The sequence below is a fragment of the Variovorax humicola genome, from assembly GCF_037889915.1.
Lineage (GTDB): Bacteria > Pseudomonadota > Gammaproteobacteria > Burkholderiales > Burkholderiaceae_C > Variovorax > Variovorax humicola.
The window spans coordinates 54,083-110,696 of sequence record NZ_JBBKZV010000017.1 but is presented as its reverse complement, the minus strand read 5'-3'; the positions used below and the strand labels follow the sequence as shown (position 1 = coordinate 110,696).

Annotated in this window: 51 protein-coding genes (2 of these 51 cut by a window edge); 27 read left to right on the top strand and 24 right to left on the bottom strand. The window is 65.8% G+C overall.

All coding sequences use genetic code 11. The annotated features are described in order from the left end of the window. On the bottom strand, nt 1–457 hold the 5' portion of the coding sequence (locus tag WKW80_RS23305; protein ID WP_340365944.1) for an AI-2E family transporter. The gene continues 584 nt to the left of window position 1, outside the view; the window shows 457 of its 1,041 coding nt (coding positions 1–457); its start codon is at nt 455–457; its stop codon lies beyond the left edge, outside the window. 199 nt (nt 458–656) lie between these two features. Here WKW80_RS23305 and WKW80_RS23300 point away from each other — a divergent pair, with 199 nt between their 5' ends. The 4 genes from WKW80_RS23300 (at nt 657) to WKW80_RS23285 (ending at nt 6,751) form a co-directional block, all read left to right on the top strand. Next, nucleotides 657–872: a hypothetical protein gene (locus WKW80_RS23300; RefSeq protein WP_340365943.1), complete on the top strand. Its 216-nt coding sequence runs from the start codon at nt 657–659 to the stop codon at nt 870–872. A 137-nt stretch (nt 873–1,009) separates the two neighbouring features. Beyond that, the gene (locus tag WKW80_RS23295) at nt 1,010–2,509 is read left to right on the top strand and encodes an efflux transporter outer membrane subunit (protein WP_340365942.1); all 1,500 of its coding nucleotides are present in this window, start codon (nt 1,010–1,012) and stop codon (nt 2,507–2,509) included. A gap of 28 nt (nt 2,510–2,537) precedes the next feature. Next, nucleotides 2,538–3,656, top strand: a complete 1,119-nt coding sequence (locus WKW80_RS23290) for an efflux RND transporter periplasmic adaptor subunit (protein ID WP_340365941.1) — start codon at nt 2,538–2,540, stop codon at nt 3,654–3,656. Next, nucleotides 3,653–6,751 carry an efflux RND transporter permease subunit gene (locus WKW80_RS23285; RefSeq protein WP_340365940.1) on the top strand — a complete coding sequence of 1,033 codons (3,099 nt, stop codon included), beginning with the start codon at nt 3,653–3,655 and terminating at the stop codon, nt 6,749–6,751. The genes WKW80_RS23290 and WKW80_RS23285 overlap by 4 nt, the downstream gene beginning before the upstream one ends. A 93-nt stretch (nt 6,752–6,844) precedes the next feature. Here the strand turns inward: WKW80_RS23285 and WKW80_RS23280 are convergent, their stop codons facing one another. The 7 genes from WKW80_RS23280 to WKW80_RS23250 form a co-directional block, all read right to left on the bottom strand. Continuing rightward, the gene (locus WKW80_RS23280) at nt 6,845–7,606 is read right to left on the bottom strand and encodes a carboxymuconolactone decarboxylase family protein (RefSeq protein ID WP_340365939.1); all 762 of its coding nucleotides are present in this window, start codon (nt 7,604–7,606) and stop codon (nt 6,845–6,847) included. After that, nucleotides 7,603–8,838, bottom strand: coding sequence for an SDR family NAD(P)-dependent oxidoreductase (locus WKW80_RS23275; RefSeq protein ID WP_340365938.1), 1,236 nt, complete (start codon nt 8,836–8,838; stop codon nt 7,603–7,605). The genes WKW80_RS23280 and WKW80_RS23275 overlap by 4 nt, the downstream gene beginning before the upstream one ends. Before the next feature lie 18 nt (nt 8,839–8,856). Beyond that, nucleotides 8,857–9,615: an SDR family NAD(P)-dependent oxidoreductase gene (locus WKW80_RS23270; RefSeq protein WP_340365937.1), complete on the bottom strand. Its 759-nt coding sequence runs from the start codon at nt 9,613–9,615 to the stop codon at nt 8,857–8,859. Nucleotides 9,616–9,629: 14 nt separating this feature from the next. Further along, entirely contained in the window at nt 9,630–10,592 is a 963-nt protein-coding gene (locus WKW80_RS23265) for an acyl-CoA dehydrogenase family protein (protein ID WP_340365936.1), read from the bottom strand. A gap of 237 nt (nt 10,593–10,829) precedes the next feature. After that, nucleotides 10,830–12,038, bottom strand: coding sequence for an acyl-CoA dehydrogenase family protein (locus WKW80_RS23260; protein ID WP_340365935.1), 1,209 nt, complete (start codon nt 12,036–12,038; stop codon nt 10,830–10,832). Between the two features lie 7 nt (nt 12,039–12,045). Next, nucleotides 12,046–14,187: an acetate--CoA ligase family protein gene (locus tag WKW80_RS23255; RefSeq protein ID WP_340365934.1), complete on the bottom strand. Its 2,142-nt coding sequence runs from the start codon at nt 14,185–14,187 to the stop codon at nt 12,046–12,048. A 4-nt stretch (nt 14,188–14,191) separates the two neighbouring features. Beyond that, nucleotides 14,192–14,962 (bottom strand): enoyl-CoA hydratase/isomerase family protein, encoded by a 771-nt coding sequence (locus tag WKW80_RS23250; protein ID WP_340365933.1) that lies wholly within the window; start codon nt 14,960–14,962, stop codon nt 14,192–14,194. Nucleotides 14,963–14,996: 34 nt separating this feature from the next. Between WKW80_RS23250 and WKW80_RS23245 the strand changes: the two genes are divergently transcribed. Continuing rightward, nucleotides 14,997–15,287: a hypothetical protein gene (locus tag WKW80_RS23245; protein ID WP_340365932.1), complete on the top strand. Its 291-nt coding sequence runs from the start codon at nt 14,997–14,999 to the stop codon at nt 15,285–15,287. 65 nt (nt 15,288–15,352) lie between these two features. Then, nucleotides 15,353–16,192, top strand: a complete 840-nt coding sequence (locus tag WKW80_RS23240) for an SMP-30/gluconolactonase/LRE family protein (RefSeq protein ID WP_340365931.1) — start codon at nt 15,353–15,355, stop codon at nt 16,190–16,192. Between the two features lie 11 nt (nt 16,193–16,203). On the opposite strand, the gene WKW80_RS23235 is transcribed toward WKW80_RS23240, so the two are convergent. After that, on the bottom strand, nt 16,204–17,160 hold the full coding sequence (locus WKW80_RS23235) for a LysR family transcriptional regulator (protein WP_340365930.1): 957 nt from the start codon (nt 17,158–17,160) through the stop codon (nt 16,204–16,206). 112 nt (nt 17,161–17,272) lie between these two features. Between WKW80_RS23235 and WKW80_RS23230 the strand changes: the two genes are divergently transcribed. The 6 genes from WKW80_RS23230 to WKW80_RS23205 all read left to right on the top strand — a co-directional run bounded on the left by WKW80_RS23230 (nt 17,273) and on the right by WKW80_RS23205 (nt 22,944). After that, entirely contained in the window at nt 17,273–18,355 is a 1,083-nt protein-coding gene (locus WKW80_RS23230) for an LLM class flavin-dependent oxidoreductase (protein WP_340365929.1), read from the top strand. A gap of 72 nt (nt 18,356–18,427) precedes the next feature. Next, nucleotides 18,428–19,411 carry a Bug family tripartite tricarboxylate transporter substrate binding protein gene (locus tag WKW80_RS23225; RefSeq protein ID WP_340365928.1) on the top strand — a complete coding sequence of 328 codons (984 nt, stop codon included), beginning with the start codon at nt 18,428–18,430 and terminating at the stop codon, nt 19,409–19,411. A gap of 255 nt (nt 19,412–19,666) precedes the next feature. Beyond that, the gene (locus WKW80_RS23220; RefSeq protein ID WP_340365927.1) at nt 19,667–20,734 is read left to right on the top strand and encodes an LLM class flavin-dependent oxidoreductase; all 1,068 of its coding nucleotides are present in this window, start codon (nt 19,667–19,669) and stop codon (nt 20,732–20,734) included. Nucleotides 20,735–20,807: 73 nt separating this feature from the next. Then, nucleotides 20,808–21,593 carry an SDR family NAD(P)-dependent oxidoreductase gene (locus WKW80_RS23215; RefSeq protein WP_340365926.1) on the top strand — a complete coding sequence of 262 codons (786 nt, stop codon included), beginning with the start codon at nt 20,808–20,810 and terminating at the stop codon, nt 21,591–21,593. 8 nt (nt 21,594–21,601) lie between these two features. Beyond that, nucleotides 21,602–21,967: a VOC family protein gene (locus WKW80_RS23210; RefSeq protein WP_340365925.1), complete on the top strand. Its 366-nt coding sequence runs from the start codon at nt 21,602–21,604 to the stop codon at nt 21,965–21,967. Beyond that, nucleotides 21,964–22,944 (top strand): flavin reductase, encoded by a 981-nt coding sequence (locus WKW80_RS23205; RefSeq protein WP_340365924.1) that lies wholly within the window; start codon nt 21,964–21,966, stop codon nt 22,942–22,944. Before WKW80_RS23210 ends, WKW80_RS23205 begins: the two co-directional genes overlap by 4 nt. Nucleotides 22,945–22,955: 11 nt before the next feature. Here the strand turns inward: WKW80_RS23205 and WKW80_RS23200 are convergent, their stop codons facing one another. The 5 genes from WKW80_RS23200 to WKW80_RS23180 all read right to left on the bottom strand — a co-directional run bounded on the left by WKW80_RS23200 (nt 22,956) and on the right by WKW80_RS23180 (nt 29,157). Then, nucleotides 22,956–24,695 (bottom strand): SagB/ThcOx family dehydrogenase, encoded by a 1,740-nt coding sequence (locus WKW80_RS23200; protein WP_340365923.1) that lies wholly within the window; start codon nt 24,693–24,695, stop codon nt 22,956–22,958. 25 nt (nt 24,696–24,720) lie between these two features. Further along, on the bottom strand, nt 24,721–24,921 hold the full coding sequence (locus tag WKW80_RS23195) for a DUF6494 family protein (protein ID WP_340365922.1): 201 nt from the start codon (nt 24,919–24,921) through the stop codon (nt 24,721–24,723). A 19-nt stretch (nt 24,922–24,940) separates the two neighbouring features. After that, a complete protein-coding gene (locus WKW80_RS23190; protein ID WP_340365921.1) occupies nt 24,941–25,561 on the bottom strand; it encodes a 2OG-Fe(II) oxygenase family protein in 621 nt (206 codons plus the stop codon). A 223-nt stretch (nt 25,562–25,784) separates the two neighbouring features. Then, nucleotides 25,785–27,773: an AsmA family protein gene (locus WKW80_RS23185; protein WP_340365920.1), complete on the bottom strand. Its 1,989-nt coding sequence runs from the start codon at nt 27,771–27,773 to the stop codon at nt 25,785–25,787. Between the two features lie 496 nt (nt 27,774–28,269). Next, a complete protein-coding gene (locus WKW80_RS23180; protein WP_340365919.1) occupies nt 28,270–29,157 on the bottom strand; it encodes a quinone oxidoreductase family protein in 888 nt (295 codons plus the stop codon). Nucleotides 29,158–29,505: 348 nt separating this feature from the next. Between WKW80_RS23180 and WKW80_RS23175 the strand changes: the two genes are divergently transcribed. Next, nucleotides 29,506–29,802 (top strand): c-type cytochrome, encoded by a 297-nt coding sequence (locus WKW80_RS23175; protein WP_340365918.1) that lies wholly within the window; start codon nt 29,506–29,508, stop codon nt 29,800–29,802. A gap of 23 nt (nt 29,803–29,825) precedes the next feature. On the opposite strand, the gene WKW80_RS23170 is transcribed toward WKW80_RS23175, so the two are convergent. The 5 genes from WKW80_RS23170 to WKW80_RS23150 all read right to left on the bottom strand — a co-directional run bounded on the left by WKW80_RS23170 (nt 29,826) and on the right by WKW80_RS23150 (nt 34,282). Then, the gene (locus tag WKW80_RS23170; protein ID WP_340365917.1) at nt 29,826–30,812 is read right to left on the bottom strand and encodes an AEC family transporter; all 987 of its coding nucleotides are present in this window, start codon (nt 30,810–30,812) and stop codon (nt 29,826–29,828) included. A gap of 94 nt (nt 30,813–30,906) precedes the next feature. Continuing rightward, nucleotides 30,907–31,971, bottom strand: coding sequence for an aldehyde dehydrogenase family protein (locus WKW80_RS23165; protein ID WP_340365916.1), 1,065 nt, complete (start codon nt 31,969–31,971; stop codon nt 30,907–30,909). 23 nt (nt 31,972–31,994) lie between these two features. Further along, nucleotides 31,995–33,377 (bottom strand): outer membrane protein assembly factor BamB family protein, encoded by a 1,383-nt coding sequence (locus WKW80_RS23160; RefSeq protein ID WP_340365915.1) that lies wholly within the window; start codon nt 33,375–33,377, stop codon nt 31,995–31,997. 69 nt (nt 33,378–33,446) lie between these two features. Beyond that, nucleotides 33,447–34,034: a QcrA and Rieske domain-containing protein gene (locus WKW80_RS23155; RefSeq protein WP_340365914.1), complete on the bottom strand. Its 588-nt coding sequence runs from the start codon at nt 34,032–34,034 to the stop codon at nt 33,447–33,449. Nucleotides 34,035–34,063: 29 nt separating this feature from the next. Further along, on the bottom strand, nt 34,064–34,282 hold the full coding sequence (locus WKW80_RS23150) for a hypothetical protein (protein ID WP_340365913.1): 219 nt from the start codon (nt 34,280–34,282) through the stop codon (nt 34,064–34,066). A 44-nt stretch (nt 34,283–34,326) separates the two neighbouring features. Between WKW80_RS23150 and WKW80_RS23145 the strand changes: the two genes are divergently transcribed. From WKW80_RS23145 to WKW80_RS23115, 7 genes are all read left to right on the top strand, one after another. Further along, the gene (locus WKW80_RS23145; protein ID WP_340365912.1) at nt 34,327–35,094 is read left to right on the top strand and encodes a GntR family transcriptional regulator; all 768 of its coding nucleotides are present in this window, start codon (nt 34,327–34,329) and stop codon (nt 35,092–35,094) included. Between the two features lie 121 nt (nt 35,095–35,215). Next, complete coding sequence (locus WKW80_RS23140) at nt 35,216–36,793, top strand: class I adenylate-forming enzyme family protein (RefSeq protein ID WP_340365911.1); 1,578 nt, start codon at nt 35,216–35,218, stop codon at nt 36,791–36,793. 74 nt (nt 36,794–36,867) lie between these two features. After that, entirely contained in the window at nt 36,868–37,023 is a 156-nt protein-coding gene (locus WKW80_RS23135) for a hypothetical protein (RefSeq protein WP_340365910.1), read from the top strand. 77 nt (nt 37,024–37,100) lie between these two features. Continuing rightward, entirely contained in the window at nt 37,101–38,114 is a 1,014-nt protein-coding gene (locus WKW80_RS23130; RefSeq protein ID WP_340365909.1) for a TRAP transporter substrate-binding protein, read from the top strand. Between the two features lie 35 nt (nt 38,115–38,149). After that, nucleotides 38,150–40,030, top strand: a complete 1,881-nt coding sequence (locus tag WKW80_RS23125) for a TRAP transporter large permease (protein ID WP_340365908.1) — start codon at nt 38,150–38,152, stop codon at nt 40,028–40,030. A 26-nt stretch (nt 40,031–40,056) separates the two neighbouring features. Then, nucleotides 40,057–41,781: a thiamine pyrophosphate-binding protein gene (locus tag WKW80_RS23120; RefSeq protein WP_340365907.1), complete on the top strand. Its 1,725-nt coding sequence runs from the start codon at nt 40,057–40,059 to the stop codon at nt 41,779–41,781. Nucleotides 41,782–42,061: 280 nt separating this feature from the next. After that, nucleotides 42,062–42,820 carry a GntR family transcriptional regulator gene (locus tag WKW80_RS23115; protein ID WP_340365906.1) on the top strand — a complete coding sequence of 253 codons (759 nt, stop codon included), beginning with the start codon at nt 42,062–42,064 and terminating at the stop codon, nt 42,818–42,820. A 158-nt stretch (nt 42,821–42,978) separates the two neighbouring features. On the opposite strand, the gene WKW80_RS23110 is transcribed toward WKW80_RS23115, so the two are convergent. Genes WKW80_RS23110 through WKW80_RS23095 form a run of 4 tightly spaced genes read right to left on the bottom strand, consistent with a single transcriptional unit; the run spans nt 42,979 to nt 48,094 of the window. Next, a complete protein-coding gene (locus tag WKW80_RS23110; RefSeq protein WP_340365905.1) occupies nt 42,979–44,115 on the bottom strand; it encodes a 2-aminoethylphosphonate--pyruvate transaminase in 1,137 nt (378 codons plus the stop codon). A 40-nt stretch (nt 44,116–44,155) separates the two neighbouring features. After that, nucleotides 44,156–45,889, bottom strand: coding sequence for a putative 2-aminoethylphosphonate ABC transporter permease subunit (locus WKW80_RS23105; protein WP_340365904.1), 1,734 nt, complete (start codon nt 45,887–45,889; stop codon nt 44,156–44,158). Beyond that, complete coding sequence (locus WKW80_RS23100; RefSeq protein ID WP_340365903.1) at nt 45,886–47,016, bottom strand: putative 2-aminoethylphosphonate ABC transporter ATP-binding protein; 1,131 nt, start codon at nt 47,014–47,016, stop codon at nt 45,886–45,888. The genes WKW80_RS23105 and WKW80_RS23100 overlap by 4 nt, the downstream gene beginning before the upstream one ends. A 31-nt stretch (nt 47,017–47,047) precedes the next feature. Beyond that, entirely contained in the window at nt 47,048–48,094 is a 1,047-nt protein-coding gene (locus WKW80_RS23095; protein WP_340365902.1) for a putative 2-aminoethylphosphonate ABC transporter substrate-binding protein, read from the bottom strand. Nucleotides 48,095–48,246: 152 nt separating this feature from the next. Between WKW80_RS23095 and WKW80_RS23090 the strand changes: the two genes are divergently transcribed. The 5 genes from WKW80_RS23090 to WKW80_RS23070 are packed head-to-tail and all read left to right on the top strand — an operon-like array spanning nt 48,247 to nt 53,640. Continuing rightward, nucleotides 48,247–48,972: a phosphonate utilization associated transcriptional regulator gene (locus tag WKW80_RS23090; RefSeq protein ID WP_340365901.1), complete on the top strand. Its 726-nt coding sequence runs from the start codon at nt 48,247–48,249 to the stop codon at nt 48,970–48,972. Between the two features lies 1 nt (nt 48,973). Next, nucleotides 48,974–50,200, top strand: coding sequence for a phosphonoacetate hydrolase (gene phnA / locus WKW80_RS23085; protein WP_340365900.1), 1,227 nt, complete (start codon nt 48,974–48,976; stop codon nt 50,198–50,200). A 20-nt stretch (nt 50,201–50,220) separates the two neighbouring features. Then, nucleotides 50,221–51,669, top strand: coding sequence for a phosphonoacetaldehyde dehydrogenase (phnY, locus tag WKW80_RS23080; RefSeq protein WP_340365899.1), 1,449 nt, complete (start codon nt 50,221–50,223; stop codon nt 51,667–51,669). 3 nt (nt 51,670–51,672) lie between these two features. Then, entirely contained in the window at nt 51,673–52,242 is a 570-nt protein-coding gene (locus WKW80_RS23075) for a phosphonate degradation HD-domain oxygenase (RefSeq protein ID WP_340365898.1), read from the top strand. Between the two features lie 9 nt (nt 52,243–52,251). Beyond that, complete coding sequence (locus WKW80_RS23070; protein WP_340365897.1) at nt 52,252–53,640, top strand: FAD-dependent oxidoreductase; 1,389 nt, start codon at nt 52,252–52,254, stop codon at nt 53,638–53,640. Between the two features lie 14 nt (nt 53,641–53,654). Here the strand turns inward: WKW80_RS23070 and WKW80_RS23065 are convergent, their stop codons facing one another. After that, a complete protein-coding gene (locus tag WKW80_RS23065) occupies nt 53,655–54,122 on the bottom strand; it encodes a winged helix-turn-helix transcriptional regulator (protein ID WP_340338633.1) in 468 nt (155 codons plus the stop codon). A 130-nt stretch (nt 54,123–54,252) separates the two neighbouring features. Here WKW80_RS23065 and WKW80_RS23060 point away from each other — a divergent pair, with 130 nt between their 5' ends. Beyond that, a complete protein-coding gene (locus WKW80_RS23060) occupies nt 54,253–55,551 on the top strand; it encodes a D-amino acid dehydrogenase (protein ID WP_340365896.1) in 1,299 nt (432 codons plus the stop codon). Further along, nucleotides 55,548–56,614, top strand: partial view of an alanine racemase gene (gene alr, locus WKW80_RS23055; protein ID WP_340365895.1) — the 5' portion only. Its footprint extends 13 nt past the window's final position; 1,067 of the gene's 1,080 nt are visible here — the first part of the coding sequence; it begins with the start codon at nt 55,548–55,550; its stop codon lies off the right edge, out of view. Before WKW80_RS23060 ends, alr begins: the two co-directional genes overlap by 4 nt.

Below are 56,614 nucleotides of genomic sequence, written 5' to 3'. Positions count from 1 at the left end.
GTCCGAGCGCCTGTGCCCAGCCGAGAAGTGCGGAGGGATCGGTGCGTTGCGTCAGCAGCAGCAGCGCGCCCGGGTTGACGAGTTGGCTTTGCCAGCGCGCGGCCAGCCAGGGCCCCATGACGGGGGCGTTCGCCAGCCATTCGGGCACACCGATCCCCTGGCTGTCGGCTGCGGCGAGGCCCAGCAGCAAAGCGTGCGCCTCGCTCAGCAGCGCCCAGCAAGCGAAGAGCAGTGGTGCCAGCACGAACACCGTCATCGCGCCGGTGAATATCGCGGCGCCTGCGCTCTTGCCGATGCGACTCGGCAGGCGGTCCCTGAATGCGGCATAGAGCGGCCAGCTCGCGATCGCGGTCACGCAGGCCGCCAGCAGAGCCTCGATGAAGTCATGCACGATCCAGACGGACAGGACGACGATGGCGGCGGCCAGCAGCCGCCCGGGTGTGAGCTTGTGGTTCATGTGCCGGAGCCTCGCGGAGCGGGCGGTAGTGATGGGGGTGATGCTAGGGACGCTGGTCACCGTAGTCGTCAGCGACAGGTCGGGATTCCGTCGCGTTTGCATGCGAGCGCAGTCTCGACCGTTCGTCGACCTTTCGCTGACGACTCGAACCGGGGATGGGCCTACGCTGACGCCGAACTTCTCCCATCTACAGGCTCCCATGGTGTTGAACCCTGAATCCAAGTACCCGAACCGTCGGGCCTACGTCTTGAAACTGCGCAGTGACGCCTCGCCCGAGGCGCTAGCGGGCCGCCTCGAAAACCTGGTCACCGGGCGCCAACTCGAATTTGCGAGCGCCCGCGAGTTGGTGCATTCCATCGCCAGCGATCTCCAGGTCGGCGCCACCGACCGCCCGGCCGACGACCCGGCCGCATGAGCGCGCCGCGCGGTCCGGTCTTCGACCGCATGTCGACCGAACGCCGACGCAACGCTGACGACTTCGAGCGCGTCGCGACCTACGCTAACCCCATCAAATCAGACGAGTCCACTCCGATGTCACCTCCATCCGCACCTATGCCGTTCCACCAAGCCAGGCATAAGCTTTCCAAACGCGCTGGTCAGCCGGCCGGTCTCTTTGTCGCAGCGACGCTGGCCGCATCGATCACCCTGATGTTCACCGGCTGTTCCACGCCGCCCGCGCATCCGACGATCGAGGTGCCGGCCCAGTTCGCCGCGAGCCCGCCATCGGACATCGAGCCCGAGACCGCCTGGTGGGAAACTTTCCACGACCCGGTATTGACCGACTTGGTGCGCCGTGCGGCGCGCGAGAACCGCGACGTGAAGGTCGCGGCCGAGCGCCTGCGCGCGGCGCGTTCCGGCGTAACGGTCAGCCGGTCCTTCCTGATGCCCAGCGTCAGCGCCGTGGGCTCGGGCAGCGATCGCGGCAGCGGCTACGGCGACTCGGTGAAGAAGTTGCAGCCGGACACCAGGATCGGCAGCGCCGGCCTCGACGTCTCGTGGGAGATTGACTTGAGCGGTCGCCTGCGTGCGGGCGCGGCCGCCGCCGCAGCGGACGCGCTGGCGGTGGAAGACGGCTTGCGCGGTGTGCGCCTGCTGGTGATGACCGACGTCGCCATCAATTACTTCACGTTGGTGGGCGCGACGCGCCAGCTCGACACCCTGCGTGCGATCTCCTCTGCCCGTGACGAAACGCTGCGCCTGGTGAACGCGCGCCAGCGCGCCGGCCTCGCGACCTCGTTCGACGTGGAGCGCTCGCAGACCGAGGCCGAAACGGCGCGGGCACAGATTCCTCCGCTGGAGACGATTGCGGCGGTCTCGCGGCATCGCATTGCGGTGCTGATCGGCGAGCAGGCCTTCAATGCCGCGCAGGTCGAGCCCTGGCGCGGCGATGTGGTGGTGCCCCAGGCCCAGCCAGGACAGCCTGCCGCGCTGCTGCAACGCCGGCCCGACGTGCTCGCCCTGATGGCACAGCTGGATGCGGCCAACGCGCGCCGCCAGCAGGCCGCAGCCGAATGGTTTCCGCGGCTGTTTCTCGACGCGTCGTTCGGCCGCCAGAACGTGGAACTGAACGGTATCGGTCTGGGCGCTGCGCGCTACACCAACGTGGCGGCCCTGCTCGCGATGCCGATCTTCAACGCGGGGCGCACGCGTGCGATCAATGAGATCGCCGAGAGCGGCCAGCGCGAGGCGCTGCTGCGCGCCGAGGATGGCATGGTGCGCGCGCTGGAGGACGTGGAGAACGCCTTGGTCGCGCTCTCCTCGGAACGGCAGCGATCACAGACGCTTCACAGCGCTGCTGCTTCCGCTGAAGCAGCCCTGGGCCGCGCCCAGTCGCTCTACGACCGCGGCCAGATCGACCTGCTGCCGCTGCTGGATGCGCAGCGCTCGCGCCTGGCAGTGGGTCTGAGCGCCAACGACAGCAACACCCAGTTGCTGCTCGACAGCGTGCAGCTCTACAAGGCGCTGGGCGGGGGCTGGCAGGTGTTCGAGCCTGTCACCGAGCCCGCAGCGCAATCCACCTCCGCCAGCGCCACCCCGGCGTCGCATTCCTGAAACCCATCGCTCTCCACGAGGTACTGTCTTGAAGAACTCTCTTTCCGTGGCCGGCGCTTTGGCCGTAGCCGCGTTACTCTCCGCGTGCAGCCCTGACAAGCCGCATGCCGAAGCGCCCCGGCCGGTGCGCACTGCCGATGTCCGATATGACGCCGCCCGCGAAGCCAACCGCTACGCAGGCACCGTGCAATCCCGCTACGAAGTCGACCAGGCCTTCCGCGTGGGCGGCAAGGTTGCACAGCGCAAGGTCGATGTCGGCCAGTTGGTACGCGAGGGTGACATCCTCGCGGTGCTGGACGACAGCGACTACCGGCTGGCCGAGGAAGCCGCGCGGCAGCAATGGTCGGCTGCCGTCACGCAGGCCCGCCAGGCCGAGTCGGATCGCAAGCGCCTGGGCTCTCTGAAAGCCGACGGCTCCGTCAGCGTGGCCGACGACGAGCATGCCCACAGCGGCGCGGAGACGTCGCAGGCTGCCGAAGGCGCGCAGGCGCGTCAGCTCGAGCTCGCGCGCAACCGGCTGAAGTACACCACGCTGCGCGCCTCGCGCGGCGGGGTGGTCACCGCGGTGCGCTTCGAAGTGGGCCAGGTGCTCGCAGAAGGTCTGCCGGTGGTCGCGATCGCCGACCCCGGCGCGCCCGAAATCGTCGTCGACGTGCCCGAGGACCAGCTGGCGGCGTTCAAGTCGGCGCGCTTCAAGGCCTCGTTGGCGAGCGCGCCCGATGACGCTTTCGAGGTCTCCCTGCGCGAGATGTCGCCACAGGCGGCTTCGCAAACGCGTACCTACCGCGCCCGGCTGAAGCCGGTTGGCGCGCGGTCCCTGCCACTGGGCGCGACGGCCACGCTTTTGACTGACCGGGTGATGTCGGAGACGCCGCTGGCATCCCTTCCGGCCAGCGCGCTCACGCAAGCCAGTGGCCAGCCCGCGGTGTGGGTGGTCAAGCACGCCGGCAAGGAGCCGGTGGGCGCCGTCGAACTCGTGCGCGTCCAGGTGCACGGCTACCGCAACGACGAGGTTCTGGTGACCGGCCCGCCGGCCGGCGAGCAGGTCGTCACCGCCGGGGTGCAAAAGATGGCGCCCGGACTGAAGGTTGCGCTGCCCGATGCGGCGCTCGCCAAAGCAGACAGCACGAAGCAGGCCGCCCAATGAACAACTTCAACCTGACCGACTGGGCGCTGCGCCACCGCGCGGTCGTCCTGTTCATGCTCCTCATCGTCGCGTTGGCCGGCGCATTCAGTTTCACCAAGCTCGGCCAGCTCGAGGACCCGAGCTTCTCCGTGCCTTCGATGACTGCGATGGTCATCTGGCCAGGTGCCACTGCGCAGCAGATGCAGGACGAGGTGCTCAACCGCATGGAGAAAAAGTTCGAGCAGGTCGACCACTTCGAGAAGGTGGTCACCTTTGCTCGGCAGGGATACGGCGGCATGACGCTCACGGTGAAGGGCGGTACCTCCAAGGCAGACCAGCACGAGGCCTGGTACCAGGCGCGCAAGAAGCTGAACGACCTGCGCCTGGAGCTGCCCGACGGTGTCGTTGGTCCGATAGTCAACGACGAGTACGGGGATGTGTATGGCCTGATGTATGCCGTCAAGGGCGACGGCATCGGCCACGCCGAGCTGTCGGACGCAGCCGAGGACATCAAGCGCCGCCTGCTGAAGGTGCCGATGGTCAAGAAGGTCGACGTCGTCGGCAAGCAGGCCAAGCGCGTCTACGTGGAGTTCTCGCACGAGCGCCTGGCCGCACTGGGCATCACGCCGCTGGCCATCGCTGAAAGCCTCAAGAGCCAGAACGCCATGGTGCCCGCGGGCCAGGTCGACACCCATGGCGACCGCGTCATGGTGCGCGTGAGCGGCCAGTTCGCCAGCGACGACGACATCCGCAACGTGCCGATCACTGCCGGCGGCCGGACGATCAAGCTCGGCGACATCGCGACCGTTAAACGCGGGTTCGAGGATCCGCCGACCTACACCGTGCGCCAGAACGGCCAGCCGGTGTTGATGCTCGGCGTCACGATGACCGATGACGGCAACATCGTGCAACTCGGCAAGGCGATGGACGACGCGGTTGCCAGGATCCAGTCCGAGCTCCCGCACGGCGTTGAGCTGGAGCGCGTGGCCGACCAGCCCACCACCGTGAAGGACGCGATCTGGGACTTCGAGCGCTCGCTGATGGAGGCGCTGATCATCGTGATCGCGGTGAGCCTGGTCAGCCTCGGCTGGCGCACCGGCATCGTCGTTGCCACCTCGGTGCCCCTGGTGCTCGGAGGCGTGGCGTTGGTGATGCTGGCGATGGGTTGGAACCTCGAGCGCATCTCGCTCGGCTCACTGATCATCGCGCTCGGCCTGCTGGTGGACGACGCAATCATCGCGATCGAGATGATGGTGGTGAAGATGGAAGCCGGCATGGATCGCGTGAAGGCGGCTGCCTACTCCTACCAGGCCACCGCCATGCCGCGCCTGACCGGGGCGCTGATCACGGTCGCCGGCTTCCTGCCGATCGGCTTGTCGAAGTCGACCACCGGCGAATACGCGGGCGGCATCTTCTGGATCGTCGGCGCCGCGGTGGTGTTTTCGTGGATCTGCTCAGGCATCTTCACCCCGTACCTTGCTGTAAAGATGCTGCCAAAGGACTTCGGTCAGCACCACCACGCGGGCGACCCGTACGACACCAGGTTCTATCGCAGGCTGCGCGGGCTGATCGACCTCGCCATCCGGCGCCGTTGGCTGGTGATCGGGGTGACGGTCACCGCGCTCGGGGTCGCGATTGCCGGGATCAAGCTGGTGCCGCAGCAGTTCTTTCCCAGCAGTTCGCGTCCCGAACTGGTCGTGGACCTGCGCTTGAAGGAAGGCTCTTCCATCGCGGCGACAACCGAGCAGGTGAAGAAGATGGAAGCTGTGCTGGCCAAGGACCAGGACGTCAAGTTCTTCACGGCCTACACCGGCGCCGGCGCGCCCCGCTTTTACCTCGCGCTCAACCCCGAACTGCCCAACCCGGGCTATGCCCAGTTCGTCGTGATGACCAAGGACCTGCGGGCGCGCGAGGAGGTCCGCTCGCGCCTGATGGCCGCAGCCGACCAGCAGTTCCCGCAGGCCTGGGTGCGCGTGACCCGTCTGGAGCTGGGGCCGCCGGTCGGATTCCCTGTGCAGTTCCGCGTGGTCGGCCCCGACACGCAGGCGGTGCGCAAGATCGCCCGTGAGGTGGAGAAGTTGGTCGCCTCGAACCCGAAGGTGCGCGACGTCCAGCTGGACTGGAACGACCCGGTGCGCGCGCTGAAGGTGCAGCTCGACCAGGACAAGGCGCGCGCGCTCGGCCTGACGCCGGCCGAGGTGTCGCTGGTGAGCCAGAGCGTGTTGAACGGAGCGACACTTTCGCAGTTGCGCGAACACGAGGACCTGATCGACATCGTGGCGCGCGCCGTGCCCGACGAGCGGCTCAATCTCGATACGCTCAAGGACATCAACCTCTACACCCGCCAGGGCACGGTGGTCCCGCTGTCACAGGTGGCGAGCGTGCGCTACGAACAGGAGGAGCCGGTGCTGTGGCGGCGCAACCGCGACATGGCGATCACCGTGCGCGCCGATGTGAAGGACGGCGAGCAGGGCGTGTCGGTGACGCAGGAGATCTTGCCGCTGCTGAAGGACATCCAAGCCAAGCTGCCCTCGGGCTATCGCGTCGACGTGGGCGGCGCGGTGGAGGAGAGCGCCAAGGCGAACAAGGCACTCCTGGCAGTGGCCCCGCTGATGCTGGTGAGCATCCTGCTGCTGCTGATGCTGCAACTGCAGGACTTCTCCCGCATGTGGATGGTGGTGCTCACCGCGCCGCTCGGCCTGATCGGCGTGGTGCCCGCGCTGCTCGTGTTCCAAGCGCCGCTCGGCTTCGTCGCGATCCTGGGAATCATCGCCCTGGGCGGCATGATCATGCGCAACTCGGTGATCCTGATCGACCAGGTGCAGACCGAGATCGCCGAGGGTCGCGATCCGTGGAATGCGGTGCTGGACGCCGCGATCCACCGGACCCGCCCGGTATTGCTCACGGCGCTGGCCACGGTGCTCGCGATGGTTCCGTTGACGCGCAGCGTGTTCTGGGGCCCGATGGCGATCGCCATCATGGGCGGCCTGACGATAGCGACCTTGTTGACGATTTTCTTCGTGCCTGCGCTGTACGCCGCGTGGTTCAACGTCGGCCGCCAGGCGGGCGGCAGCACCGACCCGGCTCTGGGACATGTGGTGCCGGCAACGAACTGACTTCAGGGGAGGAATGACCCCATGAATCATCCAGCGATACAGCTTGCCGTGCTCTACATCGGCATCGCGGCCGACAAGCAGGGTTGGCGCTGCTCACGCCTTGGCGGCGATCACTTGCCGGAACACATCGGCGCCCAGCGCGCTGCCATGCACCGCCAGATGGGCGCCGAGCTGAATCGCCTGCAGCAGTTCGGACGCGGGCAGGCCTTGCGCGAGTGCCGTCGCCACGATCTGCCGTACCGCGCCGGGGTTGAAAGCCGTGAAGCAGGCATGCAATGCCAACTGCACCAGGCTGCGTTCCGCAGGGCTCAGGCCAGCCCCCGGGTGTCCTTGCTCGACAAAGTCGAGCAGCACCTCGGCATAGCCGGGGTCGAGGCGCGTCGCGGAATTCAATGCGAGGGCATGTTTGGCACCGAGCCTGTCGATGCGGGCCTGAAGCTTTTCATCGACGGCCGTCACTTCCGTCAGGTCGGCGAGCTCGGCCAGGATGTCCGTGGCCTGGCACATGCTGGCCACGCCTTGTACTGCCACCAGGTGCAGCACGTCGAAGATGTCGGCCCGTGTCGCCCCGACTTCGAGCGCGCGCTTCATGTGGGTGTGCAGTCCGGACTCGAACAGATGCGAAGAAGAAGAGTCGAGCGCCACATAGATCAGCTCCACCATGCGTTCGCTCAACGGCCCCGTGCGCGCGGGATAGCCGGCGTAGCGCGCGTATTGCTGGACGAAGCGCGGGCAGGCCTCGAGCATGGTCTCGGTCCAGGGGCGCCAGTAGCCGCGCTCGGCGATGAAGAAGGCCTTGACCCGCGCCCGCTCGGCCTCGGTCATGTCTTCTGCCACACCATCCGGCGTACTCATCGTGCATCCTTCAAGGCAGCGCCCGCGCAAACCAGCGTCTGGCCTGTCAGGTACTGCGCACCGGCTCCGCCGACGTAACGCAGCAGCGGGTGCAGCGACTGCGGATCGACTTCCGCAGGCACTTCCAGCGCATTGATGCGCAAGGCACGGTTGCCCCACTCGCAGGCGAGCGTCGCGACCAGCATGCGTGCAGCGTTGCCATCGCCCGCTTCTTGCCAGCGCCCGGCCTTCCTGGAGGGCAGTAGCAAGGTCAAGCTGGCCTGCTGCGTGTAGCGCGCCGCAAAGCGAACTGCGGCCGCATGGACCGCCTGCAACAGCCCCGCCTGCAACAGCCCCGCCTCAGTGCGCAATGGCGACAGATCGATGCAGGCGGCATAGCCCCGCGGCGCCGTGGATGGCTGTGCCACCACTTGCCACGGGGCTGCATCTCCTCCGCATATCTCCAGTTGCAATGGCAAGTCGAGCGGCAGTGGATCCAGCGTGGCCGGGGGCAAGCTCTGGCTGCCGCCATAGATCGAGGAGCCGCCATTCACGGCCAGGATCTGCCCGCTCAACGGCGCCGCACCGGGGCTGGCCAGGAAGTACAGCGCCCGCGCCATCTCTGCGGGCGCGGCCATGCGCCCAAGCGGGATCTTGCCCACGGCGCCCTCGGGCTTGAGCCGGCCGGCCTGGATCAGTCCATCCACCAACTCGGTGCGCACGAAGCCCGGTGCCAGCACCGTCACGCACCAGTCGGGCCGCGCCTGCGCGAGGGCCTGGGTCTGGGCGATGAGCCCCGCCTTGCTCGGGCTGTAGGCGCCACGCCACGGAATCGCCATCAGCCCCGCGCCGGACGACACATTCACGATGCGCGCCCCGGGCTTGAGCAGCGGTGTGCAGGCATCGACCACGGCCGCCGGCGCCGCCAGGTTGAGTGCGAGCAGGCGAGCGGTTTGCGTCGGGGCCTGCTCGGCCAACGGCGTATTGGACGTGTCGGACATCCCCGCGTTGTTGAGCAGCGCGTCCAATGCGGGCGTGCCCTCGCCGAGCGTTTCGATCTGCTTCGGGTCGGTCAAGTCGATGGCGCGCAGCACATGCGCGGCAGAGGCCGGACACGGCAGGCTTTCGCCCAACTGCTGCAGGGCACGCTCGTTGTTGTCGATCAGCACGCATTGCCAGCCAGCGCAGGCGAACAACCGAGCGGTATCGCGCCCGATGCCCGAAGCCGCACCGGTGATCAGAACAGTCTGCATCTGCGGTTCCGGCCAGGATCAAATGTTGGTCAGGGTGATGCCTCCATCCACCGCCAGGGCCTGCGCCGTGATGAAGCCTGCCTCGTCGCCGGCCAGGAAGCAGATGCTGCGCGCGATGTCTTCCACCGTGCCCAGACGGCCCAGCGGCGTGCGGGCAATGCGGTTGGCATCGCGCTCAGCGTTGCGGTTGCGCTGCGTGCCTTCGGTCAGAACAGCCGAGGGGCAGACGGCATTGACGCGGATGTTGCGCGCGCCCAGCTCTGCCGCCGCCGCACGCGTGATGCCCAGGATGCCCGACTTGATTCCGGAATAGACCACGGAGTTGCTGGCCGAGCGCAAGGCCGCCACCGAGGCCACGTTGACGATCGATCCGCCGCGCTCCGGGTCCATCACCGCCACGGCTTCCTGCAGGCTCCAGATGACGGACTTGAAGCCCACGTCCAGCATGCGCTCGACGGTCTCGGACATGATGTCGGGAATCGCCTGATAGCGCACCCAGGCCGCGTTGTTGACCAGGATGTCGAAGCGCTTGCCGTACGCGAAGGAGCGCTGGATGGCATCGCGAATGCCTTCGCGGGTGGCGATGTTCTGCACGATGGCCACGGCCTGTCCGCCGCGCGACTGGATCTCCTCGACCACGGGAGCGACCAGTTCTTCCTTGAGGTCGTTCACGCAGACCATGGCGCCACGGGCGGCCATTTGCAAGGCGGTCTCGCGGCCGATGCCGGCGCCGGCGCCGGTGATGAGGGCCACGCGGCCGAGCAGATCCTGGTTCATTCTTGTTCCTTGGTTCACACAGACTGGATGTAGTCTCGGCCGACTTGCTGGGCCAGCGCGCCCGAGCCAAAGGCAGCGTCGAACTTGCGCACTTCGCGCAGCGCGTAGTGCAGCGGCACTTCCCACGTGAAGCCCATGCCGCCATGCAGGTGGATGGATTTCTCCAGCACGAAGGCTGCGTTCGCCAGCGCATTGGCCAGAACCGGTTGCGTGCCGCGGATTCGGCCATCTTCATCGGTATCGAGCAGGCGTTGGATGCCTGCGTTGGAGGCCTCCTGCAGCAGGCGCATGCGGGCCAGCAGGTGGCGCACGGCCTGCTTGGCCGACAGGGGGCGACCGAACTGTACGCGAGTCGACATGTACTCGGCCGTGGTGAGCAGCGCGGCTTCGGCGGCGCCGTTGACCAGGGCGGCAATCAGGATGTGACTGTCGCGTTGCAAGGCGGCGAAGGTGGGCGCGTCGACTGCGGCCAGTACCTTGGCGCTGTCCAGCGTCAGCCACGACTGGGGGTGCTCGGGGTCCAGCGCCGTGTCGTCCTGGACCTCGACCGAGCCCAGGTCCAGCAGCGCGCCGCCGCCCTGGCCGTCGGCCACGAGCACCCAATCGCAGTCCTTGGCGTAGCGCGCGTGACCGGCCCACTTGTCCTTCAGGCTGCCCTGCATCGCCCAGGTGGCCACGCGTTCGCCGCTGGCCAGTTGGGCCGCCAGTGGCGAATCGCCGAGTGCCTTGGCAATCAGCAGGGTCTCGAGCAGCGGCCAGTGCAGCCGCAGCTTGCCCGCCTCCGCCACGATGGGCAATGCGAACTCGATGCCCAACGCCAGCCCGCCCGCGTCTTCGAGCGCGCACACGCCGCACAGGCCCGCGGTGGCCAGCACCTGGCCGGCATCACGAAAGCCGCGGGTCTGCGCATCCTTGATCGCCTCGGCCGCCGCCTGGGCAAACTCTTCGGGCTTGAGATCGTTGTCTGACATGCTCATCTCACTTCTCCATGACGCCGAGCGTCTCCGGCGACGCATGAAAGCAGGGCTCGCACTGCGAGGTCTGTTCGTGGGCACCCGCGGAACCGGCTTTGCCGGGCCGCTGGGTGCGCCCCCTCGAGGGGGAGGCGCCGCAGGCGCTTCGGGGGTGCTTCATTCCCCCCGCGGAACCGGCATTGCCGGGCCGCCGGGTGCGTCCCTTCGAGGGGGAGGTGCCGCAGGCGCTTCGGGGGTGTTTCATCTCTGGAGGTCCTTCGGCAAGTTCATGATGCGTTGCGCAATGATGTCCAGCTGCACTTCGGTGGTGCCGGCGTAGATGGTCTCTGCGCGCGAGTAGAAATAGGCCGTGGTGAAGTGCTGGCGCGCGCGTTGTGCCAGCGCACTGGATCGCGGGTTCACATGCGACACGACAGACAGCGCCAGGCCCGCGAAGGCCTGGTGGCACTCGGACCAATAGAGCTTGGTCAACGAGCCACGGGCACCGATCTTGTCGCCCGCCATCATCCGGCTCACGGTGCGCTCGACCAGGCCCTTGAGCGCATCGATCTCGCCCACGACGTCGCCGATGCGGCGCTGGTAGCTGCCGTCACCGAGCAACCTGGCCAGTTGCGGGTCGGACTTGCAGGCAGCGACGAGCTGGCGCAGCTCGCAGTCGAAGCGCCATGCGCGGTACATGCGGTTGGTGGCGCGTTCGATCGACAGGACGCGGATGGCCGCGTTCCAGCCTTCGTCCGGTGCGCCCAGGCGCGCGCTGTCGGGCACCACCACGTTGTCGAAGAAGACTTCGGCGAAGGACTCCTTGCCGTCGATCGACTTGATCGGCACCACCCGGATGCCGGGCGTGTCCATGGGCACTGCGAACATCAGCAGGCCGCGGTGCTTGTCGGCCACCGTCCCGGTGCGGGTCAGCAGCAGGCAATAGCGCGCCTTGGCGGCCCCGCTGGTCCAGATCTTCTGGCCGTTGATGCGCCAGCTGTCTCCCTCCGGTACGGCCTTGGTCCGCAGGCGCGCGAGGTCGGAGCCTGCGTCGGGTTCGGAGAAGCCCTGGCACCAGTAGTCCTGCATCGCGAGGATGCGCGGCAGGAACAAGTGCTTCTGTTCTTCCGTGCCCACGGTCTGGATGATGGGACCGGCCAGTTCCTTGCCGATCGAGCTCACGCTTTCGGGCATGGCGAGCGCGCCCACTTCCTTGTTGACGACCAGATGCTCGCGCAGCGTGAGGCCCAGGCCGCCATAGGCCTTGGGCCACGTCATGCCCGCGAGGCCCGCGTCGTACATGGACGCCTCCCAGTCGCGGCACTCGTCGAGCGACGGCGCGCGGTAGTTGACGCTGTCCGCGCGCATGTGCTCGGGCAGGTTGGCGCCGAGCCACTGGCGAGCGTACTGCCGGTACGCGGCAGGGCCCGCTGCAGCGTCCGGGATGGCCGGGTTCTTTTGGATATGCATGGAAGACTCAGTGTGCAGAAGGATTGCGGGAGGTCGGCACCATCAGCGCGTCCAGGACGAGCACGCCTTCGCCTTGCGGCTTGACCAGGATGGGGTTCATGTCGATCTCGGCGACGTCGGCGGCATGGCGGCAGGCGAACTCCGAGAGGCGGGCCACCGTGCGGGCGGCCGCGGCCACGTCGGACTTGGCCTGGCCACGGGCACCGTCCAGCAGCGGGAACATCTTCAGGCTGCGGATCATGCGCAGGGCCTCTTCTTCGGAGACCGGCGCCACCTGCACCGCGACATCCTTGAGGATCTCGGCATAGATGCCGCCCAGCCCCACCATGACCACCGGGCCGAACACCGGATCGCGCGAGACACCGGCGATCAGCTCGACGCCGCCGCTGACCATCGGCGCCACCAGCACGCCGTCAAGTCGCGCCTGCGGCGCATGCTTCCGCGCGTTGCCGATGAGGCGGTCGAAGGCCTGCCGCACGGCTTCGTCGTCCTGCAGGCCCAGCGCCACGCCACCGATCTCGGTCTTGTGGGCGATGTCTTCCGACGCGATCTTGAGCACTACCGGATAGCCCGTCGCCCGCGCGCTGCGCACGGCCTCGTCGGCCGAAGCCACCACTTCCTCGCGCGGCACGCTGATGCCCGCTACCGCGAGCGCTTTCTTGGCATGGAACTCGTTGCGGAACACGGCGGGATCGACGCTGTCGAGCGAGCCGCCATAGGCGGTGGCCGTGGGCAAGGTCGTCAGCTGGCCGAGCCGAACCAGGCCGGCCAGTCCAATGGCTGCGGCCGGAATGCTCGGGAACACCGGAATGCCCAGCGCGTTGATCTCGGCCACCGCATCTGGCGGGCCCTGGCTGATGATGACCAACAGACGGTCGGGGTGGCTGGCGCGGATCTTCGAAAGCGCCTCCATGTACACGCCGCGCAGGCGGGGGGTGTACAGCGACAGTGCCAGGAGCAGCACCAGCGTGCTGCCGTTGGCATCGTTCTGCAGCGCAGTCAGCATCTTCAGCAGGATGTCGGGACGCGCCGACATCTGGGCCGAGGCATCGACTGGGTTGTTGGTACCGGCGATAGGCACGGCCTCGCGGATCAGCGCCTTGGTCGCGTCGGCGAGTTGCGGCAGCGTCATGCCGGCTTGCACCATGGCATCGGCCATCATGATGCCGAAGCCACCCGAAGCCGCCACCAGCGTCACCGCGTCGGTCGCAGGCAGGCGCCTGGCGCCGAGCAGCGCAGCGGCGTGGCCCACGTCGAGCAGTTCCTCGAACGAGCGAACGCGCAGCACGCCATAGCGGCGGAAGACCGCGTCGAAGACCGCGTCGGAACCCATCAGCGCGCCGGTGTGAGAGGCGGCGGCGGCCTGGCCTTGCTCGGTGGCACCGATCTTGAGGACGATCACCGGCTTGTGCCGTTGGCGCGCCATGTCCAGCGCCGCGATCAGGCGGCCGGCATCGCGACAGGTTTCCATGCAGCACAGGATGATGCGGGTGTCGGCATCGTGCGCCAGCGCGGCAATGCCGTCGGCCACGTCCACGTCGGCTTCGTTGCCGGTAGCGATGAAGCGGCTCACGCCGAGCCCGCGCTCGGCCATGTTGCGCATCGTGAAGCTGCCGATGTTGCCCGACTGCGAGACGATGCCCACCTCCCCGGCCGGCGGCATGCTCTGTTCGAGCGCTATCGAGAACGAGCCCACGAGCCGATCTACCACGTTGACCGCGCCCAGGCAGTTCGGGCCCAGCAGCCGCATGCCGTGGTTGCGCGCGACACGAACCAGTTCGGCTTGCAAGGCAGCGCCTTCGGGGCCTGACTCGGCGAAGCCCGCAGTGAGCACGATCACGCCGCGCACGCCGCGGCTGCCACAGTCGCGCACCGCCTGCAGCGTGGCCTCGACGGGCACCGCCAGGATGGCCATCTCGGGCGCCGTGGGTGTATCGAGAATGGACGCGTAGGCCTGCAGGCCCTGGATGGTGCCGCCCTTGGGGTTGATCGGATAGACCGGGCCGGCGTAGCCGTACTTGCGCAGCAGGTGCACCGGGCGGCCACCGATCTTGGTGATGTCGTCGGAGGCGCCGATCACGGCCACGCCCTTGGCCTTGAAGAATGCGTCCAGCCCCGCGCCCGGGGCGGCTTGAACTTGGGTCAGCATGGTTTCAACGTCCCTGGAAAACGGGCGCGCGCTTCTCGAGGAAGGCCATGCGGGCTTCGCGCGCGTCTTCGGTCTTGGACAGGGCCATGGTGAACTCCTGCTCGAAGCGGTAGGCGTCGCGTTGCGGCATCACATCGACCATGTTGGCTGCGCGCTTGGCGTAGGCGATGGCCAGCGGTGCCTTGGAGGCTATCTCGCGCGCCAGCGCCATCGTCACGGGCAGCAGGTCTTTCTCGGACAGCACATCCTCGATCACGTTGCGCTTGAGCAGGTCGTGCGCGCTCAGGCGCTGGCCCGTGAAGAACATGCGGCGCAAGGTCGAGCGGCCGAACACGGTCTTGAGCATCGAGGCGCCACCGGCCAGGCCGACGTTGATCTCGGGCATGCCCACGGTGGTGTTCTCGGAGGCGTACAGGATGTCGCAGGCAGCCGCCAGGCCGAAGCCGGCACCCAGTGCCGCGCCATTGATTGCAGCGATCACGGGCTTGGCGCATTCGCGGATCGCATTGCCGGTTTCGCGCGTGATGCGGTTGTGCTCGAGGAAGTCGCCCGCGACATCGGCGCTGGGCCGGTCCTTCAAGTCGGCGCCTGCGCAGAACACACTGCCGGCGCCGGTCAGCACGGCGCAGCGCACGTCTTCACGTTCGGAGATCGCGTCGAAGGTGGCGACCAACTGGAGGCGCATCTCCCGGCTCAGCGCATTGACCGGCTTGCGGTCCATGGTGACCAGACCCACGCCTTCGGAGACTTCCAGACGAACCCATTTATCACTCATACACCACCTCTATAAGAAGCCAGCTTGCCGCGGCATGGACCAGAATAAAAAGAAGCACTTGCTCGACAAACAACCCGTTTCGGCCACGGGAGCTTCGGTTTTATCCGGTGCCTGGGTGGGCTTCCGTTTGTTTGTCTCAGCTTCGAAATGCTCGATCGATTATAGAAATCGCCTGGAATTCAATTCCTCGAATATTCGCGAGAGTGTCCTGCAGAAAATGAAGTATTCGCTCGGGGGTGGGTCGGTGCAGGGTTGCTACGATGCGGGCCTCCCGCTTCGCGCGGCAATTTGGCGAATTGTTTTATTAATTTCTCATTTGAAATGAATCAATCAAATGAATGCACGGCCGGGAAAATGAAAATCCAGCGAGTCGGTGATTTGAAGACAGCATTGGGCGAGTGCCCGGTGTGGCATGGCCGCCAGCTGTGGCTGCTGGACTGCCGCGCGGGCCTGATCCTCGCGCTGGACCTTGACACCGGCGCCGTGATGGCGCGTCACGAAGCCCCGCCGCCCCTGGGCTCTTTCGCGTTCAACGGCGACGCCTTCATCGTGCTGGCGCTGAAGGAAGAAATCGCGGCGCTGGATTTGCGCACGGGCCAGTTGCGGTCACTGGCGCGGATCGAGGCCACCGGTCCGCACCTGCGGCTGAACGACGGCATTTCGCTGGCCGACGGCAGCTTCGTGTTCGGCACCATGCATGTTTTTCGTGCGCCCGACGAGCCTCCGCTGGGCGGTTTGTACCGGCTGGACACCGCGCTGAAGCTGCACAAGCTCGCCGAGGGGCTGGGCATTACCAATGGGCCCTGCGTGAATCCGGTCAGCGGGCGGCTGCACGTCGCCGACAGTGCCGCGAGAGTCATTTATTCGTATGTGATCGCGGCCGACGGAACGCTGGCAGACAAGCAGGTGTTTGTCCGGACCGACGTCCATGACTCCGGGGCCGATGGCTGCTGCTTCGATAGCGAAGGAGGGCTGTGGACTGCGCTGGTACGCGCGGGCGCGCTGGCCCGCTTTGACATGCAGGGCCGGCTCACCCACAAGATCGACCTGCCGGTGGCCTACCCGAGCGCGTTGTGCTTTGGCGGTCCGGGGATGTCCGATCTGTTCGTCACGAGCATCAGCGACAGTGGTCGCCTGAGCGCATCGGGGCCTCTGGACGGAGCCGTGCTCAAGGTGACAGGCCTGGGCTACCGGGGGGCGGCTCGACCCCTGTGCCGAATGCCGTTGTAGGCCGCGCGGCGCTACGCCGCGGGCGAGGAATCGATTCCGGCGGCCTTGCCATGGGCAGAAAACCGCAGCTCGGGTCCAGCCACGTGTTCGCCCACGAAATCCAGGAACAAGCGGATCTTGGCCGGGATGATCGGGGTGTCCAGGATGGTGGCGTACATGCCCTCGTCAAAACCCTTGTTGCTGATGCGATAGTCGCTCAACACCCTGACCAGCCGGCCCTGGCGGATGTCGTTGTGCACCGTGTAGTCGTCCAGCAGCGCCAGGCCTTCGCCGAGTCGGGCCAGCTCGAGCAGGGCGATGCCGTTGTTGCTGACGTGGCGCGGCTTGAAGGCAACTTCGCCGACACGATCCTGCTTCTTGAACAGCCAGGTGTATTCATCGCCGGGCAACTGGTAGGCCAGGCACTCATGGGCGAGGATGTCTTCGGGCGCCAGCAGATCGGTCTTGCCGGCGAGATAGGCCGGCGCCCCCACCAGGTAGCGTTCGCTCTGGAACAGCATGCGGCGCTTCACGCCAGCCTCCACCGGCGGCGAGATCCGGAAGTCGACGTCGATCTGGTTGCGCCGCAGGTCGGCCGGCGCCTCGCCGAGCGTGAGTTCGATGTGAATCTCGGGATAGAGCTTGCGGAAGGCGGCGATGAGTGGTGGCAGCACGCCCAGGCCGAACATCATGCGCGAATGCACGCGCAGCAAGCCCTGCGGCGCGCTGCTGATGGCGGTGATGTTGGACCGCAGCTCGTTGATGCGCCACAGGATGCCCTCGAGCTGGCGCGCGTACTCCTGTCCCGACTCGGTCAGTGCGACTTGGCGCGTGGAGCGCAGCAATAGCTTGACCTTCAGCTCGTCCTCGATGTCGGTGATCATGCGCGACACCCCGGTGGCCGAGATGCCGAAGCGGCGCGCGGTCTCGGAGAAGTTCCGGGTCTGCGAGATGGAAAGGAACAGCTCCATGGCGCGCAATCTATCCATGAATCCTCCAGTTTTCGCAGTTCAGATCTTCAGTTTCTTCCATTATCAATTCTGCCCGTCTCCCTAGAATTCGATATCCAATTGAGCACAACTTTTAGCGGAGACAGGACACATGGAATTCGGAGTATTTATTCTCGCCCAGCAGCGGGGCTATCACCAGACATCGCAGCAGGTCATTAATAACTCCATAGAGCAGGCTGTCGTGGCGGAACAGGCGGGCTTTCACAATGCCTGGTATGCCGAGCATCATTTCAACAATTATTCGCTTTCGCCGTCGCCGCTGATGATGGTGGCCCACATGGCGGCCAAGACACGGCGCATACGCCTGGGGACCGCGGTCTGCATCCTGCCACTCTATCAGCCGGCACGCTTCCTGGCCGAGGTCGGTTTCGTGGACACGGTCTCCAACGGCCGGCTGGATCTGGGCGTGGGCTCGGGCTACCAGGAATTCGAGTTCGAGCGCTTCGGCGTGAAGATCGCCGACGCAACTGCGATCTACAACGAGTTCCTGGACATCCTGCCCAAGGGCCTGACACAGAAGATCTTCGAGTACGAGGGCCGCTTCCTCAAGGTGCCCCCGAGCTCCATTGCGGTGCGCTGCGTGCAGGAGCCGATGCCGCCGGTCTGGATCACGTCGGGCAATCCGGTCGCGCTGGGCCGCGGCGTGCGCGAGAACCACAACCTGTTCGTGACCGCGCTGCTCAACGGCAGCGAGGGCATCCAGGGGCTGCGCGAACGGCTGGTGAAAGTGGCCAACGAGAACGGCAAGGACCTGGATCGCGACGTGAAGTTCGGCTTCCTGCGCTGCGCCTACGCCTCGGACAACAACGCGGAGATCGACGCCTACCTGGACTGTGCGCGCTTCCAGCGCCGCATTTCCGAGAGCCTGAAATACCGCCGCTCGCAGTCCGACGACGGCTACATGATCAAGGAAGTGCCGTCGGAGACCGACCCCACGATGGAGCAGCTGCGCAAGAACCTGCCGGTCGGGTCGGTCAACCAGGTGGTCGACAAGATGCTGGAAGAAATCAGCATCCTGCGCCCCAAGCACATCGCGCTGCAGACCCAGTTGGGCGACTTCGACCAGAAGACCATGCTTGGCCAGATCGAACTCTGGGGTGAAAGAATCATTCCCGCCATCAAGAAGGAGCTGGAACGCCACCAGCCCGCAGCGACCGCAGCGTTGGCTGCCTGAAGACGCCGAGTTCGAGCGCGACCCGCGTTTTCCTTACCCCCTTCCTTTTGCCCAGCCGAAACAGGACAAGCAATGATCGACACCCCCATCAAGCGCCGCACCGTATTGCTCAGCAGCCTCCTGCTGGGCGCCGGCCTCAAGGCCCACGCCAACACGGACGTCTGGCCTTCGCGACCCATCCGGCTTGTGGTAGCCGGCTCACCGGGAGCGGGTGGCGATATTTTCGCCCGCCTGATTGCCGTGCCCTTGTCGCAAGTGCTGAAGCAGCCGGTGGTGGTCGACGCCAAGCCAGGCGCCAATGGACTGATTGCGTGCGACACGGTGGCCAAGTCTGCAGGCGACGGCTACACGCTGCTCTTCGCGCCGTCGTCTTCCATCCTGCTCAACCCTGTGATTCATCCCAAGCTTCCTTACAACACGGAGGATCTGCTCCCCGTCACCCAGGTGGGCGCGGCGGGCATCTTGCTGGTCGCGAATCCAAGCACCGGCTTCAAGAATCTCGCGGACATGGTGGCCTACGCCAAAGCCAATCCCGGCAAGCTGGCCTATGGATCGTGGGGCAATGGTTCGTCCGGCCACCTGGCCATGGAGGGCATCAAGGCGCGCTATGGCCTCGACATGCCCCACGCGCCGTACAAGACGCTGGTGACCGAAGTGACCGACCTGATCGCCAACAACATCAGTGTGGCGTTCACGGATATCGCATCTCCCATTCCGCACATGCATAGCGGCAAGCTGGTGGCCCTCGGGCAAACCGGTTCGCAACGCTGGCCTGCCACGCGCAACGTGCCCACGTTGTCGGAGCAGGGATACAAGTTCGAAGCCGACGGCTGGTACGGCGTGTTCGCGCCGGCAGGAACGCCGACGGCGATCATCGACCGCCTCAACGAAGAGATCAACCGTTTGCAGAAGAGCGACGAGGTGCGGCAGAAGATGGAAGTGCAGAACATGATCGTGCCGCCGGCGCGTTCGGCCAAGGAGTTCCAGGCGTCGATCAAGCGGGACGCTGCGATCTGGCAGGGGCTGGCGAAGACGACTTCGCTGCAAGACAAGTAGGCAGGCACGACCACGCGCCGCGTCGCTCGCGCACCGCGCGACGACGATGCTGCGCGATCTTGGAATTCACCGGGGCGACACGCCCCGGTTTTTCGTGGTGCCGGAGACAGCCGTGACGATCCTGCTCGCGCCCGTGCGATGGGCATACCGCACTTTTTTGCAGTTCTGAATCACGCGCGTCCCATATTCCGGATCGCCGACGCCAACGGGAGAATTCCTCTCATCGCACATCACCCTTTCAAGGCGGAAGACATCATGGAATTCGGCGTATTCATCCTGGCCCAGCAGCGTGGCTATCACCAGACCTCCCAGCAGGTCATCCAGAACTCCATCGAGCAGACGGTGGTAGCGGAGCAGGCGGGCTTCAATACGGCCTGGTATGCCGAGCATCACTTCAACAACTATTCGCTGTCGCCCTCGCCGCTGATGATGATTGCGCATATGGCCGCCAAGACCCACCGCATCCGCCTGGGCACTGCCGTGTGCATTCTTCCGCTGTACCACCCCGCACGTTTTCTGGCCGAGGTCGGCTTTGTGGACACGGTGTCCAATGGCCGCCTGGACCTCGGCATCGGCTCCGGCTACCAGGAATTCGAGTTCGAGCGCTTTGGTGTGAAGATCGAGGAATCGGGCGCGATATACAACGAGTTCCTGGACATCATCCCCAAGGGGCTGACGCAGAAGATCGTGGAATACGACGGCAAGTACCTCAAGCTGCCGCCGAGCTCCATCGCCGTGCGTCCCGTGCAAGGCCCGATGCCGCCGCTGTGGATCACTTCCGGAAATCCCGTCTCCCTCGGGCGAGGCGTGCGCGAAGGCCACAATCTGTTTGTGACGGCGCTGCTCAACGGCACGCCAGCAGTGGCCGAGTTGCGCAGCCGCCTGGAGAAGGTGGCGCAGGACAACGGCAAGGATCTCGACGACGACGTGAAGTTCGGCTTCCTGCGGTGCGCCTATGCGTCCGACAAGCAGTCCGAAATCGACGCCTATCTCGATTGCGCACGCTTCCAGCGCCGCATCTCGGAGAGTCTCAAATACCGCCGTGCGCAGTCCGACGACGGCTACATGATCAAGGAAGTGCCGTCAGCCACGGACCCCACGTTCGAGCAACTGCGCAAGAACCTGCCGGTGGGTTCGGTCAATCAGGTCATCGACAAGATGCTGGAAGAAATCAGCATCCTTCGCCCCAAGCACATCGCGCTGCAAACGCAACTGGGGGATTTCGACCAGAAGACCATGCTCCGCCAGATCGAGTTGTGGGGCGAAAGGATCATCCCGGCCATCCGCAAGGAAGTCGAATCGATCAATGCGGTGGCAGCCTGAAGCGCACCGGAGCCACTCCATTTTTTCGTGAACGCCGCCTCAAGCGTCCTTACTGCCACTCGCTCCGTCACCGATGATCTCTCCCACTATTTTTGACAACAACGCCTTGCAGGGCAGGGTGGCTGTGGTTACCGGTGCCTCCGGAGGCCTGGGCCTCGCCATCTGCCGACACCTTCGGTCGATCGGCGCGAAGGTGGTGCAGGTCGACATCAGCTATCCGACCGGCCCCACCGAGGCCGATGGCCTGTTGACCGTGCACTGCGACATCGCAGACCCCGCGTCCGTCACTGCGATGGCAGACCTGACGCGTTCGCATTTCGGTCGTTGCGACGTGCTGGTGAACAACGCGGCCATTACCGCGTCGCCCGTGGGTCTCGAAGACCTCCCGATCGACGTCTGGGACCGCATCTTCCGAGTGAATCTCCGCGGCGCCTTGTTGTGCGCACAGGCACTGGTGCCGATGATGTTCGACCAGCAGGCGGGCAGCATCGTCAACGTGGCGTCGATCGCCGCGCAGGTGCCCACACGGGTCGGTGCCTACGGACCGACCAAGGCGGCCGTGCGGGCGCTGACCCGCCAGATGGCCGTGGAATGGGGTCCGCGCGGCATTCGCGCGAACTCCGTCAGCCCCGGCATGATCCGCACCCCCTTGTCGGAGGTGCACTACCGCGACGAGGACACCTTGACGAACCGCACCTCCAGAATACCTGCGCGGCGCCTCGGCCTCCCTGCGGACATCGCGGAGGCCGTTTGCTTTCTCTCGAGCGATGCGGCCACGTACATCAACGGGCAGGACATCGTGGTCGACGGCGGCTTCTTGAAAGCATCGCTGGCCAATCTCTACAAGACCGAACAATGAGCCGAACCATGCAATCGCCAAAACGCCTGCAGAACGTGTTCGTGGTGGCCGAACGGCCAGCCGAACTCCACGCCTTCTACGAATCGGCACTCGGGCTCCAGCTCAAGTTCCGCGACAAGGACCGCTGGATCCAGTACGGCGTGGGCAGCGCCAGCGTCGCGTTGGCATGCCGCGAAGAAGCCGTGCCGGCGACCTCCGGTGTCGTCATGGTGTTCGAGGTGGAAGACTTCGCGGCCTCTGCGGAGCGTATCGCCGCCTCGGGCGGCGAGGTACTCGGCACGCGGGACATGGGCGCGCACGGCGCGGTGCTGTCGCTGCGCGACCCCGAGGGCAACATCGTTCAACTCTTCAAGCGCCAGGGGACCACACCATGAACCATCCGACGCCGCACACCGAGGCCATCGATCCCAAGCTGTTTCGCCAGTTGCTGGGATGCTTCCCGACCGGGGTGGCCATCATCACGACCCGCACTGCAGACGGGAAGCCCGTGGGCCTGACCTGCAACTCCTTCAGCTCGGTCTCGCTGGAGCCGCCCCTGGTCCTGTTCAGCCTGCGCAAGGCGAGCAGCCTGTTGGGCACCTTCGTCGAGGCCGACAGCTTCGCCATCAACATCCTGTCGCAGAGCCAGGACGCGCTGTCCGGCCGCTTTGCATCGAGCAAGATCGCCGACAAGTTCGAGGGCGTGCCCTGGCGACCGGGCCCGCTCGGGACGCCGCTCATCGACGCCTGCCTGGCCAGCTTCGAATGCCGTCTCCATGCCCGCCACGAGGCCGGCGACCACGACATCTTCATCGGCGAGGTGAAGCACATGAGCACGGGCTCCACCGACCATGCGCTGGTGTTCTACAAGGGCGCCTACATGATGCTGGCCGAGTCGCTGCGCAAGTTGGTGCTCGAGGGACAACTGGGAACGGTCGATATCGACGAGGCCTATCGCGCGCTCTATGGGAAGCTGCTTCGGCTGGCCTGCGAGCGTGCCACCGACGCGGAAGTGGACGCGATCGAGGCCGCGGTGGACGAGATCGAGCAGCACCAGGATGCGGACGCGCTTCCGCGGCGCATCGAGGCTACGGCGCGCTTCTTTTCGTCGATCACCCTGGCGGGCCACAACGAGGCGCTGCGACTCATGGCTCAGACGATGACCACCGTGCTGCGCGAGCGCATGACGCACGTGATCCCGATGCGGCCCAGGCCCGACGTGTTCCCGCTGCGACGCAAGGTCGTCCACTGCCTGCGGGTTCGGGACGCGGAAGGCGCCGTGGGTGCGCTGGACCAACTGATCACGATGTTGCGCAAGGACGAGGGTGCGCGCGTCGATGGGGGTGCGGAGTCGGTGCCGATCGAAAACTGATCCTGGTTGCGTCACGCGAGGTCTGCACCACGCCCCAACTCCTCCGGCTGCACACCGTAGGGCGCCAGCGTGGTAAGCCGGCTGTCCTCCACCGGGCCGCCGATCGTGAAGTGATAGAGCGACTGGAACTCCAGGTCGCTGAAGCCGAACACCCGGTGCACCGGGTCGTCGAAGAAACAGCCGATGCCCGTGGCTCCGATGCCCGCCGCTTCGGCTTCCAGGTACAGCACCTGCCCGATCACCCCGGTTTCCCAAAAGAGCCTGCGATAGAACCAGGGCCCGTGCGCCGACAAGGCGTCCTGATACTCGGCGATCATGCCGAGCGAAAAGACCCCGTCGCCCGCGATGTCCTGGAAGCAGCTCACCTGCGTCGCGAGCTGCCTCGCATCGCCGCTTTCCAGCCTGTGAAGGGGAAGGTCCGCCGGGCATCCGGGGGGCTTGGACCAGTCGAAGCGCTGATGCATGGCGCGCTTCAGCTTTTCCAGCTTGTCCAGGTCGCGGACGAGTAAGTACAGCCCCGGGTCGAGTCCGTCCACCCGATGAACGAACATGGCGAGGTGGATGCGCGGCTCCCAGGCAATCGCATCCCAGGGCAACGGCCGCCGGTTCGCTGCCAGTTCCACGCGCGGCATGACGCGCGCGAGCATGCCGTAAAAGTGCTCGGCCGTGATCGAGGTCTGGCCGTCGCAGGCCAGGAGGCTGCGCCGCTGGCGGATGATCTGGCCGGCCGTCAGCCCGCCTGGGAACGCTGCGGTTCGATGCGCTGGGGCAGGCGCGTCGAACAGGTCCAAGCCATACTGCTCGCCGATCGGTTTGCGTGAGGCGAGCGCCACCTCGTCGATGACGGTCCAGGCGACGGGGTCGTCGTGGCTGAGCCGGTTCGCTGTTCCGTACCAGCCTTGCTTCGTGAGCTCGCGCACCAGCAGCGGATCGAGGCCGAGCGGCAACGCGCGATGCGCGTCCGCACACCGCGGCGCGCCTGCGTCATTCGGCCAGACGAGCATGACGAGTTCCGGCTGTTCGCGCTCGGCGCCTGCGAAGTCCTCGGTGCGGTCCAGCCCCAGCAAGGCTTCGATGCATTCATCGGCCAGGCCATGCAACACCACGGCGCTCCATCCCAGGGTCCCGGCGGCGATGCGAAGCGTGCCGATGGCATGGCCCGCGTCGTGCTGGCAATAGCGGAACGCGCGTTCGCCGTACTTCCACGCTTCGCGCCAGTGGATGGACGAGAGACCGACGAGGAAGGCCTCTGGGGGAAACTCCCGCATCAACTGCGCGAACCACTCGGCGGAGCCGTTCGCACGCCGTTCCAGACCGTGCTCTCTGGGCGCGTAGTGGTACAGGCCGGGCGCGGGCGCCAGCCCGGGAACCACGCCGATCAGCAGGTAGCCCTCGGTGGGATGCAGGTTGCCGCTCGAAGGGTTGCTGCGCAGCGCCCATCGCGTGCTGCCCGCCTGCTTCCAGGCCGACAGCGCAAGCGCGTACTCGAACAGCCGCGACAGCGAGCGGACCGTGAGCGGCGCGCTCGGCACCGCGACCCGACGATAAATCTCCTCGTAGGGAGGCGACAACGGCTCCTCGTCCGCGCCAAGGATGGGCAACTGAATGAGCGGCGCCCCCTCGTAACGGCGGAACGGGTTGGGTTGGTTCACCCAGTCCAGGGTGCCGGCGAAGCGCGCATAGCGGTGGAACTGGTGCTTGGTGCGCTCGTGATAGCGCAGCACCGCTTCGAACTTGTCGGCGTCGTGCATCTCAGCGGTTGCCGGCGGCGGAAGCTCAATGCAGCTTGATCTCGCCGTCGAACCCGACCTTGAGCCCCAGTGCCGGGATCTCCAGGGTCATGGTGGCGGCAAAGGTCTCGGCGCCGATACCGGCGGCAACGGCCTTCGCCACCGCCTGCTCGATCTCGCGCTGCGAGTTGACGCCGACCATCTTGAGGAACTTGCGGATGCTGAGGTTGAGTGTCTCGTCGTCCATGGGGGTCTCCTGGCTGGTTCTACCAGAGCGGTTTGCTCAACTGCTGGGTGAACGAAGAGAACATCACGTTGAAGCTGACGCTGATTCGTTCTTCTTCGCTCAGGTTGGCATCGACGGAGTGCTCCAGAAAGGAGGGAAACACCAGAAGCGCTCCGTTGCGCACCTTGACCACCACCTGGTCGGTGTTGTCCGCCGTCAACTCCATGACCGGAGGCCTGATGACGGCGGTCTGCCTTCTCGGGTCATGAAAGTTGATGGTGTCGGCGCCCGGCGGGGTGCGCACGTAGTAGACGCCGCTCAGGAAATTGTTGGGGTGGCTGTGAAGCTTGTGTGCGGCACCCTTGGCCAGCACGGTGGCCCAGCAGGCCGTGATCTCGAAGGCAGCATCACCGATTCGCAGGAATCGCAGGATACCCGCGACAGCGCGATGTACACACGAAACCAGGTCGCGAAAGTCCTCGCGTTCATGCAGCGCCTGCCCGGACTGCCAACCGCGGCCGGCTTCGAGTGGCGGCAGGCCGCGCCGCATGTCGGCCAGCGCTGCGAGGATGCTTTGTGCCAGCGCATCGCGCAAGCTGGCCTCGATCTGGACTTTCCAGACCAGGCTGGGAAACATCGGAACCACATCCGAGGTTTCCATCCACCGGTTGCTTTCCTGGACCATGGCGCACCTTCGAGAAAGCATAGGCGAAAACGATGATGAGCGTTCCCGGAAAAACTCCGACGCCGGGCCGCTGTCCATGACTTCTCGCACGCCACGCCCTGCGGACCGCCCCGCCAACCGCCTGGCCCGCGGGAGCACCTGCCCGGACTGAAGTGGCGCGATGGCCATGCAGGCGCGCTGCTGCCGGCCCGCGCAGCGATCACTTGCGCGCGGCCGGCGCACTCGCCTGCCGGACAGCCGATCCGACCTGCTGCTGCACGGCGGCGCAGTCGGTGGTCTTGCCCGGGCCAGTCTCGACGAGCGGCAGCAGCGCCGCCAGTGGGGCTGCCGTGGCCAGCGCGATGGCGCCAGCCGCGCGCGCAAGCAGCGGCCCCTTCTCGAAGCGGTAGCCGGGCCGCGTGAAGCTGCCATAGAGGCGCACCGGCGTGCGCAGGGAGAGCATGCCGGCTTTCTTGGGCTTGGGTGCGACGATGATGTCGAAGCGTTCGTTCGCAAGGTCGAAGCTGCCGCCTCCGAGGACCTGCGTCTGCTCGGTGTCGATGACGAACAGCTTCGATGTCCCGCGTCCGCCCTTGACGTCGAACTCGATGCCGCCGCAATTGACCCGGATGTCGCGATCGCCGCTGGCCAGCAGCCTCAACACCTTGCCGCCGTTGAGCGAACTGGCGGCATCGCGCAGGTTGGAGACGCGGCCGTCCGCGATCGTGGCAGCCATGCGGCCATCGGCGCCGGCCGCCGCATCGCCGATCGAATTGCCGCTGCCCTTGAGTTCGAGCACCGCGCCCAGGCGGCCGGCGCCCTTGGCGATGGTCTCGCTGCGGGGTATCAAGCGGCCGACCTCCACGCCCCGCAGGTCGATGCGAACCTCGGACCGGATCGTGGGTTCGCGCGCATCGAGCGTCACCTGCGACGCGATGGTGCCGCCGGCGAAGCCGAAGTCGAGCGGGGCGACCCTCAGGATCGAATCGTGCAGATGCAGCGTGGCGGTGAGGCTTTCCAGGGGCAGCGCCCGGGGCACCCTCAGCTCGCTCGCGACCAGCGTCACGTCGGCATCGATGTGCTGCAGGCGGCTGGCATCGAACGAGCCGGCCGGCAGCAGACGGTCGGGCTCGGTGGCCTGCGCCGTGGCCTTGGCACCCGGCCGGTCGCGCTTCTGCCCCCGAGAGGCGGCGGGCTTGGCACGGGGGCCCTCGGCCTGCATGCCAATCAGCGGGCCGAGATCCTTGATGTCGAGCAGACGGCTTTGCAGGTCCGCGGTCAGCAGCGGGCGCGGCTCCTTCTCGACGTAAGTGGCGTGGCCGGTGAGGTCGGTCGAGCCGATCCGCCCGCTCAGGTCGTTCATGGTGTAGCGATCGCCCTCGAGGATCAGGTGCCCTTGCAATTGGTAGGGGGGCGATGTCGGCAACGGCAGCAGCAGGAAGGGATACAGGCTGGCCAGCGTCTGGCCCTCGATGCGTATTTGCGCGTCGATGGCCGAAATGTTGGCTGCATCGGCGATCCTTCCTTCGACCGCCACCCTGGTCGATCCGGCGACAAATTCGCCCTTGAGCTGAAACGGCGCGCCGGATTCAGCGAAGCTGAGCACCTCGCCAGTCAGCGCATGGCCTGAGAAGGCCGTGCCGTGGTAGTTGCCCTTGAACTCGTACCGTGTCATGTAGCGGTTGCTCTCGGGGGTGCCCACGGCGCCCTGGACCTTGTCGAGGCCGGCCGGTTCGAAGGTGCCGGCAACCACGTCGACCTCGATGGGCAGGCGGTGATCGACATAGCGCATGCGCCCGTCATGGAACGACAGCGTGCTGATGCGCAGCTTGCTCGGCCGTGTATCCGACGGATCGGAAAGGATCCAGTTCTTGCGGTTGTCGGCCAACCGTTCGAAGTTCAGGTCCGGGCGCGTCAGCACCACCTGCGGCACCAGGACCTTGTCGGGCAGGTCGCGCAGGGAGATCGAGAATTCGAGCTCGTCGATGCGGGCCATCGGCGCTGCTTCGTGCGACCAGGGCGCGTTGGCGAAGTAGACGTCGCGCATGCGGATCGTCGGCACGAGGCCGAGGCTGACGTGCAGGTCCGACATCCGGAACTCGCGCTCGGTCTTGCGCGAGATGTAGCTCTCCAGCGGCGGACGGACCCAGTTCCAGTCAAACAAGAGCACGAACGCGAGCACCGCCAGCGCCAGGCACGCGAATGTCATCCTCCAGGGGTGGTGACGCAATGGTTTCGCCCGCAATGGGGTCGGGGCAGGATTCATGTTGAAGGACCGTGGCCGGAAGTGTGCTCCAGCCGGCCGGGTCATTGGCAATCGTCGTGATTGCCGTTCAGACCGAGTGGGAATCAGCCGTCTGATGGCCTGCTGCATGCGGGGTTGCGTCCAGCGCGTCCCAAGCGGTCGCGCAGTGGCATGTCCGAGGGGGCCAATCGCTTCGGCGAGCATCGACGCGTGCAAAAGAATTCTTGAACAGGGCGGAAACGCCGAGTGCGTCGATCCTGGGGCTTATGCATAGTCGCCGATGCAGCGGTTGCCGTCCTTGCCTCGCGGGCTTCCACTGACGGCTCGATAGCTGCTCGCTGACCTTGAGTCCGGGTCAAATGGCTTCAGCCTGCCCGCGTGCGCGCGATACGGGTCGAACCTGATCAGGACGTTTGACCTTGCCCTCTTGGCCGCACTCCATAGGCTGCCGCAAGGCGGCTCAGACCGTCAAGACGACTGGGGTGGTCGCTTGTCTCGATTCCAGGAACGCATGCGCCGCAGCGAGCCTCCATCGTCGTGCGGTGTAGTGGAAGAGCATCGGGCGAGTCAACGAAGTCGAGCGGATCGACAACTGCGTCAAGGCCACGGGCTCGACCGGCCCGGACGATTGCCCGAAATTGACCAGGTGCCCGCACAACGCCAGCGAGTCCAATGAACCTGCGAAGGTATCCTTGCCGACACTGTCGAATGCCACATTGACGCCTCGCCCAGCGGTGATGGCCTTGACGCTTTCGGCCACCTTCTCTTGCCGGTACAGGATCACGTGGCTGCAGCCAGCCTTCCTGGCAATCTCCGCCTTTTCGGCCGAGCCCGCCGTACCGATCACGGTCGCACCCAGGTGACTGGCCCACTGCGACAGGAGCTGTCCCACCCCTCCCGCCGCGGCTTGCACGAGCACCTGATCGCCTGGCTGGATGCGGCCAACGCTGTTCACGAGCATGTCCACCGTCAAGCCCTTGAGGAACACCGATGCCGCAGTCTCGTCATCGATGGTCTCGGGGAGCTTCACCGCAATGTCGGCCGCGAGAATCCGCTCGGACGCATAGCCACCGTAGGCGCTGGTGATGTAGGTCACGCGATCGCCCACGACGAATCCTTCGACATCACTGCCGATGTCCTCGACAACGCCAACGCCTTCGATGCCCGGAACACCCGGCAGCGCCAGCGTCTTGTAGAGCCCGGACCTGACATAGACATCATGGAAGTTGACGCCCAGGCACGTCTGTCGAATCCGCAGCTCTCCCTTGCCTGGATTGCCGACCTGTACGGATTCCAGCTGGAGGATCTCGGGCCCGCCGTATTCACGTATGACTATCGCTTTGCTCATTCCTTACCTCGATCGTCCAACCGTGACTGCCTCGCGCAAATAGGCCAGGATCGTATCCGCGCCAGACACCGTCACGCCGACGCCGTCCGATTGGGGCCCGTGAGCTTCGCGTTGCGAACACGGGCGTGGAACACGACATCAGGTACGCGGAGCGGCGTCATGACAGGTCTCGGGCAGTAGTGGTGATTGAAATGACGATCGGTCGGCCGCCGCGATTGCAGCGACGCTTGCCAGCGGACGTTGCAACGCATAGTGCCGAAGACTGAATTCATTCGTGCATCGCGCGGCACGTCTTCCTAAAGTCGCGCTTGCTTGCAGGCCAATTCCACCCGACAACAAGGAGACCGCATGAAAGTCCTGACCGTGATGCTCGCGCTTTGCGCCGCGTTGCCCGCCCTGGCCGATCAGAAGCTTGCCGAGAAGAAGAACTGCCTCGCTTGCCACGGCGTGAAGGAAAAGGTCGTCGGCCCGGCCTTCAAGGACATCGCCGCAAAGTACGCCGGGCAGGGCGGCGCTGCGCAGATGCTCGCGGAGAAGATCCAGAAAGGCGGCGTGGGCGCGTGGGGGCAGGTTCCGATGCCGCCGAACGACGTGACGCCCGCCGAGGCGAAGACGCTGGCGGACTGGGTGCTCGGGGCCAAGTAGCGCGCGCTCGGGCTGGGCAGACATCATTTCATCAGCGCCACGGCGAGCGGAAACGTCAGGAACGCAATCACCGTGGTGTTGAGCACCACCGAGGCGATGCGCCCCGCATCGGCCCCGAAGCGCTCGGCCAGCATCGGCACGTTGCTCGCGCTCGGCAGCGCCGCGGTGAGTACCAGCACCACCAGCGAACTGCGCTCCAGCGGCGCGCCGAGCGACTTGGCCAGGGTCCCGAGCGCAAGCACGATCGCCGGGTGCGCGATGACCTTGCAGGCAACGAGTTGCAGCGTGCCAGTGGGTCGATTTGCCACAGGGTCGCTGCGAGCCTGCGACCCCGCTGCACGCGCCATGAGCGCGCGGTTGCGTGCCAGCACCGTTCCGATGGTGAAGAGCGCCGCCGGCGAGGCGGAACCCGCCATCAGGTCGATCGCATGGAACACCGGGGCAGGCAACTGCTTTCCGCTGGCGGTGGCCAGGCAGCCGAGCAGGATCGACCAAGGCAGTGGATTCTTCAGCATGCCTTTCAGGCCCTGAAGCGCCGCGCGCTGCGCGCCGTGCTCGCCGGCCGCTCCGAGTTGCGAGAGCGCGATGCACAGCGACGAGGTGAACACCATGTCCACCGCCAGCGCGACGATCGCCGGCCCGGCCGCGGCCGCGCCGAGCAGCGCGACCAGCAGCGGCACGCCCATGAAGCCGGAGTTCGGAAAGCTGCCGACGAGCGCGCCGAAGGCGGCGTCGTTCCAGCCGGTGTGCCCGCGCCGTGCCGCCGCCACCGTGAGCGCCACCATCAAGCCGGCCGCGCCCAGGTAGGTCAGCACGATGCTCGGGTCGAGCAGCCTCACGATGGGCGTCATCGACGCGAACTTGTAGAGCATGCACGGCAGCGCGAACAGCAGCACGAAGACGTTCAACCCGGGGATCGCCTCGATCGGAAAGAGGTCCCACCGGATCGCGAGGTAGCCCGCGAGCACCAGCGCAAAGAACGGAAGGGTGACGGCAAAGATGGCGGCCATCGGCTTGTGCGCGCAGTGGTGCGGCAGGGTGGCAAGAAAGCGCGCCCGGCCGCCATTTCGGCCGGGCGCGCCAACTCCTCTTCCCCTGCGCCTTTCAGCCGGCGGTCTGCATGTAGACGACGTGCGTTTCCATGTGCTCGTACAGGCCGTGCTTGCCGTCGGCGCCGCCAATGCCGGACTTGCGCCGGCCGGCGTGGAAGCCCTGCATCGCCTCGAAGTGCTCGCGGTTGATGTAGGTCTCGCCGAAGCGCAGCTCGCGCACCGCTTTCATCGCCTGGTTGATGTTCTGCGTGAAGATGGAGGAGGTGAGGCCGTAGTCGGAGTCGTTGGCATGCACCAATGCTTCATCGAGGTCCTCGACGATCTGCATCGGCAGCACAGGGCCGAACACTTCCTTGGTCATCACGTCCATGCCGGTGTTGCAGCCCAGCAGCACGGTGGGCTCGTAGTGATAGCCGGGCAGGTCGGCGATGCGCCCGCCGGTCAGCACCTGCGCACCCTGGCCTTTCGCGGCCTCGACCATGGCGGCCATCTTGTCGCGGCCGACCTTGGTCACCAGCGGACCCATGTGCAGGCCTTTCTCCGTGCTCGGGTCGCCGTACTTGGTGCCGGCCATGAGCTTGGTCACTTTCTCGGCCAGTGCGTCGGCCACCTTGCGCTCGACGTAAACGCGCTCGGCCGCATTGCAGGCCTGCCCGGTGTTGAGCACGCGTGAGTTGAAGAGGGCGTTGGCCGTGAGTTCCAGGTCGCAATCGGCCAGCACGATCGCCGGGGCCTTGCCGCCGAGCTCGAGGTTGACGCGCGTCAAATGCTTGCCGCACGACTGCATGATCTTCGAGCCGGTGTCGCCGCTGCCGGTGAAGCTGACAAGGCCCACGTCCTTGTTGTCCGTCAACTTGGCGCCGGTCTCGCGCCCGCCGCACACCAGGTTGAACACGCCTTGCGGCAGGTCGGTCTCGGCCACCAGCTCGGCGAACTCGAAGGCATTGATGGGCGTCTCCTCGCTGGGCTTGATGACGATGGTGTTGCCGGTGATGAGCGCCGGCCCGAGCTTGCGCGCGATCAGGAAGAACGGAAAGTTCCACGGCAGGATGACGCCCGAGGGTGTCGGGTATTCCCACAGTACCTTGCCGTTGGTCGCGTCATAGGCGCGGAACACCGCCCGGGCGAGCAGATCCTGGTCTATGCCTGCAGTTCGCCGACGGTCTGTTCGGGGTTGGGCACGCGCACGCTGCCGAGCACGCCGTCAAGCGGATAGCCGATGAAGAGTTCACCCGGCTTGTACTTGACGTTCTCGCCCTGCGGCAGCACGCCGCACATGTTGTTGTTGGCCGGCACGTAGAGCATTCCGGTGCCGGGGTTGTAGGCCTCCGGCGGCCAGTCCTTGCCACCCCACAGGCCCGGGCAGAAGGCCGCGCCCTTGGCCGCGCCGGGCTTCTTCGACTCGTCGTAGGTGAGGCGACCGGTCTTCTTGTCGACGGCCGTCACCACGTTGTTGTTGACGAAGGGCCAGGCCTCCACGTACTTGACCTTGTCGGCAGTGCGCTCGAGCACCCACAGGTAGCCGCTGCGGCCGGCATGCACCAGGCTCTTGACCGGCTTGCCCTTGAAGGTGGTGTCGATCAGCAAAGGCGCGGAAACCTCGTCCCAGTCCCAGGCGTCGTTATGCTGGTATTGGTGGTGGCCCTTGATCTTGCCGGTCTCCACGTCGAGCGCGATCACCGACGAGGTGTAGAGGTTGTCGCCCTTGCGCAGGTCCGCCGGCCAGGGCGCCGGATTGCCCGTGCCCCAGAAGGCCAGGCCCGTCTGCGGGTCGTAGGTGCCGGTGATCCAGATCGAGCCGCCGCCGCTCTTGTAGCTGTCGCCCGAAGGCCAGGTGTCGTTGCCGGGCTCGCCGGGGCCCGGCACGGTGTAGGTGCGCCAGGCCTCGTTTCCGGTCTGGGCATCGAAGGCGGCGACGAAGCCGCGCACGCCCGTTTCGCCACCCGAGGAACCGACCATGATCTTGCCCTTTGCCGCGAGCGGCATGAGCGTCAGGTAATAGCCGTTCTTCCATTCGCACACCGACTTGGTCCAGGCCACCTTGCCGGTCTTCGCGTCGAGCGCGAGCAGCTTGCAGTCGGGCGTCGCGAAGTAGACCTTGTCGCCGTACAGGGCGACGCCGCGACTGGTGGGGTGGAGCAATAGTTGCTCGGCCGGCACCTGGCCCTTATAGCGCCAGATCTCGTTGCCGGAGCGGGCGTCGAAGGCAATCACCTGGGCGCTCGGTGTGGCCACGTACATGTAGGCGCCATTGACGATCGGTGGCGCCTGGTGGCCTTCGGCGACGCCTGTGGCGTAGGACCAGGCGAGGGTCAGCTTGCCGACGTTGTCGGTGTTGATGCTCTTCAGCGGGCTATAGCCCCACCCGCCGTAGTTGCCGCGGTAGAGCAGCCAGTTCGCCGGCTCCGGCGCTTGCAGGCGCGCGTCGGTCACCTCCAGATAGGGCGGCGCTCCTTCGGCGTGCGCGAGTGCGGCAAGCGAGCAAACCATCGCAACGCAGGTGTACTTCAATGTGTTTTTCATGGCTTCAGCGTCTCCGTGTGGTGTGGGGAAATGCGAGTGGCGGGCGCCGCCTCGCCAGGGGGAGCGCGCTCAGGCCACAGCCTTGCCGGGCGCCGAGTTGAAACCGCCCGCAATGACGAGCTTGCCGCCGTCCGCCTTGAGCGGCAGCGCAGGCAGTGGCCTGGGCGCCGGACCGGCGGTGACGGCGGCCTCCTGGTTGGGCGCGAACTTCGAGAAATGGCAGAAGCACAGCAGCGCCGACTCGGCCGCCACCCAGGAATTGACATCGCAACCCTGGTGCGTGCAGAAGGCCGAATAGGCGACCACGCCGTCCGCGGCGCGTCCCGCCGTCGAGGCATCCATGGTCGACGGGTCCAGTTTCACCAGCACGACGCGGTTGAGACGCGTGCTGTCGCGCAGCGCCTTGGCCGCAGGGTCGTACGGATAGGCGATGACAGGCTTCTGGCCGATCTTGAGCTCCGCGCTGGTGATCGGCTTCTTGGCCTCGTCATCGACCTGCACCAGCAGGTCGCCGGCCTTGGGCCCGTCCTCGGCCCAGGCCAGGCCGGAGCCAGCCAGTAGGGCCGCACCGGCCGCGGCTTTCAATGCCATACGGCGGCCGGGATCGGAGGCGGCGCAGGCGCAACAGGGTGATGCGGCACCAAGAGGATTTGCCATCGTTGTCTCCTTCATGTCTGTCTCCATGGTCAGGGATCGGCCGAACTCTGTTGCGAGAATTCCGAATTCAGCATTCGGGAAATCCCGGCTAGGAAGGCAACCAGGTGTTGCGCCGAGGTGGGGCGACCAAGGCGCTCTTTCCGGTGCACTCGAAACCACTCTATGGCAGTGAAAGCGCGCCTGTCACGACTGAATTCAATGTGGCGAATCGCGATGTTGAAGACCATGATTCGCAGCAGGCTATTCATCCGGACGTTCGAATACTGAATTCAGTATTCGTTATAGTCGCTTCATGAAAATCCTCGCCATGCCGCCGAATCTCTCGTCCCAAGTCCATGCAGAGCTGGTTGCCGAGATCGCCCAAGGGCATCTGAAGCCGGGGACGCGCATCATCCAGGAGGAGATCGCGCAACGCCTGGGCGTGTCGCGCCAGCCGGTGCAGCAGGCCTTGATGCTGCTGCGCGACCAGGGCGTGCTCGACGACGCGCCACGGCGCGGACTGATCGTTGCGCCGATCAATCCCGATCAGGTGCGCCACATGTACGACATCCGCGCCATGATCGAGGGGCTGGCCTTTCGCCGCGCGGCCGAAACCAACGCGCCGCTCGCAGGGCGGCTCGGTGCCGGGCTGCTGCGCGACGGGCGCGAGGCCGTCGAGAAGGGGTCGGCCACCGCGCTGATCGCCGCCGACCTCGGGTTCCACCACATGATCCACGAGCTGTCGGGCAATCCGCTCATCTCGCCCACTCTCAAGGTGCAATGGACCTGCATCCAGCGCGTGATGGGCGAGGTGCTGATGCGCGACGAGTCGCCGGGCCGGATCTGGGCGCAACACGAAGAGATGCTCGATGCGGTGATCGCCGCCGATGGCGACGCCGCGGAACGCCTGGCCCGCGCGCACATCACGCGCGCCGCCGATATCGCTATCGAGCGGCTGAGCGAAGCGTTCCACGCAGCGCCGGGGAAGAACGGCCATGCCACGCGCATGCGAGGCCTCGATCTGAGGGGCATTGCGGCAGACCGGGCGGACGCATCCGGCGCCGCCGCGGGAGGGTCGTGACGGCACCCACCCCGTCGACCCCGCATCTTTCCCAAGAGCAAGAGCCACAAGCCAAGAGGAGACAAACCATGCAAGCTGCTTCATCGAACCCTTGCACCGCCACCATGACGGAGGTGCAGCCATGAGCCATCTGCTCGCCGTTTCCGATGCCATCGCCGCCCACGCGCGGCTCCATCCGCGCAAGACCGGCACGCGCGATTCGAAGCGCGTGCTGACCTTCGGCGCGTGGGACGAGCGCGCCACCCGCCTGGCCAACGGCCTGCTGGCACTCGGCCTGGAGAAGGGCGACCGCGTCGGACTGCTCGCGTACAACTGCGTCGAGTGGATGGAGATGTACGTCGCGCTCGCGCGCAGCGGCCTGGTCGCGGTGCCGATCAATTTCCGCCTGATGGCGCCGGAGATCGCGTACATCCTCGAGCACGCGGAGGCGCAGGCGGTCATCGTGCAGGACGACCTGGTCGAGCGCATCGAGCCGATCCGCGCCGACCTGCCGCTGGAGGCCGACCGCTACGTGCGCTTCGGCGGCGCCGGCACGCCGGCCGGATGGACCGGCTACGAAGCCCTGATCGCCGCTGCCTCGACCACGCCGCCCACGGTCACCGTGCGGCCCGAGGACCCCTTCGCACTGATGTACACCTCCGGCACCACCGGCAAGCCGAAGGGCGCCATGCGCAACCACGAAGGCAATGCGCTGATCGCGCTGGCCACCGCGGTGGAGTTCGGCTTTTCGCGCGATGACACGGCGCTGCTGGTGATGCCGCTGTGCCATGCGAACTCGCTGTACTTCGCCCTGACCTTCATGTACCTGGGCGCGACCATCGTGGTCGACGACCGCAAGAGCTTCGACCCCGAGGGGCTGCTGGCCACGTTGGCGCAGGAGAAGGTGACCTTCACCTCGCTCGTGCCCACCCACTACATCATGATGCTGGGCCTGCCGGCCGCGGTGAAGGCGAAGTACGACGTGAGCGCGGTCGAGAAGCTGCTGATTTCCTCGGCGCCTGCGCGCAAGGACACCAAGCTCGCCATCCTCGATTACTTCAAGAACTCGGGCCTGTTCGAACTCTATGGTTCGAGCGAGGCCGGCTGGGTGACGCTGCTGCGCCCCGAAGAGCAGATCGATCGGCTGGGCACCGTGGGCCGCGAATGGGCCGGCTCGGGCGCCATCAAGATCCTCGACCCGGACGGCAAGGAAGTGCCCGATGGCGAGGTTGGCGAGCTCTACTCGCGCACCGCCTATGTCTTCGACGGCTACTGGAAGAACCCCGAGAAAACGGCCGAGGCCTTCCGCGGCGAATGGTGCTCGGTGGGCGACATGGCGCGTCGCGACGAGGACGGCTACATCCAACTGGTCGACCGCAAGAGCAACATGATCATCAGCGGCGGCGAGAACATTTACCCCTCCGAGGTCGAGACGGTGATCGGCACGCACACCAGCGTCAAGGACGTCGCGGTGATCGGCATTCCGCACGAGAAGTGGGGCGAGACGGTGCAGGCGGTCGTCGTGCTGCACGACCCGTCGGCGGACCCGAAGGCCGCCGAGGCAGCGATCCTCGACTGGTGCAAGGAACGCCTGGCCGGCTACAAGCGGCCGCGCTCGATCATCTTCGTGCAGGACGACGAGATGCCACGCACCGCCACCGGAAAGATCCTGCACCGCACGCTGCGCGAGCTGATGTCGCGCGACAAGGCCATGAGCTGAGACCGGACGGCTACGGCACGCCCGTCGCGTCGGCGGGTGCAGCCGCGACGCGTCATCTCCAGGAGCTGATTTCCATGATCGAACGTTCCGCCTTCATGTGCCGGTTCGATGGCCGGCGCGCGCCGGTCACCGGCGCGGTCATTGCCGTCGATGGCGAGCGCCCTGGTCAGTTGGCAGTAGCGCCGGCGGGCGCACGATTTGGCAAAAACCCCGTCTTGACTGAGTTCTGAATTCAGAATACATTTACAACGAAGGTTCCCAAAGAGCGGCAAATCTGCAAGCCACCTTGACCCAGGAGACAACTGACATGCTCAACAGAAGAAACTTCCTCGCCGCCGGCGCGTTGCTCGGCTCCGGCACCGTCACGAGCGGCGCCTGGGCGCAGGCCGCCAATGCCGAATTCAAGTTCAAGCTCGGCACCGACCTGCCCGTCACCCACTCGGTGAACGTGCGACTGAAAGAGGCACTCGACGCCATCTCGGCGGAAACCAAGGGGAGGGTGGCGATCCAGCTCTTTCCCAACAACCAGTTGGGGAGCGACTCGGACATGATGTCGCAGGTGCGCTCCGGCGCGCTGGAACTCGCCACCTTCCCGGGCATGGTGATGTCGACGCTGGTCCCGGTGACCGCGATCACCGGCACCGGCTTTGCGTTCTCCAGCTACGACAAGGTCTGGGCCGCGATGGACGGCGCCATGGGCAACCACATCCGCACTGCGATCGCCAAGGCCAACCTGGCGCCCTTCGAAGCGGTCTGGGACAACGGCTTCCGCCAGATCACCACCAGCAGCAAGCCGATCCAGACACCCGACGACCTGAAGAATTTCAAGATCCGCGTGCCGGTGGTGCCGCTGTGGGTGCAGATGTTCAAGGCGCTGGGTGCGGCACCGGTCAGCCTGCCGCTCAGCGAGGCCTACCAGGCGCTGCAGACCAAGGTCGCCGACGGCCAGGAGAACCCTCTCGCGCTGATCGAGGCGGCGAAGTTCTTCGAAGTGCAGAAGTACTGCTCGCTCACCAACCATGCCTGGGACGGCTTCTGGTTCGTTGCCAGCGGCAAGGTCTGGAAGGGCGTGCCCGACGACGTGAAGACCGTCGTGGCGAAGCACATCAATGCCGCGGCGAAGAAGCAGCGCGACGACATCGCCAAGGCCAATGTCGACCTGCAGAAGTCGCTCGAAGGCAAGGGGCTCGTATTCAACAAGGTCGACACAGGGGCCTTCCGGAGCGCGCTCAGCAAGGCCAACTTCTACAAGGATGTGAAAGAGCGTTTCGACAAGGACGCCTGGGCGCTGCTCACGCAGTACGCCGGCGACATTGCATGAGCGCGCTGGCCGCTCATTCCTCCCGCGAGACGACCATGTCGCACCTTCCATCCGCCCCCTCTATTCCGACTGCCGCGCTGCCCGATGGGACCGTCGCGCGCGCAGCCGGCTTCGTCGAAGCTACGCTCGGACGCGGCATCGAATGGATCGCGGCGCTGCTGATCGCAGCCGAGATCCTGCTGCTGCTCGCCGGCGTCATCGCACGCTACTTCCTGCACACGCCCCTGATCTGGGTCGATGAAGTCGCGTCCATCCTGTTCCTGTGGCTGGCCACGCTCGGCGCGGTGGTGGCACTGCGCCGCGGCGAGCACATGCGCATGACGGCACTGGTCGCCAAGGTGTCGCCCGGCACACGCGCCTTCCTCGACACCGTCGGTCTTGCGGCGGCGCTGGCCTTCCTGCTGTTCATCGTCTATCCGGCCTTCGAGTTCGCCACGGGCGAGGCCGACGTCACCACGCCGGCACTCGAGATTTCGAACGCCTGGCGCGCAGCGGCACTGCCGGCTGGCTTCGGCCTCATGGCGCTCATGGCCGCGATACGGCTGCTGCGCGTGGGCGACTGGAAGCGCGTCCTCGGCGCGGTCGCGCTGGTCGTGCTCGCCTGCCTGGTGTTCAAGGCCATCGGCCCCGCGATGAAGGGCCTGGGCAACCTCAACCTGCTGATCTTCTTCGTCGGCGTCACGGCAGTGACGGTGCTGATGGGCGTGCCAATCGCCATCTGCTTCGGCCTTGCGACCTTCGGCTTCCTCACGCTGACGACGAGCCTGCCCATCGACGTGATGATCGGCCGCATGGACGAAGGCATGTCGCACATCATCCTGCTGGCGGTGCCCCTGTTCGTGTTCCTCGGCCTGTTGATCGAGATGACAGGCATGGCGCGCGCGATGGTCGCCTTCCTCGCGAGCCTGCTCGGCCATGTGCGCGGCGGGCTGTCGTACGTGCTGCTCGGCGCGATGTACCTGGTGTCGGGCATCTCGGGCTCGAAGGTGGCCGACATGGCTGCGGTGGCGCCCGTGCTGTTCCCGGAAATGCGCAAGCGCGGCGCGAAGGATGGCGACCTTGTCGCGCTGCTCGCCACCACCGGCGCGCAGACCGAGACCATCCCACCGAGCCTGGTGCTCATCACGATCGGCTCGGTCACGGGGGTATCGATCGCAGCGCTGTTCACCGGCGGCATGCTGCCCGGCTTGGTGCTGGCCGCCACGCTGTGCGGCGTGGTCTGGTGGCGCTACCGCAAGGAAGACCTCTCGCACGTCACCAAGGCCACCGGTTCGCAGATCCGCAGCGCGCTGCTGGTGGCCCTGCCAGCGGTGTTGCTGCCCTTTGTGATCCGCGCCGCCGTGGTCTACGGCGTGGCGACGGCGACCGAGGTGTCCACGCTCGGCATCGCCTACTCGATCATCGCGGGTGTGCTGTTCTACCGTCAGATGCAATGGCGCCGCGTCGTGCCGATGCTGATCGAGACGGCCGCGCTCACCGGCGCGATCCTGTTCATCATCGGCACCGCCACCGCGATGGCCTGGGCGCTGACCCAGTCGGGCTTCTCCAACACGCTGGCGCAGGCCATGTCGGCCCTCGGCGGGCGGACGGCCTTCCTGGTGGTGTCGATCATTGCCTTCATCGTGCTGGGCAGCGTGCTGGAGGGCATTCCGGCCATCGTGCTGTTCGGGCCGCTGTTGTTCCCGATCGCGCGCCAGATGGGCGTGCACGAGGTGCACTACGCAATGGTGGTGGTGCTCTCGATGGGCATCGGCCTGTTCGCGCCACCCTTTGGCGTGGGCTACTACGCGGCCTGCGCGGTCGGGCGCGTCGATCCGTCCGAGGGCATGAAGCCGATCGTCGGCTACATCCTGGCGCTGCTGGTGGGCCTGGCCATCGTTGCCGCCGTGCCCTGGATCTCGCTCTGCCTGCTTTGAAGACAACAACGAAACGGAACTGAACCATGGCACAAGCTCCAACCATCACCGAGCAATCCGCGGCCGCGCTGGTGGCGCGCTTCCTCAAGGCGCGCGGCGTCTCACGCGTCTTCGCGCTGTGCGGCGGCCACATCATGCCGCTGTGGATGCGTCTGGACGCCGAGGGCATCCAGATCATCGACGTGCGCGACGAGCGCGCCGCGGTCTACATGGCCCACGCGCACGCCGAACTCACCGGCGGCCTCGGCGTGGCGCTGGTCACCGCCGGCCCCGGCGTGACCAATGCGATGACCGGCATTGCCAATGCCTACGTGGCCAAGGCGCCGGTGCTGGTGCTCTCCGGCACGCCGCCGCAGCAGCAGGAAAACCGCGGCGCGCTGCAGGACATGATCCACACCGACTTCGTGCGCCCGCTCACCCGCTATGCGCGCACCGTGCGCCAACCGGAACTGGTGCTGCAGGAGCTGGACGAAGCGGTGTCGCGCGCTTTTGGCCAAGGCGGCGAGCCCGGCCCGGTGTACCTGGACTTTCCGGTGGACACGCTGCGTGCCGAGGTCCCGCGCGCGCTGGAACTGCCGGAGCAGATGCAGGGCCGCACGCGCGACCGCTTCCTGCCCGACCCCGACGCAGTGCATCGCGCCGCGGAACTTTTGCTGGCCGCGAAGAAGCCGCTCTTCATCTCCGGCCGCGGCGCGCGTGGGGCAGGGCCGCAGCTCGCGAAGCTGATGGAGCGGCTGGGCGCGCTCTACCTTGACACCGGCGAAAGCCGTGGCCTGGTGCCCGACGATCATCCGGCGGTCGTCGCCGCGATGCGCGGCTCGGTGATGACCGAGGCCGACCTGGTCGTGACGGTCGGCCGCCGCCTGGACTTCCAGCTGGCCTACGGATCGCCGGCTGTGTTCGGCGAGGCGAAGTTCCTGCGCATCGCCGATTGCGCCGGCGAGCTGCGCGACAACCGCCGCGGCGCAGTCGAGCTTTTTGCCACGGCATCCGACGCACTCGATGCGCTGCTGCAGGCCACCGAAGGCAAGCAAGGCGCAGCCGATCGCGCATGGGCCGGCACTGCGCGCACCAAGCATCTCGAACGCGCGGAGAAGCTGGTGACGTCGATGAAGTCCGCTGCCGACGGCAGCGACGGCCGCATGCATCCCAATCGCCTCGTCGCTGCGCTGCGCGATGCGCTGCCGGGCGATGCGGTGGTGGTCGCGGACGGCGGCGACTTCCTGAGCTTTGCGCGTGTGGGGCTGCCGGCCACCACTTACCTCGACCCCGGCTCGCTTGGCTGCATCGGCGTGGGCACGCCCTTTGGCGTGGCAGCGAGTCTTGCGCTGCCGGAGCGCACCGTGGTCGTCGCAACGGGGGATGGATCCTTCGGTTTCAACGCGATGGAGATCGACACCGCGGCACGCCACAAGGCACCGGTGCTGATCGTGGTCGCGAACAACGGCAGCTGGGCCATCGAAGTGCGCGACCAAGAGGAAAGCCACGGCAAGGTCGTCGGCACGCGGCTGCAGTACGCCGACCATGCGGCCATGGCACGCGCCTTCGGGCTGCACGGCGAACGCGTCGAGCGCGCCGCGGACCTGCCGGCGGCGATCCAGCGCGCGCTGGCCAACCGGCCCGCGCTGCTCGATGTCATCGTCACGCCCGAGGCCGCTTCATCGGACGCGAAGTCGGGCCTGGCCTGGGTGCCCGACCTGCAGCCGCTCGGCGCATGGGACGATGCCGAGCGGCGTTGGAGGGCGTCTTGAGCAATCACGGACCCTGGCCAAACGCATCCTGAAAGGAGCAGGGCGATGAACGCGCCGCACAGCAACGACTTGTCGCAGATCGCCTCGACGACCTGGTCGATGCCAGCGGCATCACGCCGGGTGCCTCGATCGGCCAGAGCTTCCTGATGATGAGCCCGGTCGGCACTTCGCGAAGTACAGGCAAGGCGCAAGCAGTGCTCGCGCCCGGCATCGCCGACTGGCTCGAATCCCGAAATGGCAAAACCGAGGACTCATGATCTTGGCCTGAAACCCTGATGCCGTGCTGCATACCGAATTCACTGTGCAGCGGCGCTTATATACTGGTGCGATGAAAGAACTGGCGTTGCAACCGAAGCTCGTGGAGCAGGTCCACGAAGCGATCCTGAGCGAGATCACCGAGGGCCGGCTGGCGCCAGGCGAGCGGATCATCCAGGAGCAGATCGCGCAGGAACTCGGTGTGTCGCGCCAGCCGGTGCAACAGGCGCTGCTGTTGTTGCGCAACAAGGGCGTGCTCAAGGACGCACCGGGCCGTGGCCTGATCGTCGCGCCACTCGACCTCGACTATGTGCTGAGCATGTACGAGATCCGCGCCGTGCTGGAAGGCCTGGCATTCCGCAAGGCGGCCGAACTCAATGCCGAACGGGCCCGCAAGAGCGGCGGGGCGCTGATCCAGAAAGGCCGCAAGGCGGTCAAGAGCAAGTCGGTGGCCGCCATGATCGCCGCCGACCGCGAGTTCCACGCCTTCATCTACGAACTGTCCGAAAACCCGCTGATCGCGCCGAACATGGAGGCGCAATGGACCTCTACGCAGCGGGTGATGGGCGAGGTGCTGATGCGCGACGAAAAGCCGCGCGACATCTGGGACCAGCACGAAGCCATGCTCGCCGAAGTGGCCGAGGGCCACGGCGCAGCGGTGGAAGAAATGGCGCGCCAGCATGTGATGCAGGCCGCCAACTTCATGATCGTCCGCTTGCGCAGCCAGCGTGGTTCATCGTCCGCACCGACGAAAACGACGCCGCTGGCGCGTGCAGACGGTTGATCGGTCGAGCGCCCGGCGAACGATCCGTGTTGTCGCGCGCGAGCGCGGAATACCAGTCTTGAACGGCCCGGTTCGCGCGGGCGGTTGACGGCCGCCGCGATGGGCACGGGGGAGCGGCCAAAAACGGAGGCGACGCTTCGAGGCGCACGGTGCGACGATCACGCCGTCGTCGCAACGTCGGTGACCTGCTGCTTGATCCCCATGGCCTTGAGCGTGTCCGCCACCGCCGCGACCGCCCCCGGAATGCCAGCGTCTCCGAAGTGCCCCATGCAGCCAACGCGGAAGGTCTCCACCTGCGTCAGCTTGCCGGGATAGAGGATGTAGCCGCGCTTCTTGACTTCCTGGTAGAAGGTCTTGAAGTCGTACTTCGGGTCATCGGGTGCATGGAAGGTGACGATGATCGGCGCCTGGATGGCCGGGTCAAGGTAACTGCGCACACCCAGCGCAGCCAGTCCGGCGATCAGGGTCTTGCAGTTGCGCGCGTAGCGGCCACCGCGCGCTTCAAGTCCGCCTTCTTCGACGTATTGTGTGATCGCCTCGTCCAGTGCCGCCACCACGTGGGTGGGCGGCGTGAAGCGCCACTGCGTCGTCTTGCCCATGTACACCCACTGGTCGTAGAGGTCCATGGCCAGCGAATGGCAGTTGCCTTCGCACTTCTCCAGCGTGCTGCGCCGGATGATGACGAAGCCCATGCCGGGCACGCCTTCGAGGCACTTGCCCGATGCGGCGACGACCGCATCGAAGGGCGTCTTGCGCGCGTCGATTTCGATGGCGCCAAAGGAACTCATGGCATCGACGATCAAGCCGCGGCCATGCTTTTCAACGGCCAGTGCAATCTCGTGCAGGGGATTGAGCACGCCCGCGCCGGTTTCGCAATGCACCAGCGCGACGTGGGTGATGGAAGGATCGGCCGCCAGTACGCGGTCCACATCGGCAGGCTGCACCTGCTTGTCTTCCGTGTAGTCGATGAGGGTCACGCGACGGCCGAGCACCTTGCAGATCTTGGCGATGCGCTGGCAGTAGGCGCCGTTGTTGGGCACCAGCACATGGCCATCGCGCGGCACGATGGTGCCGATGGCGGCCTCGACCGAGAAGGTGCCGCTGCCCTGAAGCGGCACGCATTCGTGCGTGGCCTCGCCGTGCACGATGCGCAGCACCTGCTGGCGGATGCGCGCAGTGATCTGGTTGAAGTCCGAATCCCACGAGCCCCAGTCGCGCAGCATGGCCGCGCGGGTCTTGTCGGATGTGGTCAATGGGCCGGGCGTGAGAAGGATCGGTGAACGAGCTTGGCTCATGGTGTCTCCAGGTGGGGAATGAGGTACAGGCAAGAGATGATCAGCCGCGGCGCAGATTGCGCCACGCCTGCGTGCGCGCAAGCAGCACGCGCGTCAACAACGAATAGACGATGCACACGACGATGGACGTGACGACGATCAGGCTCGCAAGCGCCGCCGCCGGTCCGATTTCGCCAGCGTCGTCCAGATGCATGATCGCAACCGACGCAAGGATGGTGTCGGGCGAGTACAGGAAGATCGCCGCAGACAGGCTGGCCATCGAGACGACGAAGAAGTAGCGTCCGATGTCCAGAATCGCCGGCAGGCACACGGGCACGGTCACCCGCAGGAAGGTCTTGAAGAATGGCACCTTCAGCGAGGCGGACACGGCTTCGAATTCGTTGTCGATCTGCTTGAGCGCCGTCACCGCCGTCAGGTGGCTCGACGTGTAGTAGTGGACGATCATCGACACCACCAGAATGGGCATCGTCTGATAAAGCCCATTGAGCGGGTTGCCCGGGTGATTGAAGAACATCACGTAGCCAAGGCCCAGCACCAGCCCCGGCACCGCCATCGACAGCACGGCCATCAGGTGCATGGCGCGTTTCATCGCGACGAGGTTGCGCGTCTTCTCGATCAGGTAGGCGCCGACAAAGACGATGAGCGATCCGCCAAGCGCCGTCGAGATCGCCACAATCAGGCTGTTGGTGTAGGCCGAGGCCATGTCGCTGTCGATCAGGGCGAAGTGGTAGTGCTTGAGCGTGAGCGAAAGGTCATACGGCCACAGCGTGATGAACGAGGTGTAGACCGCCATGCCGATGGTGCCCAGCAGCAGCGTGATCACGATGACGCATGCCGCGGCCAGCAAGGCGTCGGCCAGCCGGCGCGGCTTGGGCATGTGCGGAACGGAGCGCGCCGTCAACTGCGCCTTCAGCTTGCGCCGCACGGTGTAGTCGATGACAAAGGACAGGATCGAGGGCACGAGCAGCAGCATGCCGACCACCGCGCCCATCGAGAAGTTGTGCTGCCCCACGACCTGCTTGAACACGTCGACCGAGAGCACATTGAAGTTGCCGCCGATCACCTTGGGCGAGCCGAAGTCGCTGACCACGTAGGTGAACACGACCGTCGCGGCGCTGATCAGGCCGTACTTGCAGGAGGGCAAGGTGATGGTGGTGAACTGGCGCCAAGGCGGCGTGCGCAAGGCGGTCGCCGCTTCGTACAAGCGGCCGTCGGCCAGCGACAGCGAGGTAACCAGAATCATCAGCGCATGCGGAAACGTGTTGTAGACCTCCGCCAGGATGATGCCCGGCGCGCCATAGATCGAAGCGCCCATCAGCAGCGACTTGAGCGCCCCCTGAGTGCCGAACCACTGCACGAACGAAATGGCCGCCAGCAACGAAGGCGCCAGCAGCGGAATCAGCGCCACCAGCTTGAAGGTGCCCTTGAACCAGTTGGGCAGGCAGGTGCGTGTGAGCGCGTAGGCACAGACGAAGGCCATCGGCACCGAGATCATCACCACCACGGAGGCGACCCAGATGGAATTCCACGCCGCGCGCAGCAGGCTGGGCGTCTGGAAGTAGGTGATGAAGTGCGCCAGTCCGACGAACTTGCCATCCTTGTCCAGCACCGCGTTCACGAGGATGGTGAACAGCGGTGCAATGAGGAACACCAGCAGCATGGCCATGATGGCCAGCAGCACCGCACGCGCGACCAGGTCGTCGCGGCTCCAGCGCATGCTGCGGCGGGCGACGCCGATGGGCGCGGCAGTGTAGGGGCGGGCCAGCGCGTTCATGCCTTGGCCGTCCTGCTGCAAAAGGCGCGGATGCGATTGGCGCGCAGGGCGATGTCGATGCGGTTGCCTTCGCGGATATCGAGGTCATGCAACTGGTTGAGCGAGAAATGCAGGCCCATGCTCTGGCCATGCAGCGCGTCGGCCGTGACTTCGGCAATGCACAGTCCGCCAAGGAACTCGACCTTGGTGACGAGCACGCGCAGGCGGTTGGGCGTGTCGTGCGCGAGGTTCTCGACCATGCGGTCTTCGGGCCGAAGGTACAGGTTCACCGCCTCGCCGGGTTCGAAGCCGCTGTCGCAGGCATCGCATTGCAGGTCCATGTCGCCCACGCGAAAGAGGTTGCCGCCCAGGGCGTAGCCTTGCAGCACATTCACCTTGCCCACGAAATCGGCCACGAAGGGCGTGGCGGGCCGTTCGTAGATGTCCATGGGCGTTCCCACCTGCTCGATCACGCCGTGGTTCATGACGACGATGCGATCGGCCATCGACAGCGCCTCTTCCTGATCGTGCGTCACCATGATGGTGGTGATGCCGACCTGCCGCTGCAAGCGGCGGATTTCGCCGCGCAGGCGGATGCGCTCCAGCGCATCGAGCGCCGACAAGGGTTCGTCGAGCAGCAGCAAGCCGGGGCGCGTCGCCAGTGCGCGGGCCAGCGCCACGCGCTGCTGCTGTCCGCCCGAGAGTTGGCTGGGGTACTTGGCACCCGAGGTCGGCAGGCCGACGAGTTTCAACAGCTCCTCGACGCGGGTCTTGATCTCGGCCTTTCGCACCTTGCCGTTGACCAGCCCGTAGGCGATGTTGTCGGCAATGGTGAGATTCGGAAACAGCGCGTACGACTGGAACACGATGCCGTAGTCGCGCTGGTCGGGCGGCAGCCAGGACACGTCCTTGCCGTTTTGCAGGATCTGTCCGGCCGTCTGGGTTTCCAGTCCCGCGATGATCCGCAGCAGCGTGGTCTTGCCGCAGCCCGAGGGACCGAGGAAGCAGAGCATCTCCCCCGGATTGACGCGCAGGTGCACGTCGCGCAGGGCGCTGAAGGATTCGAAGTCCTTGCGGATTCCGATGACCTCGAGCGCGCCGGCGGCTTGCGCATCGCCGGCGAGGAATCTGGTGTCAGTCATGTCCATCTTCTTGCTCTCGTCGCGGGTTGTGGAACGATCAGTTGGGCTTGGCTTCCGACTTGCCGTCGTAGCGCTTGCTCCACTCGGTCAGGATGCGTTCGCGGTTCTTGGCCGACCAGTTGAGGTCGTTCTTGGACAGCAGCTGCTCGTAGTTCGCCGGGATGCCCTCCAGCGGCTTGGCGACGCCGGGGTAGGCCACCACGGCCCACCAGTTGGCGGTGATCTGGTTGGCTTCCTTGCTGGACATCCAGTCGGCCAGGCGCTTGGCCTGCTCCATCTTCCTGGTGGTCTTCATGATGCTGGTGGCTTCGATGTCCCAGCCCAATCCTTCCTTGGGGAACACCAGCTCAACCGGCGCGCCCGACTTCTTGACCTGATGCGCGCGGAACTCGAAAGAGATGCCGATGGGGAACTCGCCGGCACCCGCCTGCTTGCAGGGCTTGGAGCCGGAGTGCACGTACTGCGCAATGTTTTCATGCAGCGCGTCCATGTACTTCCAGCCATCGTTCTCGCCCCACAGCTGGAGCCAGGCGGCCACGTCGAGGTAGCCGGTGCCGCTGGAGGCCGGATGCGGCATCACGATTGCGCCCTTGTAGATCGGGTTGGCGAGGTCTTTCCATGTTTCCGGCTTGGGCAGCCCGCGCTTCCTGGCCTCGACGGTGTTGAAGCAGATGGTGGCTGCCCACACGTCCATTCCCACCCAGGATGGGGGACGGGCGCTGTCCGAATACGCGGGCGTCAGTTCCTTGAAGCCCTTGGGCTCATAAGCCGCGAGCATGCCTTCCTGTTCCAGCAGGGCCAGGCTGCTGGCTGCAAGACCAGCGACCACGTCGGCTTGCGGGTTGGCCTTCTCGGCCAGCAGTTTGGCCGTGACGATGCCGGTCGAGTCGCGCACCCAGCGAATGTCGATGTCCGGATTGGCCTTTTCGAAACCGTCCTTGTAGAGCTTCATCGCGTCGGTCTCGAGCGCGGTGTAGACGAGCAAGGTGGTCTTCTGTTGCGCCGAAGCGCCGGTCACGGCGAAGGCCAGGGCCGTCGCGCACAGTGCCGTAGAGAGTCGGCGGATGCCTTTGATTGAGTTCATCGGTTCGTCCTGTGTGGGTAGGAATTGGGTTGCTGACTCGGGTCCAAGCGCGTCGTGACGGCCGCTTCGGTACACTCAATGTAAAACGTTAACTGGCAACTGTCAATATTAAATTGTTGACAGTTGGCGATTTGGTGCGCAGAATCGAGCTCATGAACTCAAGCAAACCCGCCGCCGCCTTGGCCTTCTTCCAGTCCAATTCGCTGCCCATGCTGGTGCAGGAAGAGATCGAGCGACTCATCATGACTGGCGAGCTGGCCGTGGGTACGCGGGTGAACGAGAGCGAACTCGCACAGCGCTTCAACACCAGCCGCGGTCCCATCCGCGAGGCCCTGAGGGCGCTCGAGGAAGCCGGGCTCGTGCGCAACGAAAAGAATCGCGGCGTGTTCGTGCGGGAGATCTCCTTCGAGGAAGCCGACGAGATCTACGAGCTGCGCGAAGCGCTCGAGGAAATCATCGGGCGCCGAGTGGCGCGCGCCATTGCGCCGGACGGAATCGAGCGCCTCAAGGGCATGCTCAAGGCCATGGGGTCCGCCGCAAAGGCCAAGGACGTCGAGCAATACGCCCAATTGAATCTGCAGTTCCACGAGGTGCTGCTGGAAACGGCTGGCAGCCAGAAGCTCATCGAGACGTACAAGCGCCTTATCAAGGAACTGCTGCTTTTTCGCATGCGGGCCCTCGACAACGGCGGCGGCTTGAGCGTGTCGGTCGACGAGCACCGCGACATCGTCGACGCCATCGCGTCCGGTGACGCCGAGCGCGCTGGGCGCGTCATGCGGCAACACGTTGCCGACAGCCGCAGCCGAATGCACACGGCCATGGGCCGGCCGGACGCCGGCTCGCCACTGTCCAACTCTTCCAATCAACAAGGAGCATGAAATGAACCCCCAGTCGATCGAAGTCAATGCACGGAGCTACCGCTGGATGAAGCGGCCGGTGGTCGTGGTCTGCGTGGACGGGTGCGAGCCGGCCTACCTCGATGCCGCGGTGGAAGCAGGCGTCGCGCCGTACCTTGAAAAGATGATGCGAACCGGCGCCAACCTGCTGGCCGATTGCGTGGTGCCGTCTTTCACCAATCCCAACAACCTGTCGATCGTCACCGGCGCGCCGCCTGCCGTGCATGGCATCTGCGGCAACTACTTCTTCGACCGCGAACTCGGCAAGGAAGTGATGATGAACGACCCCAAGTACCTGCGCGCCGGCACCGTGCTGGCGGCCTTCGCGGACGGAGGCGCCAAGGTAGCGGTGGTCACCGCCAAGGACAAGCTGCGCAAGCTGCTGGGCAACCACATGAAGGGCATCTGCTTCTCGTCGGAGAAGGCCGACGAGGCGACCCAGGATGAGAACGGCATCGACAACGTGCTGGATCTCGTGCGGCTGCCGGTGCCCTCGGTCTACAGCGCGGAACTCTCCGAGTTCGTCTTCGCTGCCGGGGTCAAGCTGATGGAGACGCGCCGCCCCGACCTGATGTACCTCTCGACGACGGACTACGTTCAGCACAAGGCCGCGCCTGGCAGTCCGGCCGCGAATGCGTTCTACGCGATGATGGACCGCTACCTGGCCGAACTCGACGCGCTAGGCGCCACCATCGTGCTGACCGCCGACCATGGCATGAACGACAAGCACGACACCGACGGCCAGCCCAACGTCATCTACCTGCAAGATGTCCTGGACGCCTGGTACGGCGCCGAGGCCGCACGCGTCATTCTTCCGATCACCGACCCGTACGTTGTCCACCACGGCGCGCTGGGCTCGTTCGCCACCGTCTACGCACCCGACGAGGCAACGGCCGCACAGTGGATCGAGCGCATCAAGGAGCTGCCCGGCATGGAGTCGGTCCTGTCTCGCGCCGAGGCCGCCAAGCGCTTCGAGCTGCCGCCGGACCGAATCGGCGACATCGTGGTCGTGAGTGAACGCAACACGGTGATCGGGACCTCCGCCAGCCGCCACGATCTCTCGGCGCTCGAAGTGCCGCTGCGCTCGCACGGCGGCGTGTCGGAGCAGCGTGTGCCGCTGATCTGCAACCGTCCCGTCGACGGCGTCGAAGCCAGCCGGCGCCTGCGCAACTTCGATGCGCTGGACCTCGCCCTGAACCACGCCCAGTAAAGCCGAGAGGAGACAAATCCATGAGCCAGCCCATGATGAAGCCAGCCGACATCCACATCGAAGCATTGCGCATCGCCGGTGAGCGCGTCTACCGCGACGAGGTCATCGAGGTCACCTACCCGTACACCGGCGAAGTGATCGCCACCGTGCCCAAGGCAACGCTCGAAGACGTGCGCCGCGCCTACCGCATCGCACGCGACTACAAGCCGACCCTCACCCGCTACGAACGCTACAAGATCCTGATGCGCGCCGGCGAGATCATCGCCTCGCGGCTGGACGAGATCTCGCGCACCATCACGATGGAATCGGGCCTGTGCCGCAAGGATTCGCTGTACGAAGTGGGACGTGCCTCCGACGTGCTCTTGTTCGCGGCGAATCAGGCGCTGGTGGATGACGGGCAGGTGTTCTCCTGCGACCTCACGCACCACGGCAAGAGCCGCAAGGTCTACACGATGCGCGAGCCGCTGCTGGGCGTCATCACCGCCATCACGCCGTTCAACCATCCGCTGAACCAGGTGATCCACAAGGTGGCGCCTTCGATCGCGACCAACAACCGGATGGTGCTCAAGCCCAGCGAGAAGACGCCGCTCACTGCCTTCATCCTCGCGGACATCCTGTATGAAGCCGGGCTGCCGCCGCAGATGCTGTCGGTCATCACCGGAGATCCGCGCGTGATCGCCGACGAGATGCTCACGCATCCCGACGTGGACCTCGTCACCTTCACCGGCGGCGTGGCCATCGGCAAGTACATCGCGGGCAAGGCGACCTACAAGCGGCAGATCCTGGAGCTCGGCGGCAACGACCCCATCATCGTGATGGAAGATGCCGACATCGAGGAAGCGGCAACGCTGGCGGCCAGCGGTTCCTACAAGAACTCCGGCCAGCGCTGCACGGCGATCAAGCGGATGCTGGTGCATGAAGCCGTGGCCGACCGCTTCGTCGAACTGCTGGTGCAAAAGACGCGCGCGCTGAAATACGGCGACCCGATGGACAAGAGCGTGGACATGGGCACCGTGATCGATGAGGCCGCCGCCATCCAGTTCGAGAGGGTGGTCAACGAGGCCATCGCCGGCGGCGCGAAGCTGATGTGCGGCAATGTCCGTCGCGGCGCACTGTATTCGCCGACCGTGCTGGACCGAGTCGATCCGGAGATGACGGTCGCCAAGCAGGAGACCTTCGGGCCCGTGTCGCCGGTCATCCGCTTCAAGGACATCGACGATGCCATCCGCATCTCCAACGGCACGGCCTACGGGCTGTCCTCGGCGGTGTGCACCAACCGCCTCGACTACATCACGAAGTTCATTCGCGAACTCAACGTTGGCAGCGTGAACGTCCGCGAGGTGCCGGGCTACCGGCTGGAGCTCACGCCGTTCGGCGGCATCAAGGACTCGGGCCTCGGCTACAAGGAAGGCGTGCTGGAGGCAATGAAGAGCTTCACGAACAGCAAGACCTACTCGCTGCCCTGGTAGGCCATGAGCCTCACGATCGAAGACATCGTCCATGTGTTCGAGGCCAAGGGCCATGAGCAATACGACGGCGAGCCCGTGACCCAGCTCGGGCATGCCTTGCAGTCCGCGCATCTGGCCGAGCAGGCCGGTGCGGGCAGTGCGCTCATCACGGCCGCCTTGCTGCATGACCTTGGCCACCTGCTGCACGACTTCGGCAACACGCCGACGCGGCAGGGCCTCGACGACTTGCACCAGTACCGGTGCCTGCCTTTCTTGCGGGCGCTTTTTGGGCCGCGGACGCTGGAGCCGATACGCCTGCACGTCGATGCCAAGCGCTTTCTTTGTGCGCGTGAGCCCGGCTATTTCGAGAGCTTGTCGGCCGACTCCAGACGTAGCCTCGTGCTGCAAGGCGGCATCTTTGACGAAGCGCAGGCAAAAGCCTTCGGCGATTTGCCCTTTGCGCAGGACGCCGTGCGCGTGCGGCGCTGGGATGATGCAGCCAAGTCCGCGGACGCCGTCGTTCCCCCGCTTTCGCACTTCGTGCGCCACATGAAGATCAGCGCCACCGTTCGCGGCAGCGCGCAAACGAGGTAGAGGGCAGACATGCGTCCATTCTGGATCGAGCAGGCACTCTTCAATGACGGCGAACTGGCGCCCGCCCTGCAGGGCGCGCAGCGCGCGGACGTCTGCATCGTGGGCGGTGGCTTCACCGGCCTGTGGACCGCCATCCAGGCCAAGCAACAGGATCCTGCGCTGGACATCGCGATCATTGAAAGCGACCTGTGCGGGGCAGGGGCGAGCGGGCGCAACGGCGGTTGCCTGCTGACGTGGTCGGCCAAGTTTCTTACCCTGCGCCGGCTCTTCGGCGAGGCGGAGGCCATTCGGCTGGTCAAGGCGTCGGAGACGGCGGTCGGGCATATCGCGGATTTCTGTCGCGCCAATGACATCGACGCCGAACTGCGCATGGACGGAACGCTCTACACCGCCACCTCGCAGGCACAGGTCGGCGTGCTCGACCCGGTGATGCGAGCCCTGGAAGAGTGCGGCATCCACAGCTACTTTGCGCTTCCGCCCGACGAAGTGGCGCGCCGCTCCGGTTCGGCGCGCAACCTCGCGGGTGTCTATTCGCCCACGGCCGCCACGGTGCATCCCGGCAAGCTGGTGCGCGGGCTTCGCCGCGTGGCACTGGCCATGGGCATTCGCATCTACGAACGCAGCCCGATGCTGGATTTCAGCACCGGTCATCCGGCAGTGGTCCGCACGCCTTGCGCAAGCATCGAGGCGAAGAAAGTCGTGCTGGCAATCAATGCCTGGATGGCCAGCACCTTTGCGCAGTTCGAGCGAAGCATCGCCATCGTGTCGAGCGACATGGTGATCACCGAGAAGTGCCCGGAACTGCTGCGCGAGATCGGGCTGGTCGACGGTGTGTCGGTGCTCGATTCGCGCACCTTCGTCTACTACTACCGCAGCACGGTTGACGGCCGGATCATGCTGGGCAAGGGCGGCAACACCTTCGCGCGGGGAGGGCGGATGGCGCCCGTGTTCGACCAGCGTTCACCCTATGAGGACGAACTTACGCAGGCGCTCCATTCATTCTTTCCGGCCTTGCGCGGCACGCCCATGACCGCCAGCTGGAACGGGCCTTCGGACCGCTCGGTGACCGGCTTTCCCTTCTTCGGAAAGCTCGATGGCGCGCCTCACATCAGCTACGGCTTCGGCTACTCGGGCAATGGCGTGGGGCCGAGCTACATGGGCGGCCAGATCCTGTCATCGATGCTGCTTGACCAGGACAACGCGTGGACGCGCAGCCCGCTGACACAGGGGCCGCTGGGGCGCTTTCCGCCCGAGCCGGTGCGCTATGCCGGATCGATCGTGGTGCGCAACGCGATCCGTCGGAAGGAACAGGCAGAAGACGAGAATCGGCGCCCCTGGTTCGTCGACACAATGCTGAGCAGGTTCGCCAATGCAGCGGGCAAGGCCGACAAGGCCTGAGCGCAGCCGAACGCCTACCGGTCGGTGCGCACGGCCAGGCTTTCCTTGACCTCTTCCATCACCACATAGCTGTGCGACTGCGCCGTCACGGGTAGCTTCTTCAGCACATCGCCCAGCAGGCTGCGGTACTCGTCCATGCCGCCGAGCCGCGCCTTGACGAGGTAGTCGAAGCTGCCCGACACCAGGTGGCATTCCTGCACGTCCGGCACGTGCAGCAACTCCTCGCGCACCTTGTCGAAGACCTCGGCGGATTTCGACGACAGGGTGATCTCCACGAACACCAGCAGCGACTTCCCCAGCGCCTGCGGTGACACCCGGGCGTGGTAGCCGGTGATCACGCCGGCGCGCTCCATGCGCTTCACGCGCTCCGAGCAGGGCGAGGTGGACAGCCCGATCTGCTGCGCCAGGTCAGTCATCGAAATGCGCCCGTCGCGCTGGAGGATGTCGAGGATCTTGCGGTCCATGCGGTCGAGTTCAGTCATTTCACTTCCAGCGGGTCAAAACAAGGTGCTGTGACAGCAATATTCACTCCAATCGTCAGAAAGTTCAATGAAATCCACGGATGCGGGCCGCATAAATTATCCGAATTCCTCACCACATTCGGAATCAGCAATGAAAGTCATTGTTCTTGGCGGCGGCGTCATCGGTGTCAGCACCGCGTACTACCTGGCCCGCTCGGGCGCGAGCGTCACGGTCCTCGACCGGCAAGCCGGCCCGGCCCTGGAAACCAGCTTCGCGAACGCCGGCCAGGTGTCGCCCGGCTACTCGACGCCTTGGGCCGCGCCCGGCATCCCGCTCAAGGCGATGAAGTGGATGTTCCAGAAGCACGCGCCGCTCGCCGTGCGGCTCGACGGCAGCCTGTTCCAGTTGCAGTGGATGGCGCAGATGCTGCGCAACTGTTCGCCCGAGCGCTATGCCGTCAACAAGGAGCGGATGATGCGCGTGGCCGAATACAGCCGCGCCTGTCTCCAGCAGCTGCGCGCCGACACCGGCATCCAGTACGAGCAGCGCACCGGCGGCACGTTGCAACTGTTCCGCACGCAGGCCCAGCTCGACGCGGTGCAGCGCGACGTCGCCGTACTCAAGGAATGCAACGTCCCGTTCGAACTGCTCACCCGCGACCAGCTCGCGCAGGTGGAACCCAGCCTGGCGCAGGCGCGCGACCGGCTCACCGGCGGCCTGCGCCTGCCGAACGACGAAACCGGTGACTGCCATCGCTTCACCAACGCCCTCCACGAACTGGCCCACGGCCTGGGCGTGGACTTCCGCTTCAACCAGTCGGTGGACGGCCTGGTCACCGAAGGCGGCCGCGTCACCGGCGTGCGCGTCGACGGCCAGGTGCTGGCCGCCGACCGCTTCGTGCTGGCCTTCGGCAGCTATTCGCGCGATTTCCTGCAGCCGCTGGGTCTCGACCTGCCGGTCTATCCGGTGAAAGGCTATTCGCTGACCGTGCCGCTGGTCGATCCGGCCTTCGCGCCGCAATCGACCGTGCTCGACGAGACCTACAAGATTGCCGTCACCCGTTTCGACGACCGCATCCGCGTAGGCGGCATGGCCGAACTCGGTGGCTTCGATCTGAGGCTCGACCCGCGCCGCCGCGCCACGCTGGAACTCGTGGTCAACGACCTGTTCCCGGGCGGCGACGTGAAGCGTGCCTCCTTCTGGACAGGCCTGCGTCCCATGACGCCCGACGGCACGCCGATCATCGGCGCCACGAAATTCGGCAACCTGTTCCTGAACACCGGTCACGGCACGCTGGGCTGGACCATGGCCTGCGGGTCAGGCAAGCTGGTCGCGGACATCGTGACCGGCCAGCGCCCGGAGATCAGTACGGACGGGCTGGCGATCGACCGCTATAGCCAACAGCCGGTTCGCCCGCGCGCTCAGCGTCCGGTACCGGCAACATCGTGAGCCGTCCGTCCATCGCGCACATCGATCTGGATGCGCTGCGCCACAACTATCGGCTTGCGCGAAACATCCACGGTGGACGCGCGCTCGCGGTGATGAAGGCCAACGCCTATGGCCATGGGGCTGGGCCATGCGCGCTGGCTCTCGAAGGCATCGCCGACGGGTTCGCAGTGGCGTTTCTTGAAGAAGCGGTGGCGCTTCGGGAAGCCGGCATCCGGTCTCCGATCCTCGTGCTCGAAGGCGTCTTCGCGGGGCAGGATATTGCAACGCTCGAATTGCTTGACCTTTGGACTGTCGTCCATCATGAGGAGCAGCTTCGCATGATCGAGTTGCATGAGGGCGTTCCGCGCATCGGCGTTTGGCTCAAGGCAGACTCCGGCATGGGTCGCGCCGGCTTTGCGCTGCAAGAAATGCCCGCTGCGCACGCGCGCCTGCTCGCGAGCGGCAAGGTCACCGAGGTCACGCTCATGACTCACTTCGCCCGCGCGGACGAGCCTGACCATTCTGCAACGTTGCACCAGATCACCGCATTCGACGCAGCGACATCAACGCTGCAGGGCGATCGCAGCTTGTGCAACTCTGCGGGCGTCCTGGGTTGGCCGCGGGCTTGCCGCGACTGGGCGCGGCCGGGCATCATGCTGTATGGCGCGGATCCCATGCCGGCGGCAAACAGTAGCCTCAGGCCCGTGATGACTCTCGAAAGCCAGGTCTTCGCAACGCGGTGGCTGCAGACAGGAGAGCCGTTGGGCTATGGCGCAACCTTTGTGGCGACGAGGCCTACACGCGTAGGTTTGGTCGCCATCGGATACGCCGACGGTTACCCGCGCGTGGCGCCGAATGGCACGCCGGTTGCCGTCGATGGCCATGCGACGCGACTGGTCGGTCGCGTGTCGATGGACATGCTGACAGTGGACCTGAGCGATCTCCCGGCTACGGGGATTGGCAGCCGTGTCGAGCTTTGGGGCGCGCAGGTCGGCGTCAACGACGTTGCGCGACGCGTAGGAACCGTTTCCTATGAACTCTTGTGCAACGTAAAACGCGTGCCGCTGGCCTATCGCGATGGAGC

Coding starts and splice junctions, on each gene's coding strand:
- WKW80_RS23245 (WP_340365932.1), top strand. CDS start 14,997: ATGGACCAGAATAAAAAGAAGCACTTGCTCGACAAACAACCCGTTTCG.
- WKW80_RS23285 (WP_340365940.1), top strand. CDS start 3,653: ATGAACAACTTCAACCTGACCGACTGGGCGCTGCGCCACCGCGCGGTC.
- WKW80_RS23120 (WP_340365907.1), top strand. CDS start 40,057: ATGGCACAAGCTCCAACCATCACCGAGCAATCCGCGGCCGCGCTGGTG.
- WKW80_RS23130 (WP_340365909.1), top strand. CDS start 37,101: ATGCTCAACAGAAGAAACTTCCTCGCCGCCGGCGCGTTGCTCGGCTCC.
- WKW80_RS23255 (WP_340365934.1), bottom strand. CDS start 14,187: ATGCTGACCCAAGTTCAAGCCGCCCCGGGCGCGGGGCTGGACGCATTC.
- WKW80_RS23205 (WP_340365924.1), top strand. CDS start 21,964: ATGAACCATCCGACGCCGCACACCGAGGCCATCGATCCCAAGCTGTTT.
- WKW80_RS23185 (WP_340365920.1), bottom strand. CDS start 27,773: ATGACATTCGCGTGCCTGGCGCTGGCGGTGCTCGCGTTCGTGCTCTTG.
- WKW80_RS23250 (WP_340365933.1), bottom strand. CDS start 14,962: ATGAGTGATAAATGGGTTCGTCTGGAAGTCTCCGAAGGCGTGGGTCTG.
- WKW80_RS23225 (WP_340365928.1), top strand. CDS start 18,428: ATGATCGACACCCCCATCAAGCGCCGCACCGTATTGCTCAGCAGCCTC.
- WKW80_RS23280 (WP_340365939.1), bottom strand. CDS start 7,606: ATGAGTACGCCGGATGGTGTGGCAGAAGACATGACCGAGGCCGAGCGG.
- WKW80_RS23190 (WP_340365921.1), bottom strand. CDS start 25,561: ATGGAAACCTCGGATGTGGTTCCGATGTTTCCCAGCCTGGTCTGGAAA.
- WKW80_RS23060 (WP_340365896.1), top strand. CDS start 54,253: ATGAAAGTCATTGTTCTTGGCGGCGGCGTCATCGGTGTCAGCACCGCG.
- WKW80_RS23125 (WP_340365908.1), top strand. CDS start 38,150: ATGTCGCACCTTCCATCCGCCCCCTCTATTCCGACTGCCGCGCTGCCC.
- WKW80_RS23230 (WP_340365929.1), top strand. CDS start 17,273: ATGGAATTCGGAGTATTTATTCTCGCCCAGCAGCGGGGCTATCACCAG.
- WKW80_RS23260 (WP_340365935.1), bottom strand. CDS start 12,038: ATGCATATCCAAAAGAACCCGGCCATCCCGGACGCTGCAGCGGGCCCT.
- WKW80_RS23295 (WP_340365942.1), top strand. CDS start 1,010: ATGCCGTTCCACCAAGCCAGGCATAAGCTTTCCAAACGCGCTGGTCAG.
- WKW80_RS23105 (WP_340365904.1), bottom strand. CDS start 45,889: ATGAACGCGCTGGCCCGCCCCTACACTGCCGCGCCCATCGGCGTCGCC.
- WKW80_RS23210 (WP_340365925.1), top strand. CDS start 21,602: ATGCAATCGCCAAAACGCCTGCAGAACGTGTTCGTGGTGGCCGAACGG.
- WKW80_RS23265 (WP_340365936.1), bottom strand. CDS start 10,592: ATGAGCATGTCAGACAACGATCTCAAGCCCGAAGAGTTTGCCCAGGCG.
- WKW80_RS23170 (WP_340365917.1), bottom strand. CDS start 30,812: ATGGCCGCCATCTTTGCCGTCACCCTTCCGTTCTTTGCGCTGGTGCTC.
- WKW80_RS23195 (WP_340365922.1), bottom strand. CDS start 24,921: ATGGACGACGAGACACTCAACCTCAGCATCCGCAAGTTCCTCAAGATG.
- WKW80_RS23155 (WP_340365914.1), bottom strand. CDS start 34,034: ATGGCAAATCCTCTTGGTGCCGCATCACCCTGTTGCGCCTGCGCCGCC.
- phnY (WP_340365899.1), top strand. CDS start 50,221: ATGAGCCAGCCCATGATGAAGCCAGCCGACATCCACATCGAAGCATTG.
- WKW80_RS23065 (WP_340338633.1), bottom strand. CDS start 54,122: ATGACTGAACTCGACCGCATGGACCGCAAGATCCTCGACATCCTCCAG.
- WKW80_RS23215 (WP_340365926.1), top strand. CDS start 20,808: ATGATCTCTCCCACTATTTTTGACAACAACGCCTTGCAGGGCAGGGTG.
- WKW80_RS23100 (WP_340365903.1), bottom strand. CDS start 47,016: ATGGACATGACTGACACCAGATTCCTCGCCGGCGATGCGCAAGCCGCC.
- WKW80_RS23135 (WP_340365910.1), top strand. CDS start 36,868: ATGATCGAACGTTCCGCCTTCATGTGCCGGTTCGATGGCCGGCGCGCG.
- WKW80_RS23200 (WP_340365923.1), bottom strand. CDS start 24,695: ATGCACGACGCCGACAAGTTCGAAGCGGTGCTGCGCTATCACGAGCGC.
- WKW80_RS23075 (WP_340365898.1), top strand. CDS start 51,673: ATGAGCCTCACGATCGAAGACATCGTCCATGTGTTCGAGGCCAAGGGC.
- WKW80_RS23145 (WP_340365912.1), top strand. CDS start 34,327: ATGAAAATCCTCGCCATGCCGCCGAATCTCTCGTCCCAAGTCCATGCA.
- WKW80_RS23235 (WP_340365930.1), bottom strand. CDS start 17,160: ATGGATAGATTGCGCGCCATGGAGCTGTTCCTTTCCATCTCGCAGACC.
- WKW80_RS23110 (WP_340365905.1), bottom strand. CDS start 44,115: ATGAGCCAAGCTCGTTCACCGATCCTTCTCACGCCCGGCCCATTGACC.
- WKW80_RS23180 (WP_340365919.1), bottom strand. CDS start 29,157: ATGAGCAAAGCGATAGTCATACGTGAATACGGCGGGCCCGAGATCCTC.
- WKW80_RS23090 (WP_340365901.1), top strand. CDS start 48,247: ATGAACTCAAGCAAACCCGCCGCCGCCTTGGCCTTCTTCCAGTCCAAT.
- WKW80_RS23275 (WP_340365938.1), bottom strand. CDS start 8,838: ATGCAGACTGTTCTGATCACCGGTGCGGCTTCGGGCATCGGGCGCGAT.
- WKW80_RS23150 (WP_340365913.1), bottom strand. CDS start 34,282: ATGAATAGCCTGCTGCGAATCATGGTCTTCAACATCGCGATTCGCCAC.
- WKW80_RS23220 (WP_340365927.1), top strand. CDS start 19,667: ATGGAATTCGGCGTATTCATCCTGGCCCAGCAGCGTGGCTATCACCAG.
- WKW80_RS23140 (WP_340365911.1), top strand. CDS start 35,216: ATGAGCCATCTGCTCGCCGTTTCCGATGCCATCGCCGCCCACGCGCGG.
- WKW80_RS23160 (WP_340365915.1), bottom strand. CDS start 33,377: ATGAAAAACACATTGAAGTACACCTGCGTTGCGATGGTTTGCTCGCTT.
- WKW80_RS23270 (WP_340365937.1), bottom strand. CDS start 9,615: ATGAACCAGGATCTGCTCGGCCGCGTGGCCCTCATCACCGGCGCCGGC.
- WKW80_RS23175 (WP_340365918.1), top strand. CDS start 29,506: ATGAAAGTCCTGACCGTGATGCTCGCGCTTTGCGCCGCGTTGCCCGCC.
- WKW80_RS23300 (WP_340365943.1), top strand. CDS start 657: ATGGTGTTGAACCCTGAATCCAAGTACCCGAACCGTCGGGCCTACGTC.
- WKW80_RS23095 (WP_340365902.1), bottom strand. CDS start 48,094: ATGAACTCAATCAAAGGCATCCGCCGACTCTCTACGGCACTGTGCGCG.
- phnA (WP_340365900.1), top strand. CDS start 48,974: ATGAACCCCCAGTCGATCGAAGTCAATGCACGGAGCTACCGCTGGATG.
- WKW80_RS23070 (WP_340365897.1), top strand. CDS start 52,252: ATGCGTCCATTCTGGATCGAGCAGGCACTCTTCAATGACGGCGAACTG.